Annotated in this window: 45 protein-coding genes and 2 tRNA genes (1 of these 47 only partly in view); 27 read left to right on the forward strand and 20 right to left on the reverse strand. The window is 41.0% G+C overall.

The window, feature by feature from the left end:
- A protein-coding gene (locus LPA49_RS10390) for a PAS domain S-box protein (protein ID WP_230236489.1) crosses the window boundary here: on the reverse strand, positions 1-1,042 show its beginning. 2,276 nt of this gene lie to the left of the window's left edge; only the first 1,042 of its 3,318 coding nucleotides appear in the window; its start codon is at positions 1,040-1,042; its stop codon lies beyond the left edge, outside the window.
- Positions 1,043-1,180: 138 nt separating this feature from the next.
- On the opposite strand from LPA49_RS10390, the gene LPA49_RS10395 reads away from it, so the two are divergent.
- Positions 1,181-2,251, forward strand: coding sequence for a GGDEF domain-containing protein (locus LPA49_RS10395; RefSeq protein WP_036969415.1), 1,071 nt, complete (start codon positions 1,181-1,183; stop codon positions 2,249-2,251).
- Here LPA49_RS10395 and LPA49_RS10400 read toward each other — a convergent pair.
- Positions 2,248-3,228 carry an ion channel gene (locus LPA49_RS10400; RefSeq protein WP_036969411.1) on the reverse strand — a complete coding sequence of 327 codons (981 nt, stop codon included), beginning with the start codon at positions 3,226-3,228 and terminating at the stop codon, positions 2,248-2,250. The genes LPA49_RS10395 and LPA49_RS10400 overlap by 4 nt on opposite strands.
- A gap of 98 nt (positions 3,229-3,326) precedes the next feature.
- Here LPA49_RS10400 and LPA49_RS10405 point away from each other — a divergent pair, with 98 nt between their 5' ends.
- Positions 3,327-4,016: a M48 family metallopeptidase gene (locus tag LPA49_RS10405; protein ID WP_036969409.1), complete on the forward strand. Its 690-nt coding sequence runs from the start codon at positions 3,327-3,329 to the stop codon at positions 4,014-4,016.
- Between the two features lie 319 nt (positions 4,017-4,335).
- Here LPA49_RS10405 and LPA49_RS10410 read toward each other — a convergent pair.
- Positions 4,336-4,420 (reverse strand) — tRNA-Tyr (locus tag LPA49_RS10410).
- A 48-nt stretch (positions 4,421-4,468) separates the two neighbouring features.
- Positions 4,469-4,553 (reverse strand) — tRNA-Tyr (locus tag LPA49_RS10415).
- A gap of 112 nt (positions 4,554-4,665) precedes the next feature.
- Between LPA49_RS10415 and LPA49_RS10420 the strand changes: the two genes are divergently transcribed.
- The gene (locus LPA49_RS10420; protein WP_180311487.1) at positions 4,666-5,181 is read left to right on the forward strand and encodes a VC2046/SO_2500 family protein; all 516 of its coding nucleotides are present in this window, start codon (positions 4,666-4,668) and stop codon (positions 5,179-5,181) included.
- A gap of 158 nt (positions 5,182-5,339) precedes the next feature.
- Positions 5,340-5,639, forward strand: coding sequence for a DUF6172 family protein (locus LPA49_RS10425; protein WP_036969405.1), 300 nt, complete (start codon positions 5,340-5,342; stop codon positions 5,637-5,639).
- Between the two features lie 171 nt (positions 5,640-5,810).
- Here the strand turns inward: LPA49_RS10425 and LPA49_RS10430 are convergent, their stop codons facing one another.
- From LPA49_RS10430 to LPA49_RS10440, 3 genes are all read right to left on the reverse strand, one after another.
- On the reverse strand, positions 5,811-6,290 hold the full coding sequence (locus LPA49_RS10430) for a YchJ family protein (protein ID WP_036969402.1): 480 nt from the start codon (positions 6,288-6,290) through the stop codon (positions 5,811-5,813).
- A 40-nt stretch (positions 6,291-6,330) separates the two neighbouring features.
- Positions 6,331-6,768: a SulA-like leucine-rich domain-containing protein gene (locus LPA49_RS10435; RefSeq protein ID WP_036969400.1), complete on the reverse strand. Its 438-nt coding sequence runs from the start codon at positions 6,766-6,768 to the stop codon at positions 6,331-6,333.
- 300 nt (positions 6,769-7,068) lie between these two features.
- Entirely contained in the window at positions 7,069-8,994 is a 1,926-nt protein-coding gene (locus tag LPA49_RS10440; protein ID WP_230236491.1) for a S9 family peptidase, read from the reverse strand.
- A 147-nt stretch (positions 8,995-9,141) separates the two neighbouring features.
- On the opposite strand from LPA49_RS10440, the gene LPA49_RS10445 reads away from it, so the two are divergent.
- Entirely contained in the window at positions 9,142-9,732 is a 591-nt protein-coding gene (locus tag LPA49_RS10445) for an ATP-binding cassette domain-containing protein (RefSeq protein ID WP_074989730.1), read from the forward strand.
- Between the two features lie 8 nt (positions 9,733-9,740).
- The gene (locus LPA49_RS10450) at positions 9,741-10,826 is read left to right on the forward strand and encodes a DUF6136 family protein (RefSeq protein WP_206770814.1); all 1,086 of its coding nucleotides are present in this window, start codon (positions 9,741-9,743) and stop codon (positions 10,824-10,826) included.
- Here LPA49_RS10450 and fadE read toward each other — a convergent pair.
- A complete protein-coding gene (gene fadE / locus LPA49_RS10455; protein WP_036969391.1) occupies positions 10,823-13,279 on the reverse strand; it encodes an acyl-CoA dehydrogenase FadE in 2,457 nt (818 codons plus the stop codon). The genes LPA49_RS10450 and fadE overlap by 4 nt on opposite strands.
- A gap of 336 nt (positions 13,280-13,615) precedes the next feature.
- On the opposite strand from fadE, the gene LPA49_RS10460 reads away from it, so the two are divergent.
- A complete protein-coding gene (locus LPA49_RS10460; protein WP_036969389.1) occupies positions 13,616-14,380 on the forward strand; it encodes a class II glutamine amidotransferase in 765 nt (254 codons plus the stop codon).
- Between the two features lie 19 nt (positions 14,381-14,399).
- Here LPA49_RS10460 and LPA49_RS10465 read toward each other — a convergent pair whose 3' ends face one another.
- From LPA49_RS10465 to cmoA, 5 genes are all read right to left on the reverse strand, one after another.
- Positions 14,400-15,212: a DUF3108 domain-containing protein gene (locus LPA49_RS10465; RefSeq protein WP_199525260.1), complete on the reverse strand. Its 813-nt coding sequence runs from the start codon at positions 15,210-15,212 to the stop codon at positions 14,400-14,402.
- Positions 15,157-15,804: a phosphoribosylglycinamide formyltransferase gene (purN, locus tag LPA49_RS10470; RefSeq protein ID WP_199525261.1), complete on the reverse strand. Its 648-nt coding sequence runs from the start codon at positions 15,802-15,804 to the stop codon at positions 15,157-15,159. Before purN ends, LPA49_RS10465 begins: the two co-directional genes overlap by 56 nt.
- A complete protein-coding gene (gene purM / locus LPA49_RS10475; RefSeq protein ID WP_036969381.1) occupies positions 15,804-16,856 on the reverse strand; it encodes a phosphoribosylformylglycinamidine cyclo-ligase in 1,053 nt (350 codons plus the stop codon). The genes purN and purM overlap by 1 nt, the downstream gene beginning before the upstream one ends.
- Positions 16,857-17,049: 193 nt before the next feature.
- A complete protein-coding gene (cmoB, locus tag LPA49_RS10480) occupies positions 17,050-18,018 on the reverse strand; it encodes a tRNA 5-methoxyuridine(34)/uridine 5-oxyacetic acid(34) synthase CmoB (protein ID WP_036969378.1) in 969 nt (322 codons plus the stop codon).
- Between the two features lie 26 nt (positions 18,019-18,044).
- Entirely contained in the window at positions 18,045-18,770 is a 726-nt protein-coding gene (cmoA, locus tag LPA49_RS10485) for a carboxy-S-adenosyl-L-methionine synthase CmoA (protein WP_036971611.1), read from the reverse strand.
- 118 nt (positions 18,771-18,888) lie between these two features.
- Here cmoA and LPA49_RS10490 point away from each other — a divergent pair, with 118 nt between their 5' ends.
- The gene (locus LPA49_RS10490; RefSeq protein ID WP_036969376.1) at positions 18,889-19,569 is read left to right on the forward strand and encodes a DUF3334 family protein; all 681 of its coding nucleotides are present in this window, start codon (positions 18,889-18,891) and stop codon (positions 19,567-19,569) included.
- Positions 19,570-19,798: 229 nt separating this feature from the next.
- On the opposite strand, the gene LPA49_RS10495 is transcribed toward LPA49_RS10490, so the two are convergent.
- From LPA49_RS10495 to LPA49_RS10510, 4 genes are all read right to left on the reverse strand, one after another.
- Positions 19,799-20,341: a hypothetical protein gene (locus LPA49_RS10495; protein ID WP_180311492.1), complete on the reverse strand. Its 543-nt coding sequence runs from the start codon at positions 20,339-20,341 to the stop codon at positions 19,799-19,801.
- A 1-nt stretch (position 20,342) separates the two neighbouring features.
- A complete protein-coding gene (locus LPA49_RS10500) occupies positions 20,343-20,660 on the reverse strand; it encodes a hypothetical protein (RefSeq protein ID WP_180311493.1) in 318 nt (105 codons plus the stop codon).
- 407 nt (positions 20,661-21,067) lie between these two features.
- Positions 21,068-21,562 (reverse strand): M48 family metallopeptidase, encoded by a 495-nt coding sequence (locus LPA49_RS10505; RefSeq protein ID WP_074989719.1) that lies wholly within the window; start codon positions 21,560-21,562, stop codon positions 21,068-21,070.
- Positions 21,563-21,575: 13 nt separating this feature from the next.
- Positions 21,576-22,424 carry a DUF72 domain-containing protein gene (locus LPA49_RS10510; protein WP_230236493.1) on the reverse strand — a complete coding sequence of 283 codons (849 nt, stop codon included), beginning with the start codon at positions 22,422-22,424 and terminating at the stop codon, positions 21,576-21,578.
- 227 nt (positions 22,425-22,651) lie between these two features.
- Between LPA49_RS10510 and aspS the strand changes: the two genes are divergently transcribed.
- From aspS to LPA49_RS10535, 5 genes are all read left to right on the forward strand, one after another.
- The gene (gene aspS, locus LPA49_RS10515; RefSeq protein ID WP_180311494.1) at positions 22,652-24,421 is read left to right on the forward strand and encodes an aspartate--tRNA ligase; all 1,770 of its coding nucleotides are present in this window, start codon (positions 22,652-22,654) and stop codon (positions 24,419-24,421) included.
- A gap of 107 nt (positions 24,422-24,528) precedes the next feature.
- Positions 24,529-24,735, forward strand: a complete 207-nt coding sequence (locus tag LPA49_RS10520) for a hypothetical protein (protein ID WP_036969362.1) — start codon at positions 24,529-24,531, stop codon at positions 24,733-24,735.
- The gene (locus tag LPA49_RS10525) at positions 24,732-25,322 is read left to right on the forward strand and encodes a pentapeptide repeat-containing protein (RefSeq protein ID WP_230236494.1); all 591 of its coding nucleotides are present in this window, start codon (positions 24,732-24,734) and stop codon (positions 25,320-25,322) included. The genes LPA49_RS10520 and LPA49_RS10525 overlap by 4 nt, the downstream gene beginning before the upstream one ends.
- Before the next feature lie 30 nt (positions 25,323-25,352).
- Entirely contained in the window at positions 25,353-25,937 is a 585-nt protein-coding gene (locus LPA49_RS10530) for a GNAT family N-acetyltransferase (protein WP_074989717.1), read from the forward strand.
- A gap of 21 nt (positions 25,938-25,958) precedes the next feature.
- Positions 25,959-26,672 carry an alpha/beta hydrolase gene (locus LPA49_RS10535; protein WP_199525003.1) on the forward strand — a complete coding sequence of 238 codons (714 nt, stop codon included), beginning with the start codon at positions 25,959-25,961 and terminating at the stop codon, positions 26,670-26,672.
- A gap of 17 nt (positions 26,673-26,689) precedes the next feature.
- Here the strand turns inward: LPA49_RS10535 and LPA49_RS10540 are convergent, their stop codons facing one another.
- Positions 26,690-27,577 (reverse strand): MBL fold metallo-hydrolase, encoded by an 888-nt coding sequence (locus tag LPA49_RS10540; protein WP_199524995.1) that lies wholly within the window; start codon positions 27,575-27,577, stop codon positions 26,690-26,692.
- A gap of 236 nt (positions 27,578-27,813) precedes the next feature.
- On the opposite strand from LPA49_RS10540, the gene LPA49_RS10545 reads away from it, so the two are divergent.
- Both LPA49_RS10545 and LPA49_RS10550 read left to right on the forward strand, forming a co-directional pair.
- Positions 27,814-28,656 (forward strand): isopenicillin N synthase family oxygenase, encoded by an 843-nt coding sequence (locus LPA49_RS10545; protein ID WP_036969353.1) that lies wholly within the window; start codon positions 27,814-27,816, stop codon positions 28,654-28,656.
- A gap of 161 nt (positions 28,657-28,817) precedes the next feature.
- On the forward strand, positions 28,818-30,224 hold the full coding sequence (locus tag LPA49_RS10550) for a DEAD/DEAH box helicase (RefSeq protein WP_065979349.1): 1,407 nt from the start codon (positions 28,818-28,820) through the stop codon (positions 30,222-30,224).
- A 62-nt stretch (positions 30,225-30,286) separates the two neighbouring features.
- Here LPA49_RS10550 and LPA49_RS10555 read toward each other — a convergent pair whose 3' ends face one another.
- The gene (locus LPA49_RS10555) at positions 30,287-31,033 is read right to left on the reverse strand and encodes a DUF3307 domain-containing protein (protein WP_230236496.1); all 747 of its coding nucleotides are present in this window, start codon (positions 31,031-31,033) and stop codon (positions 30,287-30,289) included.
- The gene (locus LPA49_RS10560; protein ID WP_074989714.1) at positions 31,030-31,647 is read right to left on the reverse strand and encodes a hypothetical protein; all 618 of its coding nucleotides are present in this window, start codon (positions 31,645-31,647) and stop codon (positions 31,030-31,032) included. The genes LPA49_RS10555 and LPA49_RS10560 overlap by 4 nt, the downstream gene beginning before the upstream one ends.
- Before the next feature lie 156 nt (positions 31,648-31,803).
- Here LPA49_RS10560 and LPA49_RS10565 point away from each other — a divergent pair, with 156 nt between their 5' ends.
- From LPA49_RS10565 to LPA49_RS10620, 12 genes are all read left to right on the forward strand, one after another.
- Positions 31,804-32,298, forward strand: a complete 495-nt coding sequence (locus tag LPA49_RS10565) for an NYN domain-containing protein (protein WP_081759726.1) — start codon at positions 31,804-31,806, stop codon at positions 32,296-32,298.
- 373 nt (positions 32,299-32,671) lie between these two features.
- A complete protein-coding gene (gene nagK / locus LPA49_RS10570) occupies positions 32,672-33,586 on the forward strand; it encodes an N-acetylglucosamine kinase (protein WP_196857693.1) in 915 nt (304 codons plus the stop codon).
- Positions 33,586-34,698: an N-acetylglucosamine-6-phosphate deacetylase gene (nagA, locus tag LPA49_RS10575; RefSeq protein WP_196857694.1), complete on the forward strand. Its 1,113-nt coding sequence runs from the start codon at positions 33,586-33,588 to the stop codon at positions 34,696-34,698. The genes nagK and nagA overlap by 1 nt, the downstream gene beginning before the upstream one ends.
- A gap of 64 nt (positions 34,699-34,762) precedes the next feature.
- Entirely contained in the window at positions 34,763-35,893 is a 1,131-nt protein-coding gene (gene nagX / locus LPA49_RS10580) for a transmembrane glucosamine N-acetyltransferase NagX (RefSeq protein ID WP_230236498.1), read from the forward strand.
- A gap of 215 nt (positions 35,894-36,108) precedes the next feature.
- Entirely contained in the window at positions 36,109-36,903 is a 795-nt protein-coding gene (gene nagB / locus LPA49_RS10585) for a glucosamine-6-phosphate deaminase (RefSeq protein WP_180311498.1), read from the forward strand.
- 168 nt (positions 36,904-37,071) lie between these two features.
- Complete coding sequence (nudC, locus tag LPA49_RS10590) at positions 37,072-37,989, forward strand: NAD(+) diphosphatase (protein ID WP_230236500.1); 918 nt, start codon at positions 37,072-37,074, stop codon at positions 37,987-37,989.
- Positions 37,990-38,006: 17 nt separating this feature from the next.
- On the forward strand, positions 38,007-39,185 hold the full coding sequence (locus LPA49_RS10595) for a cystathionine beta-lyase (protein ID WP_036969333.1): 1,179 nt from the start codon (positions 38,007-38,009) through the stop codon (positions 39,183-39,185).
- A gap of 112 nt (positions 39,186-39,297) precedes the next feature.
- Positions 39,298-40,116 (forward strand): ABC transporter permease, encoded by an 819-nt coding sequence (locus LPA49_RS10600; protein WP_036969330.1) that lies wholly within the window; start codon positions 39,298-39,300, stop codon positions 40,114-40,116.
- Complete coding sequence (locus tag LPA49_RS10605; RefSeq protein ID WP_036969328.1) at positions 40,113-41,021, forward strand: ABC transporter ATP-binding protein; 909 nt, start codon at positions 40,113-40,115, stop codon at positions 41,019-41,021. Before LPA49_RS10600 ends, LPA49_RS10605 begins: the two co-directional genes overlap by 4 nt.
- 2 nt (positions 41,022-41,023) lie before the next feature.
- Positions 41,024-41,398: a PH domain-containing protein gene (locus LPA49_RS10610; protein WP_036969326.1), complete on the forward strand. Its 375-nt coding sequence runs from the start codon at positions 41,024-41,026 to the stop codon at positions 41,396-41,398.
- A gap of 219 nt (positions 41,399-41,617) precedes the next feature.
- Complete coding sequence (locus tag LPA49_RS10615) at positions 41,618-42,406, forward strand: putative porin (protein WP_065979343.1); 789 nt, start codon at positions 41,618-41,620, stop codon at positions 42,404-42,406.
- A gap of 130 nt (positions 42,407-42,536) precedes the next feature.
- Positions 42,537-42,739, forward strand: a 203-nt coding sequence (locus tag LPA49_RS10620) for a transposase domain-containing protein (RefSeq protein WP_230236502.1), incomplete at its 3' end; no start/stop codon positions are given.

Raw genomic sequence — 42,739 nt, forward strand, 5'->3', positions numbered from 1 at the left:
CAATCACTTTTTTAAGAGCGTGGTTGCCACTGTTTAGCAAATAACCATCGTGCTGAGCCGCAATGTCGTCATCCATCAACACTTTCACGTTCTGACCGAGCACTTCTTCTTGTTTCCAGCCAAAGATACTTTCTGCAGATTTATTAAAGCTTAAAATAATACCGCGACAATTAATTGTCACAATACCATCGATTGCCGTACTTAAAATGGCATCGAGTCGTGATTCTTCTGCCGATTTATCAGCAAGCAGCATACGATAGCGCACCATACCATTGATAATCGCAACGACAGCGGTTAATAACACGGTAGCAAATGACACCATGGCAGCAATAAAAACAAGATTGGTATTGTCTGTGTTATCGGATAAAAAAGGGGAGGTCGCGACAAATCGCGTTGCAGCCATGCCCATGTAATGCATACCGGCGACAGCAAAACCTAAAATAATGGCGCAAATAATCCGGTTTTGTAATGCGGTTAAATTTTGAAAGTGGTCGTTCAAATGAAAGCGAGTATACAGCCCAATAAAGGATAAAAACACGGCAACAAAAATGGATGCAGCAAACCACATAGGGTCATAACGAAGTAATGGGCTCATTTCCATTGCCGCCATACCCGTGTAATGCATGGTACCAATACCTGCGCCCACTAACACAGAACTCATGAGTAACTTTAACCCTGCGGGAATATGTGCAATGTCTTTACTGCGTATTAGTGACATACCTGTGTAGCAGGCTAAAAAAGCAGGAATAAACGAAAAAAATGTCAGAGCAGGATCATAGTTAATGGTTGTGCATAAAGAAAATGCAAGCATACCAATAAAGTGCATACTCCAAATTCCGCCAGACAAGACTAGAGAGCCGGTTGCATTGCCTAGTTTTCTGTATGATTCAAAGCGGGTTTTATTGGCTAAATCAATAATATGCAATGAGAAATATGCAGCAAAAATAGCGGTAGCAATCGAAAGGACAACTAAACTAGGATTGTACACCCCACTTATGATTAAGCTTGGATTTTGATCGGTAATAAAAAATTTCGCGAGCATAATAATTCGTTCAGACTGCAAGTAATGTCAGTCTAATACAATTTGCGCTAGATTTAGAGAAAAAAGATATGACAGACTAAGTAGGATTTATTTCATTAGCTATATTTAATTAGAAAATACTTAAGTGTGAGACTACCCATGCGCAGGACTGAGCAGACACTCGTCGAGCAAATGCAAATAAATGATGTTGAAATTCAGCATAGAATGAATTTATTAGGGCTCTCTTCACAATGCTTAGCATCACTCATTAACTATAAACCACTTATCGAGTCGGCGATTGAAAAAATGGTTGATGAGTTCTATAAAAAGCAAACAGAAGTCGATGAAATTTCATTACTTATTGGAGATGCTGACACACTGACACGTTTAAGAGATGCACAAAGACAATACATTATAGATTTATTTTGCGGCTGTTATGAAAATGATTACGTTAATAATCGGCTACGTATTGGCATGGTACATAAGCGAATTGGGGTAGAGCCCAAACTTTATTTATCGGCGGTATGTACCCTTAAAGAGCTCATTTTTGATGTGTTAAGAAACACCATAAAAGACCATGCAGAGCTAAATCAAACATTAACCATTATTGATAAGCTTATTTATTTTGATACAACATTAGTGTTTGATACGTACATTGCGAGTCTTGTTGGCGAAATAGAAAATGCGAAACGAAGAACAGAAGTGTATGCGAAAGGGCTTGAAGAGAAAGTGGCGCAGCGTACACATGAACTTGAAAAACTTGCCAAACTAGACCCCCTCACAAATTTGTATAATCGCCGAGAAATGCAAGAGTTGTTTCAGCGAGAATTAGCAAGAGCGCGCCGTCAGAAGCTACCTTTGACTATTGTATATTTTGATTTAGACAACTTTAAATCAGTGAATGACACACAAGGGCATTTGAAAGGTGACGAGGTATTAAAATTCATCGGGAAATATCTTAAAAAGAATACAAGAGAAATAGACATTGCCTGTCGTTATGGGGGAGATGAATTTTGCCTGATCATGCCAGATTGCGACGTAGAAAACACCATTGCGATATGTAATAAGCTGATCGTTGCTTTTGAAGCAAAATACCCCGCGTTACATTTGAGTTTTGGCATTATTTCAGCGCCTTTAGACAGCACCGTCGGTGCTGAGGAGCTTATAAATCGTGCTGATCGGAAAATGTACGAGGCTAAAAAGCATCAAGGTTCTCACATAATCCATTAACGTGTCATACGCTTTACAAACACAACCACAAACAGCGCTAGCGAAAAGCTGCCACAAAATGCTTCAATCGCTGCTATGAGCCTTGATAATCCAATGGGGGTAATATCGCCATAGCCTAGCGTTGTAAAAGTAACAACGCTAAAGTAAATGCTGTTTAAAAGTGCTGATACGTTATCATCGAACGAATTATCAAAACTAAATCTAAGCAATGAATCTTGATAGCTGACACCAAATAAAAAGTAACATATTGCGCAACAAACGATAAGAGACAGACTAAAGCGAATGACATTTTCAGGTTTTTCACCATAACCACATAACATGTCAATAAAGCTGGAAGTAATTTGTTTCGTTGATCCTTTCGGGTACTGTGCGTGGCGCATTCTTAATTCTTTATAGGTAAAGTTACCTGCGAGCTCGAAAAGCCCTTGGTGTTCAGACGCTTTACGTAAATTTCTGTATATTTCTTCGGATTGTTCAAATAAGTCGCGCGCAGTCGAGTATTGCCTATTTCGACGAGCTTTAAACGCCTCGGCTTCTTGTAGTAATTGTTCGCCTAAATCGATATTATCAATGCGGCTATCACTGAGTTTAACCCCAAGTAGGTTGGTATTTCGCAAATCGCAGTAGTGTAAGCTGGCGCTATGAAGGTTCGCTTTCATTAAGGATGCATTGGCAATTTTATTGTTGAAAAGATGTGCCCCCGACAAATTGGCTCGATAAAAATTGCAGTAAGAAAGATCATAACCTTCTTCATCATCTTTCTTTATTAAATTTAGACCCACTAAATTTGCACGTTGTAATTGCAGACCCTGAAGTAACCCGCCCTTTTTTGCATATCGTTCAAGTTTTTGAGTCAGCTCTAAGCCTGATTTATCAAATTTATTATCATGCCAAAAGCAATACCCAGAACCCATATCGGTTTCTTGACACGTGTTACCTGTTGGTGAAATGTAGCTACAACACGGTTTATCAGGCATAAGAATAAAAACTTATTTATGAGTCATCTTTATAGATTAGCAGGTATTTTACGGGGTAAAATATAATACAAAGATTTTATTAATTACATTGGCTTATTTTGTTTGAGTACACGTTAAAACGCAGTAAACGTAGAAAAACTGTCGCGATTAAAGTCGCTGAGCAGCAGTTGACTGTGTATGCACCTCACTTTGTCCCGCGTAAAGATATTGAAGCGTGGTTAAAAACAAAGCAGCATTGGGTTGCAGAGCAAGTTACTAAACAATCATTACACGCTGAGCAGTGTCAATTTCCCATTAAAAATTCGCAAATCAAGCTATTTGATCAGGTAATTCCCCTTGTATTTAAGCAAGAAAATTGCAGCCAATGGTATCAAGACACTGATACTCATGAATTAACCCTTGCTATTTCACCGCGCGTTAAACTCACAGACGCAAAGTATCTTGCATTGATGGAAGAGTTTTTACATGACAAGTTAGAAACCTACCTTGAGATGCGTATACAAAACTACTGTATTCAAATGAGAGAAGCGTTACCAACACGTCTTAAAATTCAACATTACAAGCGTCGATGGGGCAGTTGTAATCGCCAAAGAGAGTTAACCTTTAATTTGCACTTAGCCAGTGCGCCCCTATGGGTTATTGATTATGTTGTTGTTCATGAACTTGCGCATTTAAAGCATATGGATCACAGTGCGGCATTTTGGCAACGGGTGAGTGAGTTTTATCCCGAACATAAAAAAGCAAGCAATTGGCTGAAAGTGAATGGTCCATTTTTACGCTGGCTCTAATACTAATCCGCAAAAATACTTAATCATTTTGAGTGATTAAACCAGTCGCTACCTGCGTTAAAAATGTCTGATTTACGACTGCATGGATGCAGGAGGTAGAGCAATGCAGGAGCAATTGCCGAGAACAACTAAATAACTACATTTTTGCCTTGTTATCAACGCGGTTTTATTGCCTCAAAATAGACCACTTAATTAAGCGGAATAGTATAACAAAAGGATAATTCAATTGAAATAGCTGTATTTTTAGTTTAACGATTTAGGAAAAGAGAAGTAAATAATAAGATGAAAAATAGAATAGTGAATTAGCAGAGAAGGAAAGTGGTGGAGGGAGCTGGATTCGAACCAGCGAAGGCTGAGCCGTCAGATTTACAGTCTGATCCCTTTGGCCGCTCGGGAACCCCTCCACACTAATTTTTATTGCATTTGGCCCCACTTAACTGAGCGTAGAAAAGTGGTGGAGGGAGCTGGATTCGAACCAGCGAAGGCTGAGCCGTCAGATTTACAGTCTGATCCCTTTGGCCGCTCGGGAACCCCTCCAATGCAACGGCGCTGATAATAGCAAACTGGCTCTTTAAGTAAAGAAAAAAACTAAAGAAAAATAGATTAATGCCGATAACTGGTTAATCTTGAAACTATTCGGCCAAAGTCTATGCAAATTGATGGTTTGTTGCTCAACGAGAGTCAACTTGATAATCGTCTTAACAAAAGTGTTCATGAACACCGCCAAGGTGAGTTTGCCTTATTATTGGCGATGCTGTCTCATGATGCGCTTGATTTTAGCCAGTTTCATTTACCGAAAACAGAATTAACCGATACTCAGAGTTCAGAACACGTACTCAGAAATGAGTTAGGGGCAGGCCCAAAACAACCATTAGCGCCTGAACAATATGATATGTTAATCGGGCAGAATAATGGGCTGCGACTTTTAGAAGGTGGCTTGTCAGATATTCGCCTACGTAATTGTCTCAGTCCTGAGCCGCTTGCTATCCGCGATGATAAAAATCATGTGCCGTTAGAAGTCATCGATAACTGTGAGCCAGCAGTCAGAAAACGCTATTACGATAAAAACGCACCCACAGAGCGTATGCAAATGGATGCAGCTGCGTTTTATGACAGCTTAACGGACGAGGCGATTCATCAGCCTTTGCAATTGGCAACTGCTTAATTAATTGAAATTGTCATACTCGCCTTGTACGCTACACTTACAAAGATAGGTAAATTGGTGCAAATCAGTAAAAAGTACAGCTAATTTTTTATGTGCTTGTTATAATGCGCCCAAATGGCTTTATGCCATTATCATTGAACCAAGTTATTAGGACTATAATGAAGAAAACATTCACGCTTAACCATGAGAAAATTAAATACCCTCGCATGGTTGATGCAGCTAAGCACGAAGTGAAGAAGTATTTAAAACGTGAGCGTAATAAAACTCTCCCAGAAGATGCCGATTACTGGGCATTTGATTGTAAATTTGGAGAGTCAGCTGACGACGCGAAAGTCGTTCATGTGGCGGAAATTAATAAATGCATTAGCGATATTGAAGCAAAAGGGCTTACATCGTTTTATGTCGAGATTCTAGCGCGTCCAGCACAACGCCAGTTACAAGAATTTGACGAAGAATAGTCGTTATAATTCATAGAATTTAAGAATGGGCCTTGAGGCCCATTTTTATTGTCTGAAATACAATGACATTATTGTGTGTTGATTTATATCACATGCCCACCACGCAACGGCTTTCCCTACAATGGCTAGTCAAGGTTTAGATTGGCTATATAAAAAGTGAATAGCCGTGATTTAAATTGCGTGACACTTTTTATATTTTTTGCCGCTACCGCAAGGGCATTCATCATTACGGCCAATTTTAATATCAGCAACGGGCGTTATTTCACCATCAAGGTAACGCCATAGTCCATCTTCTTTAATAAAACGCGATTTCTCGTGTAACTCACAATACAAGTTTTGGTAAAAGTAATTTGCTTTAAATTCTACAAAACCTTCTTGCTCGTTATATTCAGTATCTAAAACGCTTAGCTTGGTAAAACGACAGCTATTAGCAAAATCTTTGATTTCGCTAACAGGGTTAGCGGTTTGTTGGCTTTGTGCGTATGTTGTAAAGACATATTTTGCATCTTTTAAGGCATAAGCACTAAAGCGAGAACGCATAAGTTGTTCCGGCGTTTGCGCTTGGCTATCGCCTGCGTGCAAAGGTTGGCAGCAAAGCGAGAAATCTTGTTTGCTGCCACAAGGACAAAGGGAGTGTGTGAGTGATGTCATAACAACTTACCTAAAACAATAAATTGCTATTTTAGCAAGCCTATTGTGGCTGCGGTACTAAATTGTTTAATGGGTTGCTTTTGGTGAAGCAGTAAAACTTTGCAGATGCATGTTCTAAATTAAGAGTCATAGAATCTAGTTGATTGTTGCTGACAATATCTGTCCAGGTGATCACTGCGGCAAAGTTACCGTTGTGCAGCGCCGAACTTAACACATATTCAAGATTCACAAGGTGCTTTTGTCTGATCACTAACAGTTTACTGGTGTCGATTGAACATGAATCGAGTAATGCTTTACTTGGCACATGATCAGGTGCAATTAACAATGTCCACGCACTTTGGCTGTTATAGTGATGTAATACCTTTAATAGCTCAAATGTTGCTGAAATTTCGTCTTCAATTTGAATTAAATTAACCGACGCTTTGTCGTTATCTTGTTGATAGCTTTTAACGGTTCTTAAGGTAATTGGCTGTAACATAACTTTCACTCACTGGTTGTTTATACAGTATGTGTATACAGTAGTTTATACAGTGTTTTTGCGCAAGTGTTTTTTTGCTATTTTTTAACCAATTATTCAGTTTTTAATAATTTTAAAAAATTAAATCTTTAAAAACAATTGGTTATTTTGTTTCTTTACAGTGTGATATTTTGTTAAAAATGGATGAAATAATATATACAGTGTTTTATATCGAAGTTTATACAGTAGTTTGTATGCAGGATATTTGAGGTTTATACAGGTGTTTTGATAAAGAAGCCGGTGTACACCGGCTTCTAAAATTTAGTTTTTCAAGTACGTATTTAAAAACTCAAGGTACGCGTTTGATGCTTTGATACGGTTTTCTTTTTTAGTAAAACCATGACCTTCGTCATCGAACAACACGTATTCTACGGGGACACCATTCGCTTTTACTGCGGCAACAAGCTCATCACTCTCAACTTGCAATACACGAGGGTCGTTTGCACCTTGAATAACCATCAGTGGTTTCGTAATGTTTTTAGCATGGAAGAGGGGAGATATCGCTCGATGGCGTTCGCCATCAGTTGCAGGGTCACCCATTTCATCGTACAGCGCTTTTTTAAAGCTTTCCCACCAAGGTGGTATAGAGTTTAATGTTCTTACCCAGTTAGTTACGCCAAAAATATTAATACCTACTTTAAATTCTTCAGGTTCGAAAGCCAGCGCCGCTGCCGTCATAAAGCCACCGTAACTGCCACCCATAATGCCAATTTTATCAGCATCAACCCAGTCTAAGCTCTGTAAGTGCTTTTTCCCGTAGACAATATCTTGCAAATCGTCTGTACCATGCTTTTTATCATCTAAATGGAAAAAAGTTTTACCATAGCCAGAGCTACCGCGATTGTTTACAGCAAATATAGCATAGCCATGATTAACTAAGTGCTGCTGCATTGCGCTGTAACCTGTGCGGCTCTGGCCGCCCGGACCACCATGCACCCACACTAGAGCAGGCACTTTATTATTACTATTAGCCTGTTTGGGCTTATATAAAACGCCAGGGATTTCTAAACCGTCAAAGCTTTTAAAACGCACAATCGTGCTTTCAACGAGATCATTTTGATCAATTGCATCGCTTAAAGTATGGGTCAGTTTTTTTGCTTTCGTTTCGCCTAATTGCCAAACAAATAAGTTACTTGGCGAGGTATCTGAATTTAGGTAAAACGCCATGCTCTTTTCATCAGCTGAAAAGCTTACACCACGTAAATTGCCCGGGGGCAAGGCAGGCATATCGATTTGTTTATTGGTTTTTGTGTCAATGATTGTCACTTTAGTACTGGCATCAGCATTAACCCCACTTACTTGGTAACGCCCTGATTTTGAGAAGTAAATAAAGCTGACATCCCAGTCATCTTTTAGGGCGGGGCTGTGCTCACCTGTCGTTAAGTCATAGCGCCAAACCTGTGAAAATTCACCTTTTGCATCGGTCGAGTAATACAGAGACTTGCTGTCTTTTGAGAATGTTTCAGGGCCATATTGCGCTTCATTATCATGACGAGTGATTAGCTCAGGTTTGAGCGTTTTTTTCATTGTATCGAGAATGAACACATCACTGTCTTTATTAGAGTTATTTTTTGATAAGGCAATAAAGCGGCCATCAGGGCTAATCGCCCCGACATCTAGACCAAGAGTATTTTGATAAACAGGTGTTATTTCATAGCGTGAACTGTCTACGCGATATAAATCCATAAACTTAGGATCGCGTTGATTACTCGTTATAAAAAAGTGTTTGCCATCGTCTGTAAAGCCCGCAAAGCTGGCACGAGTTTCATCGCCAGGAGTCAGGTCTTTGACAGTGCCGTCTGTCTCACGTACATAAATATGATAGCGCTCGTTCCCGCCTGAGTCCTTGGTAAATAATACGCGCTCATCGTTTGGAAAATAGCGAACAGCATAGGTGCTGTCTTCAAAGTTTGTTAAACGTTTTTTGTTCGCTGTTTTAATATCAATTTCGTAGAGGCTATAGATGCCGCTTTCATCACTGCTAACAAGGATTTTGTCACCTTTAGGTGAAAAGCTGCTGCCCATAATTGAAGTGGTATCAAAAAATGTTTCAGCGTCATACTGTTTAATAGTGTGTTCTTGTTGCTGACTAATTTCGCTGGTGGTCGTTTGGTTTGATTGTGAACATCCTGCTAATGCAAGGCTTAATGCACACGCAATAGTTGCTAGTTGAAAACTCGGTTTCATTTTAATTATTCCTTATTATTTTTCCGTTATTGAGTCTTACTTGTTCAATATATAAACGCAAGTTTTGCAGCTAAATAATTGTTACAAAGCATGTAACTTTTTAGGGAAATTGCTGTGTTACAATTTAAATTTCGCAAAGGAATGGCAATGATAGAAATAAAAAATCTCAATAAGCGTTTTGCTACAGCAACCGTGTTCGAAAATTATAATAAGCAATTTAACAGTAAGAAAATGTGCTTACAGGCGAGCAATGGGAGTGGCAAAACCACGTTACTGATGATAATTGCTGGCCTTGAAAAATCACAGTCGGGGCAAATAATGTATGCTAATAAACAGCATAGTTCACCACAAAAGTATGTGGCTATTGCCAGCGATCGCATTTGTTTACCTGATTTTTTAACGGCTCAGCAAATTATTCAACTGACCTGTAAAGCCTTAAATGTGCCTGCGCCAATTGACCTTATTAACGGATTTAAGTTCAGCGAACACTTACACACCCGTTTTAGTGCATTATCGACAGGCAATCAAAAAAAATGCCAGCTTATAATCACGTTTATGAAGCGGGCGCCTTATTTGCTTTTAGATGAGCCGAGTGCAGCACTTGACCAAGCAAGTATCCATTATTTACTAAATTTGCTTGATAACTATTTAAGTGATAAACCCGATGGGCAAATCATTTTAACCAGCCACGAGCCAGATGTGTTTTTACACCAAGGCTTTGAGTGTACGCCATTATGATAGAGAGCTTGTCACGTTATAATGCATTAATGAGCTACCGCTATTTAGCATATACAACTGCACTTAAGAACTTACTGGCGCAGCTTAAAAACTTTGGTTTGTTGTTTGCGTTAGTGCTTGGGCCTGCGGTTTTAGGCATCGCGCTGTTGTTATTTTTGGGGCTGGGTAAAATTGTAGACAGCCATGAACATGCCCGTTTTAGCGCCCAGTTAGCTTTGCTCTATCTGGCACTGCAAGCCGTTATGTTATGGGCTGTTGCTCCTGCTATAACAAACTCAGAAAATAGAGCCTTTCAAGCACATATCTTTAAGCCTGCTTGGCTAATTTTAATCGACTGTAAGCTTTTACTACTCAGTAATGTGTGGTTAATGGCAAGCTTATTGATAGCCGTTGACCTTCGTCTTCAGCAATGGTTGCAGGTTCCTCATTTTATTCTATTTATGCTGTTGCAGTGGCTGTGCGGTTTAATGGTAATTTATAGACCTTATTCGCTATTTTATGGTTTTTTAGCGTGTAGTATTCTGGTTCTTTTACCGTTTAGTTTAGATTCCTTACACTACCATAGCGGCTTTTTAATTGGTTTTATGGGGAGTTTATTTTTTCCTAACATGAACCTCAGTCACAAACGTGTGGTTAGTTCACTCACTTCATTTTGGATTAGTTACTTTTTGGAGCACAGCTGGAGTGTAATTTGGCGAAGTGCTTTGTTTACTGCAAGCCTATTAGCCGCAGTGCAACTAGTTGAAATTCGTAGCGACTTTAATCATGCGATACAGGTTATGGTGTTGGCAAACTGTGTATTACTAAGTAGTTCATTACAGTTTGATTGCTTTGCAGTGCTTCAAAAATACCGAATGTTTTTTCAAACAAATGGTCAGTACAGACGGTTTTATTTAAGTCATTTTATACCCAGTTTACTGTTTTATGGTGCAGCGACATTGGCGGCAATGCTTTTGTTAAATGTTTTACAATGGCCGCTGGTCGCTTTGGCTGCTGTGTGGTGCTTTTTACAGCAGCTTTTAGCGCAAAAAAAACCAGCGCATTTTGCGCTGGTTTGGTGTGTTATAACAATTGGAATAGCGTTAATTGCTTAAGCTGCATCAGCTTTGCTGTTATTTCCGCTACGTGCAGCTTTACCTGCAACGAGGTCAGCTGGGTCAAAATCGTCTACGTTAATTACATCGAGACGAGCTTTTTCAACAGCAGCTAATTTATCAGCTTCGGCTTGGCTTAAAATGCCTGCTTCAAGGCCCATTTGTGCCACTTTATCAAGTTGGAAGAAAGGCAGTTTTACACCTTTTTCGCGGCATACTTTATCAAATAATGGTTCAACTTCTAGTACGTCTTTAAGCGTTTGCTCTTGACGGCCCACTAAGTTAAGTGGCTCATTTTTAAGGTATACATAACTTGCTAAACGGTTACGTGTTTCGCTAGGTACTTGTAATAAGTGTGCGAGTTTGTGCTCAAGCTTATCTGTTGGCTTGCGTACTGGGCGCCCAAATGGGAATAACATGATTTTAAGCATCGCACGAAGCGCAGCAGACGGCATGTTATTAATTAAGTCAGCCAGTGCACGTTGGCAGTGATAAAGGTGATCTTGGCAGCTCCATTGAACAAGCGCAAAATCTTCTTTTTTACGGCCTTCGTCGTTGTAACGTTTAAGTGTTGCAGACACTAGGTATAAGTAGCTTAGTAAGTCACCTAAACGTGCTGAGATACGCTCTTTACGTTTTAATGAGCCACCAAACACAGCCATGCTGATGTCAGACATTAATGCAAGTGAAGCACTAAAACGTGACGCTACGCGGTAAAACTCTGCGGTTTCATCTTTGTACGGCGTACTTGTAAAGCGCGCACCGGTGAATGCTAACCACTTAGTACGTACTAGGTTCGAAATGGTAAAACCAATATGACCCATAAGTGCTTTGTCGAATACTGCAAGTGCTTCTTCGCGGTCTTCAATCGAGCATGCACCTAGTTCAGTAAGTACGAACGGATGACAACGAATTGCACCTTGACCATAAATGATCATGTTACGCGTAAGAATGTTTGCACCTTCAACTGTTATTGCAATTGGCGCACCTTGGTAACCACGGCCTAAATAATTGTTTGGACCAAGCATAATGCCTTTACCACCGTGAACATCCATGCCGTGAATGGTTGCTTCACGCATTTGTTCTGTTAAGTGGTATTTAATGATAGCTGATACCACTGACGGCTTTTCACCAAGGTCAACGGCACCGGTCGACATGCTGACTGCGGCATCAGAGCTGTAGGCATAACCTGCAAGTTTTGCGAGTGACTCTTCAACCCCTTCCATTTGACCGATAGGTAAACGGAATTGACGACGAATGCGGCTGTATGAACCAGTAGCAAGTGCGATGGTTTTAATTCCACCCGTTGAATTAGACGGCAAGGTGATTGCGCGGCCTACCGATAAGCATTCAACCAACATACGCCAGCCTTGGCCAGCCATTTTAGGGCCACCAATGATGTAATCTAGTGGAACGAAAATATCTTTACCGCGAGTAGGACCATTTTGGAATGGAACATTTAGCGGGAAGTGACGACGACCAATTTCAACCCCAGGGGTGTCTGTTGGGATGAGCGCACAAGTAATACCTGGCTCTTTGTCATCACCTAATAAACCGTCTGGATCTTGTAATTTAAAAGCAAGACCAAGCACTGTCGCAACAGGTGCAAGGGTAATGTAACGTTTATTCCATGTTAGGCTAATACCTACCACTTCTTCACCATTCCACTGACCTTTACATACGACACCGTAATCAGGAATAGCACTCGCGTCTGAACCGGCTTCAGGTGAGGTTAGGGCGAAACATGGAATTTCTTGACCACTTGCTAAGCGTGGTAAGTAATGATCTTTTTGCTCTTTAGTACCATAGTGCTGAAGCAGCTCACCTGGACCTAACGAGTTAGGCACACCAACAATTGAAGAAAGTAGTGTTGATTTACTCGTAAGCTTTTGCAGTACGCATGATTGTGCAAACGCAGAAAACTCTAAACCGCCGTATTCTTTTTTGATGATCATGGCAAAGAATTTATTATCTTTTAGATATTGCCAAACATCTTGTGGTAAATCGGTTAATTCATGAGTTGCGTGCCAATCATCAAGCATGCCACATACTTCTTCAACAGGACCATCAATAAAGGCTTGCTCTTCAATGGTTAGTTTGGGTACTGGGTATTGATGTAATTTATTCCAGTCAGGACGGCCGCAGAATAGATCTGCTTCCCACCATGTTGTACCGGCATCGATTGCTGATTTTTCTGTATCCGACATTGTCGGAGTGACTTTTTTAAATGCAGCAAAAATAGGCTTGATAATGTATTGTTGACGAATGCTAGTCACAGAAAGTGGCACAGCAATTAATAAGAATAGTAGCCAACTAATTGCGCCAAACGCGCCAGCAAAAGTGCCAACAAGTAATGTCGCAATGGCAATACCTAAGCAGGTATTCCAGCTTGCTCTGTGGTAACTCGCAATACTAAGCAGCACGAGTAAACCAAGTAAAAATAAGAGAGTCATTGATTATTCCTTAATAGAGGTCAGACCACCTCTCTTAGAGTAGCGCTAGATACGCTAATTATCAAGAGGTGGACACGGATAAAACTAATTTTACCTGTTCATTTTTTTACAGTGTAAACCATGATGAGCAGACAACCAGATTGGCATTCGGGTTTATTATTGCGATTTAATAAATAATAATGTTGGTAAAAGTAAAAATTTAGCGTGTTCAACCAGATAGTTAATAAAATACAAATAGGGTAGTTGCTAATAGTGTCGCTATGTTTAACAATAACTGCTGGCACAGCTTCGCTATTAATGCCATTCCTTCATTTAGTTTTATAGGTAAAGAGTTCTATGTGTGAGTTGCTTGGCATGTCTGCCAATGTACCAACGGATATTTGTTTTAGTTTTTCAGGCTTATTAGAACGTGGCGGTAACACCGGACCACATAAAGATGGCTGGGGCATTACTTTTTATGAAGGAAAAGGCTGCCGTACGTTTAAAGATCCTGAGCCAAGCTGCCAATCTGAGATTGCGAAGCTTGTTAAAGCGTATCCTATAAAGAGTATTTCGGTTATTAGTCATATTCGTCAGGGCAATCGTGGCCGCGTGTGTCTTGAAAATACACACCCATTCACGCGTGAATTATGGGGCCGCGAAATTACTTACGCACATAATGGTCAGTTGTCTAATTATCATGACTTAAAGCCTGATTACTATCGGCCAGTTGGCAACACCGACAGTGAACTGGCTTTTTGCTGGCTACTCGATAAAATTCGTGAAAAGTACCCTAAGCGCCCATCCAACATGGCGTCGGTTTTCCGTTATGCCGCAAAACTCGCCCATACTCTGCGAGAAAAGGGGGTGTTTAATATGCTATTAACGGATGGCGTGTATGTGTTGGCTTATTGTACTAATAATCTGCATTGGATCACCCGTCGTGCGCCGTTTGGCAAAGCCACATTAATTGATGCTGATATGGTGGTTGATTTTCAAAAAGAAACCACACCGAATGATGTGGTTACTGTCATTGCAACCCGACCACTTACCCACGATGAGCGCTGGCAAAAAATGGAACCAGGTGAGTTCGTGCTATTTAAAATGGGTGAGAAAATATAACGATAACATCGAAGCGCTTTTACGGCGCTTCGTTACTCATTTCTTGCTTAACCGCAGGCGGTGTACTCACAGGTGCTGTTACTGTGAATGAGTTAAGTTGTACTTCAAACTGTTCCACGCCTTTTTCGCCTTTCCACATACGCACTAACATGTAATCCATTTCGGGAGCAAACCAAGCAAGAGCTTGACGTTTATCGTTATCGTATAAGCGTTTTACTTTAATGGCTTCAATATTGCCGATTGGTAAAGAAATCATTTCGGTGCCAATGACTTCAAAGTCGTAGCTACGCAGATTTCCTTTTTTATCTACTAGTGGGTATGAAAGCTGGGTTTTACCTTGCTTTAACTCTTCGCGCACTTGAACTTGGTACGACAGAGAGTCTTGAAAATCATCTGACCAATCAAATTTTAGCGGGTATTTACTTTGATTACTGTTCACTTGCTTTTGTGCAGCATCAAATTTTAATGTGTACTCTTTATCAGGTCCTGTACCAGAGCGCTCCATTGTGTAGCTTAAAGGCGATACTTTTTGATCTTGATAGGTAAATTTTGAAGTTTCTTTTCGTGAATCAGAAAATATCATCCATTCGATTTCACTATGATAAGTTAGCACATAGCTATCGTTGGCTGTTTTTTTAAGTTCGCGTACTGCTTTACCATGGGTTTCGCCTTTACGAAGTACATCGTATTTGGCTTGGTATTGAGTGAGATCGCCAGCTAAAACACTGGTAGGAAGTAATAAAGTGCCCACACACGCGAGTAGGGCACTTAAATTTTTATTCTGGGTAGTGCGCGCCGTGTGCAGGAAGTTGTTTTTCGTCAAAAACTGCATAATCTGCTTCCATCTTGAGTCGTTGTTCACTGAACCACTTGACCACCAATGGATAGATTATATGTTCTTGCTGATGAACACGTTGTGCGAGTGTCTCTGCGGTATCGTTTTCGAGTACCGGCACTTTGGCTTGAAGAACAACGGGACCGCCGTCTAGCTCTTCTGTGACAAAGTGAACACTAACGCCATGAACGTCATCTTTTGCATCTATCGCTCGTTGGTGGGTATTCAGCCCTTGGTACTTAGGCAACAAAGAAGGGTGAATGTTCAACATTTTTCCCTTAAATTTTTGCACTAAGCTAGGAGTAAGAATACGCATAAAACCAGCTAATACAACTAGATTTGGTTCAAAATTGTCAATAATGTCCATTAACTCAGCATCATAGGCCTCGCGCGAGTCAAAGTCTTTATGGCTAAGTACACGAGTTTGTATACCTGCATTTTTTGCTCGTTCAAGGCCATAGGCGTCGGCTTTATTACTAATTACAGCGGCGATTTCGGCTTTTATCTCACCACGCGCACATGCGTCGATGATGGCTTGAAGGTTTGAACCGCTACCAGAAATTAATACAACAAGACGACAAGGGGTCATTAGTCACGACCACCTAAAATTTCTACTTGCTCTTCGCCTGCTTTCGCATCTTGGATTTCACCGATATGCCATGCATTTTCGCCAAGATCTTTAAGAATCGCTAAGCTTTGCTCAAGTTTATCGGCTGGAACAACTAATACCATGCCAACACCACAGTTAAATGTACGGTACATTTCGTGAGTTGTGATGTTGCCATTTTCTTGTAACCAGTTGAAAATTACAGGCCATTCCCAGCTGTCACCTTTGATCACTGCTTTTGCAGATTCAGGTAAAACTCGTGGGATATTTTCCCAGAAACCACCGCCTGTGATGTGCGATAACGCGTGAACGTCAACCTGCTTAAATAACTCAAGGAGTTGTTTAACGTAGATGCGAGTTGGCTCTAAAAGGTGATCGCCCAGTGTTTTGCCGTCTAGGTCAGCGCTTGTGTCAGCACCTGATACTTCAAGTACTTTACGAATTAATGAGAAGCCGTTTGAATGAGGACCACTTGATGCTAGAGCGATTAATTGGTCGCCAGCAGCCACTTTAGTGCCATCGATAATTTTTGACTTTTCTACAACACCGGTGCAGAAACCAGCCATATCGTAGTCTTCACCTTCATACATACCTGGCATTTCAGCAGTCTCACCGCCGATTAACGCACAGCCAGAAAGCTCACAGCCTTTACCGATACCTGTTACAACATCGGCTGCAGTGTCGACGTCTAATTTACCCGTTGCATAGTAATCAAGGAAAAATAGTGGCTCAGCACCTTGTACAATAAGGTCGTTTACACACATAGCAACAAGGTCGATACCCACTGTATCGTGCTTTTTAAGATCGATTGCTAAACGTAGTTTTGTACCAACACCGTCTGTGCCAGCAACCAGGACAGGCTCTTTATAGCCAGTTGGTAGTTCGCAAAGTGCGCCAAAACCACCGATACCGCCCATTACTTCAGGACGTTTGGTTTTTTTAACGACGCCTTTAATACGCTCAACAAGTGCATTACCGGCATCGATATCTACGCCCGCGTCTTTATAGCTAAGAGACTGTTTTTGTTCGCTCACAGGTTTTCCTCAAAAAAGTTGCATGTGGGTTGCTTAGAAACGCGCGTATTTTACAACAATTGCACTGGCGCGGCTAGTTGAAAAATCACTTTAACCGACTTGACAAGGACAGTTGTCCGCAAAATGAGAATGAAGGTGTAAAGATAGAGGCGCCAGTGTGTTCTGGCGCCTAAATAAAGAGGGGTAAAATAGGTTAGGCTTTCGCCGTTAAAATAGCCCGCAGAGGAGCAGGGTAGCCCTCAATCGTTTTGCTGGTGTCGGTGGGGTCTAAAAAGTCAACCAGTGACTCGTTTTCCATCCACTGGGTTTTGCGTTGTTCTTCAAGTGTGGTGATTGCACAATCTTTAACTTGGACATCTTTAAAACCAACGCGCTCCATCCACAGCTTTAATGCTGCCGTACTTGGAATAAACCACACGTTGCGCATTTTTGCGTAACGATCGGTGGGCACAAGTACCGTGTGTTCGTCACCTTCGACAACCAGCGTTTCTAACACTAATTCACCCCCAGGACGAAGCTGTGCTTTTAATTGGGCTAAAAAGTCGATAGGCGAGCGACGATGATATAACACCCCCATCGAAAACACGGTATCAAACGCTTTAAGCTCTGGCAGTGCTTCAACACCGAGTGGTAATAAGTGAACATTGTCATCTTGGTGGTAATGTTTAATCGCTTGAAACTGGCATAAAAATAGATCAGAGGGGTCAATGCCCACCACAAAGTTGGCACCTTCACCACGCATACGCCATAAGTGGTAACCAGAACCACAGCCAATATCAAGTACTGTACGGCCTTTTAATGGCTCAATATGCGGCAACAAACGATCCCATTTCCAATCGCTGCGCCATTCAGTATCAATGTCGATACCGTGTAAGCTAAATGGGCCTTTACGCCAAGGCATCATGCGTTTTAATAAATGGGTGAGCTGCTTTTGTTGACCTTCTGATAACTCATCGCCTGTGCCTATCTGTACTTTATCTTGCAGGTTTACATGATCCGTACTGATTTCTGGTAAGTTTTTTAATACCTTTTGCCATTTGGGTAAATCACCATGACTTGCTTCTTGCTCCCAATGCTTAAGTTGAGCAGGCAAGGTTTCGAGCCAATGACTGAGCGGGCTTTGTGCTATTGCAGCGTAAAATTGGTTAAACCATTGAGACATGAAATACTCTTTATATCGTTGTGCTGTTACTTGATGGCAATCATCGAGCAGAAATTAAAACATTGGTACCATACTTGGGTTTGGCTAAAGCCAATCTCAGTGAGGCGTGCTAAATGAGTACTCAAATGATCAGGGCGCATAACATTTTCAATCGCTGTGCGTTTTTGGCTGATCTCAAGTTCTGAGTAACCGTTGTGACGTTTAAAATCATGGTGTAAATCAATCAGCAAATTATTGCATTGCTCATTTTCACCTTTAATTTTTTCACTAAGCAGCAACACGCCACCGGGCTTTAAATTAGCATAGATTTTCTCAAGCACTGCGTGGCGCTTTTCAGGCGGAATAAACTGCAGGGTAAAGTTCATTGCTACAACAGAAGCATTTTCGATGGCTAAATCGTTAATATCACCAAGGGTAACTGTAACGGGAACTTCAGAACGAAAGCCTTGTAAATGCAGTTTACACCGCTCAACCATGGCTTGTGAGTTATCTACCGCAATGATATTACAGTTATCTGTACGAATATTACGGCGCATGCTTAATGTTACAGCACCTAACGAGCAGCCTAAATCATATAGGTTTGAGTTACTTTGTGCGTACTCACCAGCTAGTTTTCCCATGGTACTAACAATAGTGGCATAACCCGGCACCGAACGCTGGATCATATCTGGGAATACTTCAACTACATGTTGGTCAAAACTAAAGTCTTTAACCGCTTGCTCAGTGGCATAAATACTGTCTTTTTGCGTCACTTGAACAGTCTCTTTAAAAAATAATACCGCTATTTTAGCATTTTTAGCTGGATAGTCAGTGATAAATTCAGTAGCTTGGCTAGAATTATCAATAACAAGTACAAGAAAGAGAAGTTTAATGACTAAAAGCAAAGTGATCAGTACAGAAGATATCTTATCAACTCTGTGTCATTCAGTTACCGGCGTATTATCGTCAGCAAGTGGCAATAAAATTAGCTATTCGGCTATGGTACAAAAAATTACCCGTACCTGCATGCGCCCAGATATAGGTTGTTTTGTATTGTTCGATGGTGGTTTTACAGGCCTGGTGGTAACAAACTTCACGGCACAAGCGGCGATGGAAATTTACCATGATTATATGCGCAGTATGGGTATGCCAGAAGAAGAAATAGCCAATAGCCATTTATCAGACGACGTTGCCAACGTACTTGGTGAGCTGATGAACCAAATCGTGGGTGACTTTACTTCTAAAGTACGTGACCAATTGCATACGTCTATCACCCAAAATCAACCTAAGATGATGGCAATCAACAAGCAAGTACAGATTTCGGTTGATACCACTATGGATAGACCACAAGCACGCCGCGTGACATTCACTACATCGAAGCAAAATATCTTCTATCTTGAGCTTGCGATGGATAAAACTGAGTTTATCAAGCTTCATGACTTTGATATTTCAGAAGCGGTTGACCCTGATGACATCATTGAAAACGAAGCAAAACAAAAAGCTGAAAAGCAAAAAGCAGCATCACAAGCAGACGATGCCGATGATGATTTTATGGCTGAACTTGGTTTGTAACCGGATTCGTATATACTATCTCTCAGTATTAATTGGTAGCTAATCATTTAATACTGAGAAATATAAGATTGGATCATCACAAGTCCTCAACTATCGCTTTATGTACCTTTATTTCTAACTCCGAACTTTCTTATTGCCAACGTCAAGCTAAGCGGGAAATTATAGTTTGTCTAAATTATGCGAAGCACAAGCCAACTGCAATTTATCGTTTAAGTGCCTAGCTATATTTTTAATACTCTAGCCTTGAAAGTATTTCTAATAGTTCTAGCTCATCAAACTCACCAGTTATTTGGTAAATCACCTCACTCTCTACTTTATTAAGATATACCCTATCATAATCGACATTGCTTCCAGTAATAGTAAAGGCAAACAAATCACCTTTACGATAAACCTTCATCTTATTTGAGCTATCTATATCAAATGCTTTTTTTATGGCATCTAACTTGTTAGTTTTTAATGAATTTGTATATAACCTCAGGAAAAACTCATGCACAGTTAGATTAAATTTTTTGTGAAGGTTTGATATAGCAATATCTGGCGGGTTAAGTCCTATTGTTAATTCTTTATCATTATTCAGAATTGTCACTGTGTGGTTAGATAATCCAAGGAAGTTTATTCTCTTTAAATCATCTCTCGTAGGACAGAAAGATATATCTACAATATTTAACTGAAAGGTATCTGTTGAGCACTTTGATTTAGGGAATTGTATCACATTAGTTGCAAAGACATTACTAGATGTTATTAATAGCAAAAAAGGGATTACTCTTTTCATTTTATATTCCCAACGCAGATAGTTGTAATTTAGTTCTATAGTTACGTACAACTTCTTTAGCACAAGTTAATGATTGCTTTGATTCTATCTGTCTTAAAACACTTTGAGTAAAGTTTCTTACGATCCAAGATATGGTTGCCTTTCCTCCAATTGGCCGTGGAACCCAACTTAATGCAGTTGAGCATTTCTGAGTTGCAAAGATCATTTCACCAAAGGTTTCTGCTACGCGAGCATTAACATCCCCTTCGAAAGTAAGATTTAGACCTGCTGCCTTATAAAAAGCATTGATAGCATTTTTTACTGCTGTATGATCAGTCATATTAAATTCCATTTTAATTTTTATATAAAATATCCACTCTAACTCTAGAGGATACATTTATTTGAATTTATAGCAATGTTAATTCACCGATAACATTGGCCTGTGATTACCTAGAGTTCCCTTTAACAGTGAATGAGCTATTTTTAGGGTTGCCAGTATGTAAGTTTAAATGATTTCATTATTAATAGGTTTAACTTGGGTGTAGGGGGGAGGTTTGATGGCATTATAACTGGAGGTCTATTTAATCAAGAGTATAAAGTTGTATAATGAGTATTTTTATAATAAATAATTTAAAAGTTATGACTTGAATATGTTAGAAAGCTTTAACGAGAATGGGTTTTTATAAAAAATTATAAATTTCAGCAGTTATTTCATCCTTATAAATTTATAATTAACTTTTGATAGCATTAATAAGGGTTTTTCCCTTCACCTACCAGCACACTGAATATTCTTAAATCAAGCTCGAGTTGATGGTATTGCGGCTCCATGTGGCAACAGAGTTGATAAAACGCTTTGTTGTGGTCCTTTTCTTTAAAATGTGCAAGTTCGTGAACAACCAATGCTTTTAATAACGGCTCTGGTGCGCATAGTAAGTCGCTGTTAATGGCTAGGTCGTGCTTACGCGTTTTGCCTTGCATACGAAAAGTATGCGTACCTAACGCATTGGTGACCATATCGCCTTGTTTTTTAAACGCGGCACGACCAAAAGGCAGGGCGTTTTTAAGGTAACGTTTTTTAAGCTCGGTTGCATAATTGTATAAGGCTTTATCATTGGTGATGTTATGCGCGTCAGGGTATTTACCTTTTAAATACTGTGCGGCTTTGTCATTACTAAAAAGCTGTAATACTTGGTCAACGATATGGGGCGGGTAACCTTGAAAATAACGGCTGTAGTCTTTCATATGCACTCTGAAATTAAAATAAACTGCTTTGGCTGGCTTCTCGCTCACCTGTAAAAGGCGCGAGCACCGGGTGATTATAACCTAAATCTTGGCAAAATTGCCTCGCCAATAGTGGCGATTCGCGGTTATCGGCGGTATGAAAAAACACATACGGTGATTTACCTTCTTCAAGCCATTGTTTTATTTTTTTAAGCCAAGGTTGGTAATACGATTTGTATTCATGGTTAAGGCTTGCAATCACAAAGCGCAGCATCGGATTACTGCCCGTTGCTATAGCATGGACAGGTAAATAAGGCTTTTTCTGTTGCGCATCAATCAATGCATCTGTTTCTGCGGGCACTGCAAATAAAGCCCGTGTATCCATACTTATGCGATTAATGTTGTTTTCAATTAGTAGCTGATTAAGGCGAATTTCAGCATCACCTTTTTGAAAAAACGCGGGATGGCGTACTTCAACACCATAATTGAGGTGTTTGGGTAACTGGGCAATAAAATTAGTCAGCAGGGGCAGAGCATTAGGGCCAAAGGCACTTGGTAACTGCAACATAATTTGCCCAGTTTTGGCAAAAATAGGTTCAAACAGGGTCAGCCATGCATTTAGCTCATTGTTTATATTGGTGAGTTGTAATTCATGGCTAAAGCGTCGGTGAAATTTAAAGGTGAATTTAAAGTCGTTGGGTACAGCATCGCACCAGCGTAATAATGATTCGTGACTTGGGTCAGCATAAAAGCTGGTATTGCCCTCAACCGAATTGAAGGTGTGCGCGTACTCGTTGAGCATGTCGGCACTTTTACAGTGACTAGAGAGTAAATTTCCTTTCCATGCGGTGCTAGACCACTGCGGACAACCTAAGTACAGCATTAAATCAACCAATAAATTTAAACTGCGCGTAGTGTAACAAAAGAAATGAATGCTCAGAAGTCAGTGCGTATATTTAGGCTTCTTGGCGCACTGCTGGCACTCGCATTTTGAGATGTTTTGGGTATAATGCTCAGCCTTAAATGATTACTTTGTATAGTGGCTTTTGCTCTCAAAATAGCGAACTCTTAAGAGCAGGCGGCTATAAGTCTTTAACTGACAGGAATACTATGCGCTCTATATATTGCGGACAGCTAAATAAATCTCACGTAGATCAAGAAGTTGAACTATGTGGTTGGATCAATAAACGCCGTGACCTTGGTGGACTTATTTTCGTCGATTTGCGTGACAGAGAAGGGCTCGTTCAAGTGGTTTTTGATCCTGAAGTAGAAGGATTAATGGACACTGCGAATAAACTACGCCAAGAGTTTTGTGTGCAGTTAAAAGGTGTTGTTCGCGCACGCCCTGAAAGCCAAGTAAATAAAGACATGGCAACAGGTGAAGTTGAAATTTTAGGCACAAGCTTAACTATCATCAACCGTTCAGAGCCATTACCTCTTGATTTTAATCAGCAAAACTCTGAAGAGCGCCGTTTAAAATACCGCTACTTAGATTTACGTCGTCTTGAAATGAGTGACCGTATTAAACTACGTGCAAAAGCGAGCAGCTTTGTGCGTCGTTTCTTAGATGACAATGGTTTCTTAGATATCGAAACACCCGTACTTACAAAAGCAACACCAGAAGGTGCGCGTGACTACTTAGTACCAAGCCGTGTGCACAAAGGCAGCTTTTATGCATTGCCTCAGTCGCCACAGTTATTTAAACAATTACTAATGATGTCGGGTTTTGACCGTTACTATCAAATTGTTAAATGTTTCCGTGACGAAGATTTACGTGCTGACCGTCAGCCAGAATTCACACAAATCGATTTAGAAACGTCATTCATGAGCTCTAATGAAGTTCGTGCGATGACAGAAAAAATGATCCGTGAAATGTGGCAATCACTGCTTAACGTTGATTTAGGTGACTTCCCTGTCATGCCTTACAGCGAAGCAATGCGTTTATACGGTTCAGATAAGCCAGATTTACGTAACCCAATGCAACTTGTTGATGTTGCTGACTTAGTCAAAGACGTTGAATTTAAAGTTTTCTCAGGCCCTGCAAACGACGAAAAAGGCCGTGTTGCCGTGTTAACTGTACCAGGCGGTGCAGAGCTTTCTCGCAAGCAGATTGACGACTACACGAAATTCATCGGTATTTATGGGGCGAAAGGCCTTGCATGGATGAAGGTTAACGACCGTGCTGCGGGTGTTGAAGGTGTACAATCACCAATCGCTAAATTCTTAAATGAAGACGTGATTAACCAATTACTTGAGCGTACTAATGCGCAATCGGGCGATATCATTCTATTTGGTGCAGACAAACGCAACGTGGTTAACGAAGCAATGGGTGCGCTTCGTCTTAAGATTGGTGTTGATTTAGGTATTACAAACCTTGATAGCTGGAAACCGCTATGGGTTGTTGACTTCCCAATGTTCGAAGAAGACGACGAAGGTACATTACATGCGGTTCACCACCCATTCACGGCTCCAAAAGAAATTTCGCCAGCAGAGCTAGAGGCAAACCCTGCCGCAGCAATCTCTGATGCATACGACATGGTATTGAATGGCTATGAAGTAGGTGGTGGCTCAGTACGTATTCACAACGCCGACATGCAAGAAACAGCGTTTAGAATCTTAGGTATTGATGCACAAGAGCAACAAGACAAGTTTGGTTTCTTACTTGACGCCCTAAAATACGGTACACCACCGCATGCAGGTCTTGCGTTTGGTCTTGACCGCTTAGTGATGTTGCTATGTGGCACTGATAACATTCGTGACGTAATTGCATTCCCTAAAACAACGCAAGCATCATGTTTATTAACAGATGCACCAAGCAAAGCCAATGCGGATTCGTTAACAGAGCTTGCGATTAATGTGGTTGCAAAAGACGCTGAGTAATTCTTAATAAACTGAATTATAAGCTTTAATGAAAGCCCTAAGGTGTACCCCTTAGGGCTTTTTTGTGTTTAAATTAATTTTTATATGGTGTATTTCAAGGAGTGGGTATGAATATAAACGCCAGCTTTATTAATTACTTAATGCTTATTTTAGTTCCGTTTTTTGCTGTAATGAGTTATTACCTCGGTAAACGTAAAACGACAACCCCTATCATTGTCGCTATTATCGGTGGTTTGTTAGGTTTAATGCCTTTATTTGGTCTGGTATTTATTGCTGTACTGGCGCTTAAAAAAGATATTGAGACGAGCGCGTGATCACAAGCCATTCGCTTTATTTTGAACACACCTTTGAAGTAAACCTAGCAGGGCAAACATTTTCGCATTGCGAATTTGAGCAATGCGAATTTATCGATTGCGACTTTAGCCACAGCCAGTTTGAAAACTGTCGGTTTATAGAATGCGAGTTTAAAAACTGTAATTTAGCGGCGCTTGGGCTCAAGTATACCTCACTTGAAGAGGTGAGCTTTAAAGCGTGTAAATTAACCAGTGTACGCTTTACAGATGTTGATTGGCCGCTGCTTGCCACCCGTGCCCCTGTGAGTTTTATTGGCTGTGAACTTAGCCATAGCAGCTTTTTTGAACTCAGTTTAAAGGCCTTAAAAATGCGCAGCTGTTTTGCCAAAGATGTTGATTTTAGGCATGCGGATTTATCATCTGCTGATTTTACTGATACTGATTTTCGTGACAGCGTGTTTCAACAAACGAATCTCAGTAAAGCTAATTTTATTGGCGCCAGCCATTTTGCTATTGATATAACCGCTAATAATATAAGTAAAGCTAAATTCGAGCGTTATGCAGCTTTGGACTTACTCGCCGGGCTCGATATAGAGCTGGTGGATTAAGTACCATTACTAATAGGATTAAGGAAAGCCATGAATTTAAGTCCCACCTCCTTGGAAGGAAAATTTATTAAATTAGTGCCATTAACACCAGCGCATCGTGATGCACTTGTAAATGCAGCCGCAGATGGTGAGTTGTGGAAATTATGGTTTACCTCTGTGCCCAATGAAGAGCGAGTTGATGATTATTTAACCATGGCATTTGAGCAACAAGCTCAGGGCCGAGCATTACCATTTGCAGTTATAGACCAGCAAAGTGGCGAGGTTATCGGTTCAAGCCGTTTTTGTAATATTGATACTAAAAACCGCCGTTTAGAAATTGGTTATACCTGGTATGCCAAGCGCTTTCAGCGCACAGCCGTCAATACCGAATGCAAAAAGTTACTGCTTAATTATGCTTTTGAAACGCTGCATGTGATTGCTGTAGAGTTTCGTACTCATTGGCATAATATGGCATCACGCAATGCTATTGCACGTTTAGGGGCTAAACAAGACGGTGTACTTCGAAACCACCAAGTAATGGCCGATGGGCATGTGCGTGACACGGTGGTGTTTTCAATTATTGATGGCGAGTGGCCGATGGTTAAACGCAGTTTAGAATATAAATTAGAGCAGTAGAAAGTGTTGACTCTAAGAAAAATAACTTTGTTATTAGCGTTTACGCTTTTTGGACAGCGAGCCATTGCTACTGAAACTGAGGTTTTGTTTGATACCCAACGATCGCGCCATATTCCAGTGACGATAACGCCTACCGATAGTAAATGCACCGCGCAGAAAAAGTGCCCCGTTGTTTTTATTGGCGCAGGTTACGGTATGGCGCATACAGATTATCAATTTGCGCAGCAGGTTTTTCATCAGCATGGTTATTTAACGGTTGAAGTTGCGCATGAATTAAACGGTGACCCAAGTTTAAATCCTGAGCCGCCTTACATGACGACGCGGATGGAAAATTGGCATCGCGGTGTAGAAACGCTGGTGTTTTTAGTGAATGAACTTAAAGGGCGTTATCCTGCGTATGATTTTAACCAGTTAACCTTGTTTGGGCATTCAAATGGCGGCGATATTGCAGCCTTGTATGCCGCTATTTACCCAGCGAAAGTGAGTAAAGTGATCACCCTTGATCATCGTCGTATGCTGATACCACGTAATAAAAACATTGCTGTGCTTACGCTACGCGGCAGTGACTACCCTGCAGATGACAACGTATTGCTCACACAGCAAGAGTTGGCTTTATACCCTGTTACACAAGTAACAATGGCAGGTTCTCGCCATAATGATATGTATGATGGTGGTCCAAAAGTACTGGTCGAGCGTATGCGCAAAGAGCTCGATGCGTTTTTATCACGCTATTAATTATTTTTGATATTCAGTTAAAACTGGGCATCAATATCGCTGCGGAAATTAAAATAGCCCATCTCAACGAGGTTGTTATACACACTTTCTATATTTAGTGGCAGCCATTGTTGATACATTTTTAAATGGCTGTATTTCTCTAAAGTAATTTCTTTTTGTAAGGTTGAGAGTTTTTTGCCTGCTAACATGCCATCGCGAACGGCTGCATGTAAGTCTTCAATATAGTGTAAGTAAGACACCACATCATCGCGGTTGCCAGTATCAGCGTGCCCACCTATAAACACAGCAAAAGGTGGCTCATTAAGAATGGCCTTTGTGGAAGAGAGCATTCCGTTAATATCGTACCCTATGAGGTTTTTATAAGGCATGCGGCCAAGTACAATCCAATCAACAACGTAAAGTACATTAGCTGGCATAAAACGCATACTGACATTACCTCGGCCATTATTTGGCCCGTAGTAATTGAGCACAACGTAACTCTCACCTAGGTTCAACGTTAATGTATCGCTAAATGTCAGATCAGGCAGGGCTGTCGGCACTTTATTCAATCTTAGGTCGTCAGCGGCAAACTTATGAGAAACGACGGTGGTGTTTTTATCAATGAGTTCATTACCGCCCATGGCATGGTCAACATGGCTATGGCTGTACACCATGTATTTAATGTCGGCGTTAAACGTTTTCTTTATATAACTTTTTAAATATTGTGCGGCATCACTATTGAGTGGGTCAGTCACTAATGCAACCTTATCAACGATCATAAAGGCGCTGTGGTAATGGCCGGCACTAAAGCGGTATATATTGTCTTTAATATTTTCAACCTTATAGCTTGTCTGTTCTACTGCAAAGGTATATTGACCGAGTAGCATTAGTAAGCTGAAAAGTACAAGGTGAAGCCTGGCGAACATAAACAATCCTTTTACGTTGAAACGTATCTAAATAAGCACATTAAAGTGCGTTCTAGCGTGTGTATTATAGTCGATAAAGTTTAGTTGATCTGTGTCAAATTTCAGGAACTCAGCCTGTAGGGGAGGACATAAGTCCTTATATTTTTAACTGCGTTTCTCTATCCTCGCGAAGCGCTATAATGAAGAAATGCTATGCTTAGCACAGACTTCTAGAACCTTATTCACTGGAAAAGACAATGCAACATTTACCTACCGTTGATTATAAAGCGAGCGATGCGGCCGCTCAATTTGTTGAGTCACTAAGAAACACAGGTTTCGGTGTATTAAAAAATCACCCAATTCCTCAGTCATTAGTTGAATCAATCTATAAAAATTGGCAAGAATTCTTTAATTCTGAGCAAAAGCATGCGTTTTTATTCTCAAAAGAAACACAAGATGGTTATTTCCCGCCGTCTGTGTCTGAAGTTGCAAAAGGCTTTACCGTAAAAGATATTAAAGAGTACTACCACGTTTATCCTAAAGGCCGAGTGCCCGCACAATTAGAAGAAGAAATTCGTGAGTACTATCGCTTAGCCAATGAGTTTGCAGCCACACTTTTAAGCTGGGTTCAAGCTGAAGCACCAGAAGACGTGCGTGCTAAGTTTTCTATCGATCTTAAAGATATGATTGCAGACTCTGAGCAAACACTTCTACGTATTTTACATTACCCCCCCATGACGGGTGATGAAGAGCCGGGTGCGATTCGCGCCGCTGCACATGGCGATATTAACTTATTAACGGTTTTACCAGCAGCGAACGAACCAGGTTTGCAAGTACAAACAACAGATGGCGGTTGGTTAGATGTTCCGTGTGATTTTGGTAACCTGATCATCAATATTGGTGACATGTTACAAGAAGCGTCGGGTGGTTACTTCCCATCGACTATTCACCGTGTGATCAACCCAACGGGTAAAGCGTCAACGAAATCACGCATTTCGTTACCGTTATTCCTTCACCCGCGTCCAGATGTTGTACTGTCTGAGCGCTATACTGCCGATAGTTATTTACAAGAACGTTTACGTGAGCTAGGCGTTAAGTAAAAGCAAACGACTAGAAAGAAGCGGCTCAGGCCGCTTTTTTCGTCTTTAATACACATACCAATAAATCGCCGTTATAAAATAATTCCATGCATTATTGGCTATCATAGGTATAATGCGCGCACTTCGGCAATTCAGCTGACTTTTTGAATTTGAGAGACACTATGAGTTTTGATGGCTTAGGATTATCACAGTCTTTAGTTAATGCAGTTTTAGAAAAAGGCTATGAAACACCTACGCCTATTCAAACACAAGCGATCCCTGCGATTATAGCGGGTAGAGACGTGATGGCCGCGGCGCAAACCGGTACAGGCAAAACAGCAGGTTTTACTTTACCGTTAATCGAGCGTTTAGCCAAAGGCAAAAAGGCAAGTGGAAATCGCGTGCGCGCGCTTGTGCTTGCACCTACACGTGAGCTTGCATTACAAGTGAGCGAAAACGTAGAGGAATATGCTAAGCATTCTAATATTAGTTCGTTTGTGGTGTATGGTGGCGTTAAAATTAACCCGCAAATGATGCGCCTTCGTAAAGGTGTTGATATTTTAGTTGCAACACCGGGACGCTTACTGGATTTACATAATCAGAATGCGCTCCAGTTTGATACCTTAGAAGTGTTAGTGCTTGATGAAGCCGACCGTATGCTTGATATGGGCTTTATTCACGATATTAAACGTATCATTGCGAAGTTACCTACTCAGCGTCAAAATTTGATGTTTTCAGCGACGTTCTCTGATGAAATACGTGCCTTAGCAAAGGGACTTATTAACGACCCAGTCGAGATTTCTGTAGCAGCTAAAAACACCACCGCAAAAACCGTGTCACAATCGGTTTACGCGGTTGATAAGTCAAGAAAAACAGCCCTATTGAGCCATTTGATTCGTACCAACAATTGGCAACAGGTATTAGTTTTTAGCCGTACCAAACACGGTGCTAACCGTTTGGTTAAACAGTTAGAGCGTGATGACATTGTGGGCGCGGCTATTCATGGTAATAAATCGCAAGGTGCGCGTGTTAAAGCGCTTGAAGGTTTTAAAAATGGCGAAGTACGTGTATTAGTTGCCACAGATATCGTAGCCCGAGGGCTTGATATTGTTGAGCTGCCACACGTTATCAATTACGACTTGCCGAATGTGTACGAAGATTATGTACACCGTATTGGTCGAACTGGTCGTGCAGGTGCTTCTGGGCATGCTATTTCGTTTGTGACAGCCGAGGATGCCATTGATCTATACGGTATTGAACGTTTTATTGGTGAATTGATCCCGCGCGCGACTGAAGCGGGGTTTGAACCAAGCAATCCCGTGCCTGAAAGAGAGCTTGATGCACGCCCAATTAAACCTAAAAAGCCGAAAAAAGCCAAACAGCCGTTTTCTAAGCCGAAGTCGGATAGTAAAAAACCAAATAGCAATGGCAGTGGCATAGGTCCACGCCGTGGTGGTTCGGGAAAAAAATCTAATGCCACTAAAGGAAGTGACGAGCAAACACAAAGCCCATGGGCTAAGCGTCAGTCTGTAGGGGGGAATGCTCAACGCAAACGTCGCCCTAAAAACGGTGGCTCAAATAACAGCTAATTTATCGGTTGATTAATAAAAAGCGCGCCTATTTTGGCGCGTTTTTTTATGGGTCTGCAAAGTCACACTGCTTTGAGGTAATTAACCGCTAAGCCAATGAATAAAGTCATGCTGACACTGAGTAAGGTACCGAGGATAACGTATTCAGTCAGTTTTTTATCTTTACTGGCACTTAAATCACCAAAGCGGAATACGGATTTTGCTGCAAGTAAAAAGCCAACGCCTGCAAATTGGTCCAGTAAGATAAATGTTAGCATTAATACGCGCTCAAGCATGCCAATACTTTGTCCTGCGGCTGGTAAACTGCCAGTGGCGCTAAAGCCAGATGTGATGCGCTCTAACATCATGCGAATAAACACCGCTGTTGGATTTAAAACCAATAAATAGCCACACAGCACCCATAATGTCGCCGGTTGTATCAACCATTCCCAGCTATGTGTAAAAAATTCATCGTTGTCGCTTAACCATATAGCCAGTAACAACAAGACAACTAAATGTGCAAGTTGGTCGACAATAAAAGGAACCACGCCTTTACTTGAGTAAGATTTAGCAAGGTCGATTACATAGTGTGTAACCATAATTACTGCCGTGGCGATAACGACGCTTGAAAGCGCTTGCCAACCATAATTAAACTCCCAAAGTAATAGCACCAAAAATGAGCTAACACCGTGGGTGAGCACGTGTAAGTAAAGTTTACTGGCACGAAAGTGGCGTGTATTTCTGTCATGCACCCAGCTCATGGGTTGCCAGTAAAAGTCGGCAATTAAATGCGCTAAAATTAAGCTTACGATAAGTAATGAAAAACTCATGTTGTCATTCCTTTGAGTGTGGTTTGGCTGTACTGCATAAAACGTTCAATTAATTGGTAGTGAGCTAAATTTAAAAGTTTTGTGACATTGGCTCGGCTTGTTGCGAGTTCTTTAGCAAGTTCGGCATGATTGTTGTGTTCTGCTGTTAAATAATAAAATAACGCATTTGCTTGTTTTTGACTCATTTTTTCAAGTAATACTTCAATTAGTTCAATATTGAGTAAAAAACCCTCGTCAAGGGGCTGATTGTCTATTTGTAAAATGAGTCGTTGATGGCCCATATTATCTAACCCCCGCCCAGATAGAGTATAGGCACTGCCTGTGGCTGTTTTTATATCAGCCCGTGGATTATCAACCTTTCCAATGGCCAGGCTTTGTCTGAGCTCATAATTAGCGGCTTTCATTTGCAAATATAAAAGTATCGCCGCACAACATACTGTATCAGGCGTCGCTAGATGCAGTTGCATAGCATCGCCGCGGTAAATGGTATAGTCAGCGTCGAACCGATTAGCAATAAAGCGTAGACTCTGATCAAGCTGATACAGCATCGCGTCGTATTCTTGCTGGGGGATTTTTTGTGATTTAATTAAATCACCACTGATCACCGCTATCATTATGGATTTCCTTTTTAAAGTAACTTAATTCGGTTACATCGCGATAAGTAACCAAATTCGGTTACTTTGTTTTATGTAACCAATTTAGGTTACTCTTTCGTAAATTTCAACCAAGATATGCTACAGTGTGATCAAACCACTAAGAATAGAATCAGTATGCAAGCAGTTGATAAGCCAAAAGTCGGCATTTTTGTTGATGTGCAGAATATTTATTATACCTGCAGAGAGAGCTATAAAAAGAATTTTGATTACAATGCCTTCTGGGCGAAAATGAGCGAACGGTATCAGATTGATTGCGCGATTGCGTATGCAATTTATCGCGGTGATGAGAAACAGTCTCAGTTTCAAAATATTCTTCGTGCGATTGGCTTTGAGGTAAAACTTAAACCTTTTATTCAACGCCGCGATGGGAGCGCAAAAGGGGATTGGGATGTTGGTATCACCATTGATATGCTTGAGCATGCAAAACAACTCGATAAAATGATTTTGCTCTCCGGCGATGGTGACTTTGCCTTATTGCTTGGCCACCTAGCACACAACTACCACATTCCTTGCGATGTGTATGGCGCTGAATACCTTACTGCCGATGTGCTTAAACACGCTGCTGCTGAGTTTCATTGTATTGATGATTCTTTGTTGCTCGGTAAGTGAAGAAAAATTATTCCATAATAAATAAAATATTTAAATAAAGTATTATTTCAGCTAAGCTAACATGAGTTACACTGATTACAAATAAAGGAAACGTGGTTTGTCAAAACCAGATTTATGCCAAAAAAGGTGTGAATGAAAGCGTTATCAGCCATCCTTGGTGGAGAATTAAAATTTCTTACCTTTAAATAAAGCTATTTAATTCAGTGGATTATGAATAAATATGAAACTAATGCTAATTTTTATAAAAAATATAATGACAACGCTGTCATTTGTTGTGTAACATTAAATCAACATGGGTCGAGATGATTTCGCATTCAGATAAGAAAAAAAGTGCGATTGAGACAAAAACTAAACGAAGGTTAGGGGTCGTTAAATGATGGCGAAGAGTGTGAGTGAGGACCAGTTGTTTATTGGTATTGATGGTGGCGGAACGAAATGTCGAGCAACTATCTACTCTGTTAAACAGGGTGTATTAGGAACCGGCCTGGGTGGTCCAGCGAATCCATTACATGGTTTGGAACGCACACTTGAATCAATCATGGTTTCCACACAGCTAGCGCTTCGAGACGCGGGATTACCCCTTGAAACGGTTCATCAACTTTATGCTGGCTTAGGATTAGCGGGTGTAAATCTTCCGAGCCTTTACGATAAAATTATGGAATGGGATCATCCATTCAAACAAATGTTCTTAACGACCGACTTACACACCGCGTGTATAGGGGCACATGAGGGCAGTGATGGCGCTGTTATTATCACAGGCACGGGCTCATGTGGTTTTTCATGCGTAAATGGTCGCACGACTAACTTTGGTGGCCACGGTTTTGCGTTAGGTGACAAAGGAAGTGGCGCATGGATGGGCTTAGAAGCAATTAAAGCATCATTACTTAATTTAGATGGCTTAGGGCCTTCAACGAGCTTAACGAGAGTGATTACTGAACATTTTTCTGCTGAAAATGCGATGGGTATTGTTGAGCAAATGTCGGGACAGCCTTCAAGTAGTTATGCAAAACTAGCGCGCTATGTGTTTGACGCTGCTAATAATGGCGATGCGGTTGCCACTGCTATCGTTCAAGATGGTGCTGATTATGTGAGTAAATTAGCGCACCGTTTACTTGAAAATAAGCCTCCTCGATTATCGATGATTGGTGGCCTAGCAGAGCCCCTTAATAAATGGCTTGATACCGAGATAGCAAAACGCGTAGAAGCGCCTATTCAGCCACCAGAAATGGGCGCTGTGTATTTCGCACAACAATCAGTGCTCGAACAAAATCAAGAGGTTGCTCTGTAATGGCTACTTATCATGCTACGTCATTGTTTACCGGTGACGAGTTTTTAGAAAATGTTTTTTTTAGTGTTGCAAATGGGGTGATGACATTTGTTGATGCTGTTGATAATGCGATTGAATTAGATGGCTTAGTCGCTCCGGGTTTCATTGATGTACAAGTGAATGGAGGAGGCGGTGCCTTCTTTAATGCTGAGCAAACAACAGAATGCTTAGACCGAATAGCGAAAGCACATGGTCAATTTGGCACTACGGCACTGATGCCCACCTTGATCACCGATAAAGTCGAAGTAATGGCGATGGCGGCTGATGCAACAGCCAAAGCACTTGCTGAGGGGGTACCTGGGGTACTAGGAATACACTTTGAAGGCCCACATTTATCATTCCCTAAAAAAGGCACGCACAGTGAGCAATTCATTCGACCAATAACAGAACAAGAATTTGCGATTTATGCACGTCAAGACTTGGGTATAAAAATGGTGACCTTGGCACCTGAAAGTGTCAGTACCAACGACATTGCTCGTTTAATCGAGTGTGGTGTAAAAGTATCTATTGGTCACACGAATGCTGATTTTGCGACAACGAATGCAGCACTTGCAGCGGGAGCCGATGGGTTTACACACTTATTTAATGCTATGTCAGCGTTCACTTCTCGAGAGCCTGGTGTTGTTGGTGCCGCGCTTTGGGATGATAACAGCTGGTGCGGATTGATTGTTGATGGTCACCATGTACACCCATCATCAGCCAAGTTGGCAATTCGTACTAAGCAACGTGGGAAAATCATGTTAGTCACAGACGCGATGCCACCTGTGGGTACAAATGATATGGAATTTGATTTTTTTGATGGTCGAAAAGTAATTCGAACAGGTGATCGTTTAAATTCAACGACGGGCGAGTTGGCGGGCAGTGTATTAGACATGGCAAGCGCGGTGCGAAACACCGTGAATACCTTAGATGTTAGTTTAGCGGAAACATTACGCATGGCGTCACTGTATCCTGCACAGTACCTCGGTTTAAAGAAAAAAGGCCGCTTACTAGAAGGCTATGATGCCGATTTTGTCGTACTTGATGAGCATCAATGTGTGACAGCTACTTTTATTGCTGGTAAAGCGCTGTAATTAACTTCCCTGGTAAAAACCCCCGCCGTTGTATCGCGGGGCTTTTTGTATTCGAGGTAATAACATGACAACAACACACCCTACAAAAAAACGTTTAGCCTCATTAGATGCGCTTCGTGGCATGGACATGTTTTGGATATTAGGTGGTCAGTCGATATTCGCAGCGCTATTTGTGTTAACAGGCTGGACTGGCTGGAAAGTATTTGAAGCACATACTGTGCACAGTGCCTGGCATGGCTTTACTTTTTATGACTTAATTTTCCCGTTATTTATTTTCTTATCAGGCGTTGCTATGGGGCTTGCACCGAAGCGCATTGACCACTTAAGTTGGGATGAGCGTAAAGTGTATTACCGTAAGGCAGCTAAACGTTTGTTATTATTGTGCCTATTAGGGATTTTGTATAATCATGGTTGGGGCACAGGCATGCCTGTGGCGCTTGATGAAATCCGTTATGCCAGTGTACTTGGTCGCATTGCGATCGCGTGGTTTTTTTGTGCCATGCTAGTGTGGCACACGAGTCTGCGTACTCAAGTTATCACGGCATTGTCTATTTTAGTCGGTTATTGGGTCCTTTTGTGCTTTGTGCCAGTACCCGGTGGCAGTGCAGGGGACTTATCTGCAGCGGGGAGTTGGAATGCATGGTTTGATGCACATTTATTACCAGGCATTAGCTATCAAAACCGTGTCGTTGACCCAGAAGGCGTGCTGTCGAATGTTCCAGCGATTGTTAATGCTTTAATCGGTGTGTTTGCAGGCCAACTTATTGCCCGAGCTCAGCAAATGGGTGAATGGAAAATGTCGGTGATACTGTTTGCCTCAGGGGTTATCTGTGTGTGTTTAGGCTGGTTATGGGACTTACATTTTCCGGTAAATAAAGAATTATGGACGAGTTCGTTTGTATTGGTCACTGTTGGCTGGAGTGCGATGTTACTTGCTGTGTTTTACGTGCTGGTGGATATTCTGCCAGGCCAGCGAGCAGCGTATCCATTTGTGATCATTGGTGCTAATTCAATTATTATTTATTTGGCATCAAGTTTGGTGAATTGGGGTTATGTAAGCCAAAGTGTGTTTGGTGGAGTGATCCGCTCAACACCAGAAATATGGCAGCCTTTAATGAGTGTTATTGCATTACTGGCCGTTCAAATGCTGGTGTTACATTGGATGTACCGCCGCAAAATTTTTGTGAGTGTATGACAAAATAGCCCCATTTTTTGTCGAAAACAGTTATTTTTTTATTCACTTTTACTTTACAAACTTAAATCTAAAAGTGATAATGACAGCGTTGTCATAATGGTTGTAGTCACTGTACCGTATCCTGGCAGTGGCTTGATCTAAAACCCAATTAGATTGCACGTGTGGTTGGGTTTTAGATCCCATTTTTTTCCAACTTAAAATTAGAGCTAATCGATATGCAAATAGTGATTCTTGATGATGCCGCACAAGTCGCAGCCTATGGTGCTGACATCTTTGCAAAACAATTATTAAAAAAGCCAGCGTCAGTACTTGGTCTCGCAACAGGTTCAACACCTGTTGCGTTATATCAAGAACTCATTACTAAAAATAAAGCGGGTGATATTTCCTTTAGCCAAGCGACAACATTTAATTTAGATGAATACTTAGGTTTAACAGGTGAGCATCCACAAAGTTACCGATACTTTATGAATGAGCAGCTGTTTAATCATATTGATATCGATAAAGCCAATACGCATGTGCCGCCAGGGGATGCAGAGAATCCTTTGGTTGCGTGTAAAGACTACGAGCAAAAAATTGTCGATGCGGGCGGCATCGATGTGCAATTACTGGGCATTGGTCGTAACGGTCACATTGGCTTTAATGAGCCGTCGTCAGGGCTTGCATCACGCACACGTGTTAAAACACTGACTAAAGCAACGATAGATGATAACGCGCGTTTTTTTGCTGAGGGCGAATACCAGCCTCATTTATCAATTACGATGGGGATTGGCACCATTCTCGATGCTAAAAAAGTGGTGCTGCTAGCAACAGGTGAAAGTAAAGCCGATGCTGTACATGCGATGGTTGAAGGCCCATTAATGGCGAAATGCCCAGCATCAGCATTGCAGCTACACAAAGATGCAGTGATTATTATCGATAAAGCTGCCGCAAGTAAATTAGAAGATTTGGCGTTTTATCAGCACATAGAGGCTGAAAACCAAAAATTACAGGCACACCTAGCGAGCTTGTAAAATTGTGAGAGAGCATAAAAAAGCCCATTTGGGCTTTTTTTATGCCCGTTATAAATTGGGTTTATCATCAGCTTATGGTAATTTCGTAGACGAACCTTTTTAGGATACTAAAACGTAGTTTCTTTAAATGGTTAGAGTAGAAGATGTAAATTATTTCAAAGGAACGTCATGCTGAATTACTCTCAAATGCCATTGGACCGTGCATCAAATTGTCGCAAAGATCCTAAGTGGCTAAAGGCACAAATAAATTCGCAAAGCCGCTGGTTATTGGTTAATAAAAATCAAAGTTTATTCGTAAAAGATACGCCGCAAGTATGTTATTTACGGTTATCGCAAGTGGATCATTTAGACTTATCAAAAGGCATTTTGCTTGGCCTTGATGAGCAGGACATTGCTCATTTTGCATTGGATGTAAGTGACGTTCCAGAATCGGTAATAGCTCCCGTACTTGATGGTGCTGAATTTGTTGATATTCGCAAGTTAGGCCCTCAAGTTGAACTTAAACAAGGCTCTATTGCAGCCCTTGCCAGAGGTTTATGCTTTTGGCATGCAACGCATCGTTTTTGTGGTCGATGTGGTCATGAAAATAACATGGTTGAAGCGGGTCATTCACGCTTATGTGAAAATCAAACCTGCCAACATCAAACATTCCCGCGCACTGATCCTGCCGTTATTATGATTGTAACAAAAACCTTTGCTGATGGCGTTGAGCGCTGTTTACTAGGTCGCCAAGCCAGTTGGCCCGAAGGGGTTTATTCAACGCTTGCTGGATTTGTTGATCCTGGCGAAACGTTAGAACAAGCCGTTGCACGCGAAGTAATGGAAGAAGCGGGGATTGAGGTGACAGACATTCAATACATTGCCTCTCAACCGTGGCCATTTCCTTCCTCTATAATGTTTGGTTTTATGGCAACCGCCGTGTCAGAAGATATCTTAGTTGATAAAGATGAATTAGACGATGCGAGATGGTTTAGTCGTGCAGAACTTAATGAATTTGGGCAATGGCATGAACAAGGCAATCACCTTAAGCTAACGCGACAAGATTCTATTTCACGATTTTTGGTTGAGCACTGGCGCAACCTGTAAAGCAGATTGGAAAACAAATGAAAAAGATAAATAGAAATACCCAACTCGTCTCTGCAGGGCGTAAGAAAGCCTATACACAAGGCGTTGTTAACCCGGTAGTGCAACGTGCGTCAACGGTGGTATTCGACTCAGTTGCAGAGTTAAAAGAAGCAGCAAAAAAACGGGGTGATAAAACACTGTTTTATGGCAGACGAGGAACAACAACACACTTTGCATTACAAGAAGCCATCGCTGAACTTGAAGGTGGCGAAGGCTGTGCGCTTTATCCATCAGGTGCTGCGGCTATTAGTAACGCTTTATTGTCGTTTGTAAAAACGGGTGATCATATTTTAATGGTCGACACGGCTTATGAGCCGACACGCGACTTTTGCGATAAAATACTGGCGGGCTTGGGCATAGAAACCACTTACTACCCGCCAGGCATTGGCGCGGGCATTAGTGCGCTTATAAAAGACAACACCCGCGTGCTATTTTTAGAATCGCCGGGCTCAATCACCATGGAAATTCAAGATGTGCCAGCGATGGTTGCTAAAGCAAACGAACGTGGTGTGATGACCATGCTCGATAATACGTGGGGGAACGGATTGCATTATCGCCCACTTGAGCACGGTGTTGATATCAGTATTCAAGCTGCAACAAAGTACATTGTTGGTCACTCCGATGTAATGATGGGTGTGGCGGTTTCAAACAAAAAATATTGGCCAACATTAAGAGAAAACTCATATTTATTGGGTCAATGTACCTCAGCAGATGATGCGTATTTAGCATTGCGCGGCCTTCGTACGATGGCTGTGAGATTAAAACAACATGAGCAAGCTGCAATTGACGTTGCAACATGGCTTGAAACCCACCCATTGGTTGATCATGTACGCCATCCTGCATTCGAAACATGCCCAGGGCATGAATTCTTTAAGCGTGACTTTGATGGCAGTAATGGCTTGTTTTCATTTGTAATGAAAGCAGGTAATCAGCAAGCCATTGATGCATTTCTAGATAGCTTACAGCATTTTAAAATGGGCTTTTCATGGGGAGGATATGAAAGCCTCGTCACGGCAAATTTAACCATGAAAGGACTGCGTTCTGAAACTGGTTGGACGCAAGGCCCTGTGATACGTTTACATATAGGCCTAGAAGATGTGGCTGATTTGCTAGCCGATTTAGATCAAGCACTCGCCATTTATGAGCAGCACCTCTAACTTAAAAATATACTTTGTTACATAAGAGCCGTTTATCGGCTCTTTTTTTCTGGTAATTCAAGCTGTTTCACCTTAGTGTAAATTAAATATTAAAATTCATTAAGGATTATGAGTGACGCAGTTACATCCTAAACGCCTTGCGCAAATTGCACAATTTGAGCTTGTAAGACTCTTTTTAACCAAAAGAGGGTTACTAGCCGTTGCCGCATTTGCCATTTGTTGGTTATTAATTTTACGCTACCCCATAGCGCAATCTGTTAGTTTAATAAGTTCGCCAGATTTTGCCGATTTTGCGAGGCAAATGTTTGGTGCTATCGGAATTAGTAAACTTCTCGATTGGCCAGAATCAGAGCTTGCGGTGTATTGGCTTATTGCTTTGTTTAGTTTTCCTGGTTTTTGTTTATTTTTATGCAGTGACCAAACCGTGGGAGATAAACAACGCGGCACACTGCGCTTTTTATCCTTGAGAGCGACGCGTAGCGAAATAATTATAGGTCGCTTTTTAGGGCAGTTATTAATACTCACCGTACTTTTATTTGTGACCTTAATGGCCACTGTTTCGATGTTAGCGTACCGAGAGCCGAGCTTATTTGTATCTGGGCTTAGCCGCAGTGTTGTTTTATTACTGCATTTAGTGATCACCGTTATGCCATTTATCGCGTTAATGAGTTTTTTAAATACGTTTGCACGTTCTGCGCGATTATCCTTTGTTTTGGCTATTTTATTTTTTGCAGCAGGGAACATTATTATTGGTCTTTTAAGCTGGCAATGGCCTATTTTTGAGGTGTTAAATTATCTGTTTCCAGGTTATCAAATTGACCTTATGGCAGGGCAAAGGGCAGGGCTGATGTTAGGTGTCGGTTTACCTTTGCTGCAGACAGCTGTTTTGTTAGTTGTGGCTGAGCGTATTTTTGCAAGGAGTTCATTATGACCGTATTAATTCGTGGCGAAGGTCTATCGAAAAATTATGGCAGCAAACGCGCGCTCGATAATGTCAGTTTCGAAATTAGTAAAGGGGCACCAGTGGCATTGGTTGGGCCAAATGGAGCCGGTAAAACAACGCTATTTAGTTTGCTCTGTGGTTACATTTTACCTAGCGCAGGAAGTTTATCGGTAATGGGCCATAAACCGGGCAGTGCGGCCTTGTTTGGTAAGCTCACTGCATTACCACAAGATGCTCAACTGGACCCGCGCTTTAGCATTGCCCATCAACTTAATTTTTATGGTCAATTACAAGGCTTAAGCAATGCGGTACGCAACAAAGAAACCGCACGCGTACTTGAGCTGGTTGGTTTGGCTGAGGTAGCTAAACAGCGCCCTGATGATTTATCGCATGGTATGCGCAAGCGCGTCACAATTGCGCAAGCATTAATAGGCACACCTGAAATCGTGATGCTAGATGAAGCAACCGCTGGCCTTGATCCGATTCATGCGCGTGAAGTGCGCGAGCTTGTCAGTACACTTAGCAATGAAGCGACTTTTATTTTGAGCTCGCATGATTTAACTGAACTCGAGCGTTTATGCTCTCAAGTGCTGCATTTAGACCAAGGTGTGTTAAGCGAGCATCAAGCTCGTTCAACAAGTCAGGACAACAAACATTATATCACTTTGCAACTGAGTCAATTATACGGCGGGGTAGAGACCAAACTATCAAGTTTGCCAGAGGTCAACCATGTCTATATGAGTCAATCAAAAGAATATGTTATAGAGTTTGAAAAAGGCGCTGACCCATTTGATATCAATCTTCTTCATTTTTGTTATCAACAAGGTTGGCACTATCGCCAATTGGTTAATGGTCATACACTTGAAAATCAAATATTTAATAAGGAGAGCTAATCATGGGTCTATTAAGTGGGTTAATGGGGAATGCAAGCGAAGTCGATAACAGTGACTTAGAGCATTTAATTGCCAATACATTAATTGAAGGAGAAAGCGTACAAAAAGCCTACAAGGTTGTACGCGATATGTTTATCTTTACCAATAAAAGACTAATCCTTATTGATAAACAAGGTGTTACTGGTTCTAAAATGGAAATTTTGAGTATTGCTTATTCAAAAATCACCAAGTTTAGTAAGGAAAGTGCCGGTCATTTTGATTTAGATGCGGAGTTGAAAATTTGGGTTGGGTCAGATCCAACACCAATCACTAAAGACTTTAAAGCCGGAGATAACATTAATGAAGTTTATAAAATTATAAGCCAATTCTCTATATAAGGTACTGAACTGCTTGTTCTTTTCTAGAAAAAGGGGCTTTGAACATCCGTTTAAGCCAACTTTTTCTTTACATTTACCGACACTTTATTACAATTAGTATAGTAAAAACAAACGCTTAGTTAAGTTGTTGTTCAGTTTTCTCACGTTAGCATGTGCCCACATTAGCCAACAGGCTAGTTTTTAATAGCAATAAAACAATGTTAATAGGGAAATCTGTTTATGAAAAAGTTAGCAGTTATTATTTCAAGTATGCTTCTGTCAACTGCCGCGACTGCTGCGGATAGTTATCAATCAATTAGCCATTTAGGGTATATGGACACCGATGGCAACGACACTGTGAGTGTTGATTCAATTTACTACTTTGCTCCAAAGACGACATTAGGTCCGTATGATCAATTTGAATACATCAACAAAACAACCAATGTGTATGGTTCGTATGCTGATGATGACTTTGGTGATGTGACGGGTCTTGGCGGTGAGTACTTTGTAAAAGATTTCGTATTTGGTGCGGGCTATAACAATTATGACTATGGTTCGAGCACAGATGTATTTAACGTATCTGCGGGTTATTTCTTTAATCCGAACCTACTGTTAAAAGCGACATTCATCGACGTTGAAGACGGTGAAAATTCGGTGATGTTTGATCTTAAGTACAATCACCAGCTAAACAGCACAGATTACGTGGGCTTCACATTAACAGCGGATGATGACTTTGATTATCGCGCAGTGAATGCGAAGTACTTCATGGACCTTAAACAAGGTAATTACTTAACGGTTGAAGGGACTATCTCTGATACTGATAATGCAGGTAGTTCATGGGAGTTAGGTTCTAACTACTATTTCTCAAAAGCAACATCGGCATTTGTTACATTTAACAAAGAAGATGATTACAGCTTTGGTGCTCAACATTATTTCAACAAAAATGTGGGCTTAAAAGTGGGTTATGCAAACAACTGGGATGACTCAGATTACGATGCATACTTCGCAAACGTTAGCCTGCAGTTCTAATCATTTATTTGATGATATGAAAAAGCCCGCATATGCGTAATGCAGATCAGTTAAGCATATTTTTATGATCACTTGACTGATCTTTTCATAGCTTCACAATCCGATATTAGAAATAGTATCGGATTTTTTTATGTCTCTAATTCAACACTTCGATGATATGTCCTCCTTTTTAGATGATGTACATACACTCGACAAACTTAAGCAGGTTCTTGACCCTGATATTCTTGAACAAGCATTTGAACATGCGGGAGTTGCCACTGTTCGCAGAAGGCGGTTACCGCTAGAAGCTATTATGTGGTCTGTAATTGGAATGAGTTTATTCCGAAACGAAAC

Origin of the sequence: Pseudoalteromonas sp. MB41 (assembly GCF_020966275.1) — a bacterium.
GTDB classification, from domain to species: domain Bacteria; phylum Pseudomonadota; class Gammaproteobacteria; order Enterobacterales; family Alteromonadaceae; genus Pseudoalteromonas; species Pseudoalteromonas lipolytica.

Coding starts and splice junctions, on each gene's coding strand:
- LPA49_RS10395 (WP_036969415.1), top strand. CDS start 1,181: ATGCGCAGGACTGAGCAGACACTCGTCGAGCAAATGCAAATAAATGAT.
- LPA49_RS10400 (WP_036969411.1), bottom strand. CDS start 3,228: ATGCCTGATAAACCGTGTTGTAGCTACATTTCACCAACAGGTAACACG.
- LPA49_RS10420 (WP_180311487.1), top strand. CDS start 4,666: ATGCAAATTGATGGTTTGTTGCTCAACGAGAGTCAACTTGATAATCGT.
- LPA49_RS10425 (WP_036969405.1), top strand. CDS start 5,340: ATGAAGAAAACATTCACGCTTAACCATGAGAAAATTAAATACCCTCGC.
- LPA49_RS10430 (WP_036969402.1), bottom strand. CDS start 6,290: ATGACATCACTCACACACTCCCTTTGTCCTTGTGGCAGCAAACAAGAT.
- LPA49_RS10435 (WP_036969400.1), bottom strand. CDS start 6,768: ATGTTACAGCCAATTACCTTAAGAACCGTTAAAAGCTATCAACAAGAT.
- LPA49_RS10440 (WP_230236491.1), bottom strand. CDS start 8,994: ATGAAACCGAGTTTTCAACTAGCAACTATTGCGTGTGCATTAAGCCTT.
- LPA49_RS10445 (WP_074989730.1), top strand. CDS start 9,142: ATGATAGAAATAAAAAATCTCAATAAGCGTTTTGCTACAGCAACCGTG.
- fadE (WP_036969391.1), bottom strand. CDS start 13,279: ATGACTCTCTTATTTTTACTTGGTTTACTCGTGCTGCTTAGTATTGCG.
- LPA49_RS10460 (WP_036969389.1), top strand. CDS start 13,616: ATGTGTGAGTTGCTTGGCATGTCTGCCAATGTACCAACGGATATTTGT.
- LPA49_RS10465 (WP_199525260.1), bottom strand. CDS start 15,212: ATGCAGTTTTTGACGAAAAACAACTTCCTGCACACGGCGCGCACTACC.
- purN (WP_199525261.1), bottom strand. CDS start 15,804: ATGACCCCTTGTCGTCTTGTTGTATTAATTTCTGGTAGCGGTTCAAAC.
- cmoB (WP_036969378.1), bottom strand. CDS start 18,018: ATGTCTCAATGGTTTAACCAATTTTACGCTGCAATAGCACAAAGCCCG.
- LPA49_RS10490 (WP_036969376.1), top strand. CDS start 18,889: ATGACTAAAAGCAAAGTGATCAGTACAGAAGATATCTTATCAACTCTG.
- LPA49_RS10495 (WP_180311492.1), bottom strand. CDS start 20,341: ATGAAAAGAGTAATCCCTTTTTTGCTATTAATAACATCTAGTAATGTC.
- LPA49_RS10500 (WP_180311493.1), bottom strand. CDS start 20,660: ATGACTGATCATACAGCAGTAAAAAATGCTATCAATGCTTTTTATAAG.
- LPA49_RS10505 (WP_074989719.1), bottom strand. CDS start 21,562: ATGAAAGACTACAGCCGTTATTTTCAAGGTTACCCGCCCCATATCGTT.
- LPA49_RS10510 (WP_230236493.1), bottom strand. CDS start 22,424: ATGCTGTACTTAGGTTGTCCGCAGTGGTCTAGCACCGCATGGAAAGGA.
- aspS (WP_180311494.1), top strand. CDS start 22,652: ATGCGCTCTATATATTGCGGACAGCTAAATAAATCTCACGTAGATCAA.
- LPA49_RS10520 (WP_036969362.1), top strand. CDS start 24,529: ATGAATATAAACGCCAGCTTTATTAATTACTTAATGCTTATTTTAGTT.
- LPA49_RS10530 (WP_074989717.1), top strand. CDS start 25,353: ATGAATTTAAGTCCCACCTCCTTGGAAGGAAAATTTATTAAATTAGTG.
- LPA49_RS10540 (WP_199524995.1), bottom strand. CDS start 27,577: ATGTTCGCCAGGCTTCACCTTGTACTTTTCAGCTTACTAATGCTACTC.
- LPA49_RS10545 (WP_036969353.1), top strand. CDS start 27,814: ATGCAACATTTACCTACCGTTGATTATAAAGCGAGCGATGCGGCCGCT.
- LPA49_RS10550 (WP_065979349.1), top strand. CDS start 28,818: ATGAGTTTTGATGGCTTAGGATTATCACAGTCTTTAGTTAATGCAGTT.
- LPA49_RS10555 (WP_230236496.1), bottom strand. CDS start 31,033: ATGAGTTTTTCATTACTTATCGTAAGCTTAATTTTAGCGCATTTAATT.
- LPA49_RS10560 (WP_074989714.1), bottom strand. CDS start 31,647: ATGATAGCGGTGATCAGTGGTGATTTAATTAAATCACAAAAAATCCCC.
- LPA49_RS10565 (WP_081759726.1), top strand. CDS start 31,804: ATGCAAGCAGTTGATAAGCCAAAAGTCGGCATTTTTGTTGATGTGCAG.
- nagK (WP_196857693.1), top strand. CDS start 32,672: ATGATGGCGAAGAGTGTGAGTGAGGACCAGTTGTTTATTGGTATTGAT.
- nagA (WP_196857694.1), top strand. CDS start 33,586: ATGGCTACTTATCATGCTACGTCATTGTTTACCGGTGACGAGTTTTTA.
- nagX (WP_230236498.1), top strand. CDS start 34,763: ATGACAACAACACACCCTACAAAAAAACGTTTAGCCTCATTAGATGCG.
- nagB (WP_180311498.1), top strand. CDS start 36,109: ATGCAAATAGTGATTCTTGATGATGCCGCACAAGTCGCAGCCTATGGT.
- nudC (WP_230236500.1), top strand. CDS start 37,072: ATGCTGAATTACTCTCAAATGCCATTGGACCGTGCATCAAATTGTCGC.
- LPA49_RS10595 (WP_036969333.1), top strand. CDS start 38,007: ATGAAAAAGATAAATAGAAATACCCAACTCGTCTCTGCAGGGCGTAAG.
- LPA49_RS10605 (WP_036969328.1), top strand. CDS start 40,113: ATGACCGTATTAATTCGTGGCGAAGGTCTATCGAAAAATTATGGCAGC.
- LPA49_RS10610 (WP_036969326.1), top strand. CDS start 41,024: ATGGGTCTATTAAGTGGGTTAATGGGGAATGCAAGCGAAGTCGATAAC.
- LPA49_RS10615 (WP_065979343.1), top strand. CDS start 41,618: ATGAAAAAGTTAGCAGTTATTATTTCAAGTATGCTTCTGTCAACTGCC.